Source organism: Frankia sp. AgB32 (assembly GCF_023243045.1).
In the GTDB taxonomy this organism is placed as follows: Bacteria; Actinomycetota; Actinomycetes; order Frankiales; family Frankiaceae; genus Frankia.
In genome coordinates this window covers 1-51,359 of the sequence record NZ_JALKFX010000008.1, presented here as the reverse complement: position 1 = coordinate 51,359, position 51,359 = coordinate 1, and the positions used below count along the sequence as shown (strand labels likewise).

At 73.2% G+C, this 51,359-nt stretch carries 40 protein-coding genes; 24 read left to right on the top strand and 16 right to left on the bottom strand.

Annotated features, from left to right (window positions below; translation table 11 throughout):
• Nucleotides 1-1,935: DUF2142 domain-containing protein (locus MXD60_RS04290; protein WP_248817634.1), on the bottom strand; the 1,935-nt coding region annotated here is incomplete at its 3' end.
• A 290-nt stretch (nt 1,936-2,225) separates the two neighbouring features.
• Entirely contained in the window at nt 2,226-2,900 is a 675-nt protein-coding gene (locus tag MXD60_RS04285) for an acyltransferase (protein WP_248817633.1), read from the bottom strand.
• A 299-nt stretch (nt 2,901-3,199) separates the two neighbouring features.
• Between MXD60_RS04285 and MXD60_RS04280 the strand changes: the two genes are divergently transcribed.
• The 9 genes from MXD60_RS04280 (at nt 3,200) to dnaN (ending at nt 12,939) form a co-directional block, all read left to right on the top strand.
• Complete coding sequence (locus MXD60_RS04280) at nt 3,200-4,183, top strand: glycosyltransferase family 2 protein (protein WP_248817632.1); 984 nt, start codon at nt 3,200-3,202, stop codon at nt 4,181-4,183.
• Between the two features lie 2 nt (nt 4,184-4,185).
• Entirely contained in the window at nt 4,186-5,391 is a 1,206-nt protein-coding gene (locus MXD60_RS04275; RefSeq protein ID WP_248817631.1) for a glycosyltransferase, read from the top strand.
• A 116-nt stretch (nt 5,392-5,507) separates the two neighbouring features.
• Nucleotides 5,508-6,221 (top strand): class I SAM-dependent methyltransferase, encoded by a 714-nt coding sequence (locus MXD60_RS04270; RefSeq protein ID WP_248817630.1) that lies wholly within the window; start codon nt 5,508-5,510, stop codon nt 6,219-6,221.
• A gap of 6 nt (nt 6,222-6,227) precedes the next feature.
• Nucleotides 6,228-6,509 carry a hypothetical protein gene (locus MXD60_RS04265; RefSeq protein ID WP_248817629.1) on the top strand — a complete coding sequence of 94 codons (282 nt, stop codon included), beginning with the start codon at nt 6,228-6,230 and terminating at the stop codon, nt 6,507-6,509.
• Between the two features lie 96 nt (nt 6,510-6,605).
• Nucleotides 6,606-7,955 carry a glycosyltransferase family 4 protein gene (locus MXD60_RS04260; protein WP_248817628.1) on the top strand — a complete coding sequence of 450 codons (1,350 nt, stop codon included), beginning with the start codon at nt 6,606-6,608 and terminating at the stop codon, nt 7,953-7,955.
• A gap of 82 nt (nt 7,956-8,037) precedes the next feature.
• On the top strand, nt 8,038-9,168 hold the full coding sequence (locus MXD60_RS04255; protein WP_248817627.1) for a glycosyltransferase family 4 protein: 1,131 nt from the start codon (nt 8,038-8,040) through the stop codon (nt 9,166-9,168).
• Between the two features lie 205 nt (nt 9,169-9,373).
• Nucleotides 9,374-10,294 (top strand): glycosyltransferase family 2 protein, encoded by a 921-nt coding sequence (locus MXD60_RS04250; protein ID WP_248817626.1) that lies wholly within the window; start codon nt 9,374-9,376, stop codon nt 10,292-10,294.
• Between the two features lie 269 nt (nt 10,295-10,563).
• On the top strand, nt 10,564-11,637 hold the full coding sequence (gene manB / locus MXD60_RS04245; RefSeq protein ID WP_248817625.1) for a mannose-1-phosphate guanylyltransferase: 1,074 nt from the start codon (nt 10,564-10,566) through the stop codon (nt 11,635-11,637).
• A 117-nt stretch (nt 11,638-11,754) separates the two neighbouring features.
• Complete coding sequence (gene dnaN / locus MXD60_RS04240) at nt 11,755-12,939, top strand: DNA polymerase III subunit beta (RefSeq protein WP_248817624.1); 1,185 nt, start codon at nt 11,755-11,757, stop codon at nt 12,937-12,939.
• Nucleotides 12,940-13,010: 71 nt separating this feature from the next.
• Here the strand turns inward: dnaN and MXD60_RS04235 are convergent, their stop codons facing one another.
• The 4 genes from MXD60_RS04235 to MXD60_RS04220 form a co-directional block, all read right to left on the bottom strand.
• On the bottom strand, nt 13,011-13,826 hold the full coding sequence (locus MXD60_RS04235; protein ID WP_248817623.1) for a thioredoxin-like domain-containing protein: 816 nt from the start codon (nt 13,824-13,826) through the stop codon (nt 13,011-13,013).
• A 156-nt stretch (nt 13,827-13,982) separates the two neighbouring features.
• The gene (locus MXD60_RS04230; protein WP_248817622.1) at nt 13,983-15,338 is read right to left on the bottom strand and encodes a coenzyme F420-0:L-glutamate ligase; all 1,356 of its coding nucleotides are present in this window, start codon (nt 15,336-15,338) and stop codon (nt 13,983-13,985) included.
• Nucleotides 15,331-16,323 (bottom strand): 2-phospho-L-lactate transferase, encoded by a 993-nt coding sequence (gene cofD / locus MXD60_RS04225; protein ID WP_248817621.1) that lies wholly within the window; start codon nt 16,321-16,323, stop codon nt 15,331-15,333. Before cofD ends, MXD60_RS04230 begins: the two co-directional genes overlap by 8 nt.
• 127 nt (nt 16,324-16,450) lie before the next feature.
• On the bottom strand, nt 16,451-17,059 hold the full coding sequence (locus MXD60_RS04220; protein ID WP_248817620.1) for a TetR/AcrR family transcriptional regulator: 609 nt from the start codon (nt 17,057-17,059) through the stop codon (nt 16,451-16,453).
• Between the two features lie 372 nt (nt 17,060-17,431).
• Between MXD60_RS04220 and MXD60_RS04215 the strand changes: the two genes are divergently transcribed.
• From MXD60_RS04215 to MXD60_RS04195, 5 genes are all read left to right on the top strand, one after another.
• Nucleotides 17,432-17,713 carry a hypothetical protein gene (locus tag MXD60_RS04215; protein WP_248817619.1) on the top strand — a complete coding sequence of 94 codons (282 nt, stop codon included), beginning with the start codon at nt 17,432-17,434 and terminating at the stop codon, nt 17,711-17,713.
• Nucleotides 17,714-17,923: 210 nt separating this feature from the next.
• A complete protein-coding gene (locus MXD60_RS04210) occupies nt 17,924-20,623 on the top strand; it encodes a bifunctional FO biosynthesis protein CofGH (RefSeq protein ID WP_248817618.1) in 2,700 nt (899 codons plus the stop codon).
• A gap of 445 nt (nt 20,624-21,068) precedes the next feature.
• Nucleotides 21,069-21,896: a WhiB family transcriptional regulator gene (locus MXD60_RS29710; protein ID WP_283097759.1), complete on the top strand. Its 828-nt coding sequence runs from the start codon at nt 21,069-21,071 to the stop codon at nt 21,894-21,896.
• A 30-nt stretch (nt 21,897-21,926) separates the two neighbouring features.
• Nucleotides 21,927-25,499, top strand: coding sequence for a glycosyltransferase (locus tag MXD60_RS04200; protein WP_248817617.1), 3,573 nt, complete (start codon nt 21,927-21,929; stop codon nt 25,497-25,499).
• A gap of 137 nt (nt 25,500-25,636) precedes the next feature.
• A complete protein-coding gene (locus tag MXD60_RS04195; RefSeq protein ID WP_248817616.1) occupies nt 25,637-27,208 on the top strand; it encodes a DUF5719 family protein in 1,572 nt (523 codons plus the stop codon).
• A gap of 48 nt (nt 27,209-27,256) precedes the next feature.
• Here the strand turns inward: MXD60_RS04195 and manA are convergent, their stop codons facing one another.
• Both manA and MXD60_RS04185 read right to left on the bottom strand, forming a co-directional pair.
• Entirely contained in the window at nt 27,257-28,540 is a 1,284-nt protein-coding gene (manA, locus tag MXD60_RS04190; RefSeq protein WP_518467318.1) for a mannose-6-phosphate isomerase, class I, read from the bottom strand.
• Nucleotides 28,541-28,594: 54 nt separating this feature from the next.
• On the bottom strand, nt 28,595-29,065 hold the full coding sequence (locus MXD60_RS04185) for a metallopeptidase family protein (protein ID WP_248817615.1): 471 nt from the start codon (nt 29,063-29,065) through the stop codon (nt 28,595-28,597).
• A gap of 415 nt (nt 29,066-29,480) precedes the next feature.
• Between MXD60_RS04185 and MXD60_RS04180 the strand changes: the two genes are divergently transcribed.
• The 4 genes from MXD60_RS04180 (at nt 29,481) to MXD60_RS04165 (ending at nt 32,852) form a co-directional block, all read left to right on the top strand.
• The gene (locus MXD60_RS04180) at nt 29,481-29,882 is read left to right on the top strand and encodes a DUF3499 domain-containing protein (protein ID WP_248817614.1); all 402 of its coding nucleotides are present in this window, start codon (nt 29,481-29,483) and stop codon (nt 29,880-29,882) included.
• 237 nt (nt 29,883-30,119) lie between these two features.
• On the top strand, nt 30,120-31,478 hold the full coding sequence (locus tag MXD60_RS04175; protein ID WP_248817613.1) for a phosphomannomutase/phosphoglucomutase: 1,359 nt from the start codon (nt 30,120-30,122) through the stop codon (nt 31,476-31,478).
• Nucleotides 31,478-31,681 carry a Trm112 family protein gene (locus tag MXD60_RS04170; RefSeq protein ID WP_248817612.1) on the top strand — a complete coding sequence of 68 codons (204 nt, stop codon included), beginning with the start codon at nt 31,478-31,480 and terminating at the stop codon, nt 31,679-31,681. Before MXD60_RS04175 ends, MXD60_RS04170 begins: the two co-directional genes overlap by 1 nt.
• 7 nt (nt 31,682-31,688) lie before the next feature.
• Nucleotides 31,689-32,852, top strand: coding sequence for an SIS domain-containing protein (locus MXD60_RS04165; protein ID WP_248817611.1), 1,164 nt, complete (start codon nt 31,689-31,691; stop codon nt 32,850-32,852).
• A 110-nt stretch (nt 32,853-32,962) separates the two neighbouring features.
• On the opposite strand, the gene MXD60_RS04160 is transcribed toward MXD60_RS04165, so the two are convergent.
• Both MXD60_RS04160 and MXD60_RS04155 read right to left on the bottom strand, forming a co-directional pair.
• The gene (locus MXD60_RS04160) at nt 32,963-35,800 is read right to left on the bottom strand and encodes a transglycosylase domain-containing protein (RefSeq protein ID WP_518467315.1); all 2,838 of its coding nucleotides are present in this window, start codon (nt 35,798-35,800) and stop codon (nt 32,963-32,965) included.
• A 439-nt stretch (nt 35,801-36,239) separates the two neighbouring features.
• Nucleotides 36,240-37,094 carry an RDD family protein gene (locus MXD60_RS04155; protein ID WP_518467313.1) on the bottom strand — a complete coding sequence of 285 codons (855 nt, stop codon included), beginning with the start codon at nt 37,092-37,094 and terminating at the stop codon, nt 36,240-36,242.
• Nucleotides 37,095-37,338: 244 nt separating this feature from the next.
• Here MXD60_RS04155 and MXD60_RS04150 point away from each other — a divergent pair, with 244 nt between their 5' ends.
• Together MXD60_RS04150 and MXD60_RS04145 are read left to right on the top strand one after the other, a co-directional pair.
• Nucleotides 37,339-38,349 (top strand): stage II sporulation protein M, encoded by a 1,011-nt coding sequence (locus MXD60_RS04150; protein WP_248817608.1) that lies wholly within the window; start codon nt 37,339-37,341, stop codon nt 38,347-38,349.
• 80 nt (nt 38,350-38,429) lie between these two features.
• Nucleotides 38,430-38,573: a hypothetical protein gene (locus tag MXD60_RS04145; protein WP_248817607.1), complete on the top strand. Its 144-nt coding sequence runs from the start codon at nt 38,430-38,432 to the stop codon at nt 38,571-38,573.
• Between the two features lie 276 nt (nt 38,574-38,849).
• Here MXD60_RS04145 and MXD60_RS04140 read toward each other — a convergent pair whose 3' ends face one another.
• The 5 genes from MXD60_RS04140 to MXD60_RS04120 form a co-directional block, all read right to left on the bottom strand.
• On the bottom strand, nt 38,850-40,145 hold the full coding sequence (locus MXD60_RS04140; RefSeq protein WP_248817606.1) for a DUF58 domain-containing protein: 1,296 nt from the start codon (nt 40,143-40,145) through the stop codon (nt 38,850-38,852).
• Between the two features lie 9 nt (nt 40,146-40,154).
• Entirely contained in the window at nt 40,155-41,084 is a 930-nt protein-coding gene (locus tag MXD60_RS04135; RefSeq protein WP_248817662.1) for an AAA family ATPase, read from the bottom strand.
• 287 nt (nt 41,085-41,371) lie between these two features.
• Nucleotides 41,372-42,778, bottom strand: a complete 1,407-nt coding sequence (locus MXD60_RS04130; protein ID WP_248817605.1) for a DUF4350 domain-containing protein — start codon at nt 42,776-42,778, stop codon at nt 41,372-41,374.
• A complete protein-coding gene (locus MXD60_RS04125; RefSeq protein WP_248817604.1) occupies nt 42,775-43,515 on the bottom strand; it encodes a DUF4129 domain-containing protein in 741 nt (246 codons plus the stop codon). The genes MXD60_RS04130 and MXD60_RS04125 overlap by 4 nt, the downstream gene beginning before the upstream one ends.
• Entirely contained in the window at nt 43,512-44,555 is a 1,044-nt protein-coding gene (locus MXD60_RS04120; protein WP_248817603.1) for a hypothetical protein, read from the bottom strand. The genes MXD60_RS04125 and MXD60_RS04120 overlap by 4 nt, the downstream gene beginning before the upstream one ends.
• Before the next feature lie 438 nt (nt 44,556-44,993).
• Here MXD60_RS04120 and MXD60_RS04115 point away from each other — a divergent pair, with 438 nt between their 5' ends.
• The 3 genes from MXD60_RS04115 to MXD60_RS04105 all read left to right on the top strand — a co-directional run bounded on the left by MXD60_RS04115 (nt 44,994) and on the right by MXD60_RS04105 (nt 47,767).
• On the top strand, nt 44,994-45,812 hold the full coding sequence (locus MXD60_RS04115; RefSeq protein ID WP_248817602.1) for a ComF family protein: 819 nt from the start codon (nt 44,994-44,996) through the stop codon (nt 45,810-45,812).
• A 319-nt stretch (nt 45,813-46,131) separates the two neighbouring features.
• Nucleotides 46,132-46,920, top strand: coding sequence for a ribosome hibernation-promoting factor, HPF/YfiA family (gene hpf / locus MXD60_RS04110; RefSeq protein WP_248817601.1), 789 nt, complete (start codon nt 46,132-46,134; stop codon nt 46,918-46,920).
• A gap of 133 nt (nt 46,921-47,053) precedes the next feature.
• Nucleotides 47,054-47,767, top strand: a complete 714-nt coding sequence (locus MXD60_RS04105) for a response regulator (RefSeq protein WP_248817600.1) — start codon at nt 47,054-47,056, stop codon at nt 47,765-47,767.
• A gap of 11 nt (nt 47,768-47,778) precedes the next feature.
• On the opposite strand, the gene MXD60_RS04100 is transcribed toward MXD60_RS04105, so the two are convergent.
• Nucleotides 47,779-48,342 (bottom strand): GNAT family N-acetyltransferase, encoded by a 564-nt coding sequence (locus MXD60_RS04100; RefSeq protein ID WP_248817599.1) that lies wholly within the window; start codon nt 48,340-48,342, stop codon nt 47,779-47,781.
• 370 nt (nt 48,343-48,712) lie between these two features.
• Here MXD60_RS04100 and secA point away from each other — a divergent pair.
• A partial coding sequence (gene secA, locus MXD60_RS04095) for a preprotein translocase subunit SecA (RefSeq protein WP_248817598.1) occupies nt 48,713-51,359 on the top strand: 2,647 nt, incomplete at its 3' end.

Sequence of the window (51,359 nt, the reverse complement as noted above, 5' to 3'; positions counted from 1 at the left end):
TGACGGGCCCGCCGTGACCGGGCCCGCCGTGACCGGGCCCGCCGTGACCGGGCCCGCCGTGACCGGGCCCGCCGTGACCGGGCCCGCCGTGACCGAGCCCGCCGTCACTGGATGGTCGTTCGTGGCCGGCGCCTCTGCCCGCGCCGCGGTGACGGCGGCGGACGTTTCGCTGCGGTTCGCCGACGTGGGCGCGTTCGCGTCCGGGCGGACCGCCGTTGCCGTCCTGGCAGCAACCGGGGCGGCCCTCCCGGCCCGGCGCCGGGGAGCGGCGGTGTCACCGACGACGAGGGTCCACAGGCAGGCGACCAGCGTGAGCACCGCCAGCACGCACACCGCCACGGCGATGATCGCCGCGACGGCCGGCGGCCAGGGCGACCAGGCGGTCATGTTCGTCCACGCGTCGTGGAGATCGCCGTCGGCCGGCCGCCAGAAGTGTGGGAACACCATGCTGATCGACCAGGTCTGCAGGGTGGCGGCGCCCGCGAGGAACAACAGCGGCATGATCCGCGACAGACAGCGGCCGGTGGCCGCGGCGCCCATCCCCACCCCGATCGCCACCGAGGCGATCCCGGCGTACAGGTAGCGGCCGGAAATGCCGCTGACGTGGAAGTACTTGTCGAAGTTCTGGGCGGACTGGAGCGTCATCAGGCCGAACAGAGCCCAGGTGACCCAGAGCAGGAACAGCAGGTCGACCCGCCGTCGCCAGCCGCGGCCGCGGATCAGCGCCAGCGCGAAGAAGAAGATGATCAGTCCCGAGGCGGTGCGGATCGGGGTGGTCGTGAGGTTCACCTCGAACCAGCCGAACGATCCCCACCAGCGCAGGAACGTCCCGTTCACCAGGACCTCGGTGTAGGCGCCCCAGTCGTCACCCAGGTACTGGCCGAGTGGGAAGCCGGGCGTCTGCGGCTGGAAGGCGCCCCAGCGCACGACGTTGACGATCCACCACCAGCCACCCAGGGCGATCATCACCGCTCCGCCGAGCGCGATCTGCCGCCACGGCACCCGCAGCGCCGCGGCGGACGGCCCCATCGGACCGACCTCGGCGAGTCGGAACGGCGCGGTGTCCGTCGCCTGCTCCGCCGGCCGGTCCGCCCGTAGCGCGCGGGCGTCGCGGCGGGCCCTGGACCAGGCCACCACATAGGCGAGCACGGCCATCGGGACCAGCACGATCGCCAGGGACTTGGTCATCAGCGCGAGGCCGAGGAAGGCGCCGGTGTAGAACGACGTACGCAGCGTGGTGTCGCCGCGCAGCACGTGTACCACCGCGATCGTGGTCAGTCCGCCGGTCAGGACGAGCAGGTTGTCGTTGTTGACGCTGGAGCCGATATGCGCCAGCTCGGGGACGGCGAGGGGGACGAGGGCGGCGCAGATCCCCGCGACCCGACTGCCGTCGGACAGCCGATTGGCACCGGCCCAGGCCAGCAGCGGCAGCGGGGCGACCATCAGGACGCTGAGCAGCCGCAGGATGCCGATGATCTCGTCCCAGCGCAGGTCGACGGCGTCACCGGGGAGCGCCTTGAGGGCTTCCGCGTCCACCCAGTAGTACAGCGGTGGATGTTGCACGAGTTGTTGGATGCCGCCCCGCGGCGCGGGCGTGCGCTCCAGCGTCCGCCAGGTCGGCCGCTGGTCCCGGGGGGTCGACTCCGCCGCGATGAACGGCCCGGCGGAGAGGTCCCGAATGGACTGCCAGGATCCGTACGGCGCCTGCATGATCGCGCCGACGCCACCCTGGGTCACGATCGCGTGCCCGGGATGCGGCCAGCCTCGGCCCTCGACCAGCCGCATGACCGCGTCGACGTGGTTGGGCTCGTCCGGCGCGTGGTACTGCGGCACCATCACCGACCAGCCGGCGAGCATCGCGGCGAACAGCAGCGTGATCACCCAGACAGCCGGCGGCGCGGAGCGCAGGATGCGCCACGGCCGGAACAGGGTCACACCCGGCGCCTGGGTCTCCACCGGCGGTCGGGCCGCCCTCGGCGGTCGGGTGTGCGCGGGTGGCCCGCTGCGCGCGGGTGGCCCGCTGCGCGCGGGCCGCCGGAGCCCGGCCGCGCGTGCGGGCGCGGCCTGACCGGGCCTGGCGGCGACGGGGGCCGCCTCGGTCGATTCCACGGAGTCAGCCAAGACTGAACGGTCCCATCGGACGGAGGTGCTGTCATGCTACGGACACCATCTACCGCTTGACTGTTCGGGTGGCAAGGCCCCGTGCCTGGTCATCGGCGTTCTGATCAGCGCCAGGAGTCGATGGAACCGACGATCTTCGCCGGCGACCCGGCGGCCACCGCCTTGGGTGGCACGTCCTTGGTCACCACCGCGCCGGCCGCCACGACCGCGCTTTCGCCGATGGTGACGCCCTTGAGCACGATCGCGCCGGCGCCGATCCAGGCCCGGTCCTCCAGGATGATCGGCCCGCTCATCGGCTGTTCGACCCCGTTGACGATCATCGGATGGAAGTCGTTGTCCATGAGCTGGGTGTTCCACGAGACGTTGCAGTAGGCGCCGATCGAGACCCGCTCGCGCACCAGGATCTTGGCGAAGCCGTTGATGTTCGCGGCGGGCCCGAGCTCCAGCACCCCGGAGTCGACGACGACCCGGATGCCGCGCTGCAGCGAGACGACGCCCTCGCAGCGAATCCGGCCCTCCGGGCGCACCCGGATGATCGAGGTGTCCCGCTTCGTCGTCAGACCGAACGCGCCGAGGCCGACCCGCAGGGCGGCACCCTCGTCGAACTCGATGCGCTCCCGGCCCTCGATGACCGTCGGCGAGCCGATCCAGATCGGCTGCCGGTGGGCCAGCGGGTAGCGCAGACCGGCGACGAAGGAGCGGGCCGAGGTCTCGCGGGCCGCCCGCAGCGCCCGAACGTGCCGCACGTACTCACGTAGATCACTTTTGAACGCAGCCACGTCCAAACAGTAAGCGCCGCCGTGGGCCGGTCGGTGCCCGGCATCGGCTGTCGCGGGGTCCGCCGCCTGGCCGGGATCCGGTGCGTTCGGCGGGGCGGTGGGCCGGTCGTCGGTCAGCGATCCGAGCCGTGCGACTCTAGGGGCGGCAATTTCAACAGGGCACTTTGCCCGCTTCAACAGGGCACGTGACCACCGCCGCGGACCGGCGATCGGAGTGGGGACGATCTCGGCCAGGCAGCAATCACCGGCCCGCCCGCGGTAGCGGACGGCCGGGAACGACAACCGGGAGCCACACCGACGTGAGTGTCAGCGCCATCCACAAGCCCGAACAGCCGGGGAACAGCACCCCGACGCAGCCTGGGGCCGGCGACGACCTCGGCGCGGCCAAACCTGACGTCCCTTATGTCACCATTGTGCTGCCCTGTTACAACGAGCAGGACCACGTGGTGCGTGAGCTGGAGCGCATCACCGCCGCGATGGACGTGAGCGGCTACGCCTACGAGATCCTCGCGATCGACGACAAGTCGACCGACAACACACTGGCCGTCCTGCGGGAGGCCGCGCCCCGCTTCCCGCGGATGCGGATCATGCCGTTCCGCCGCAACGGCGGCTCGGGCACGGCCCGGCGGATCGGCACCCAGGAGGCGCGCGGGAAGATCGTCGTCTGGACCGACGCCGACATGACCTACCCGAACGAGCGCATCCCCGAGTTCGTCCGCCACCTCGACGACAACCTCGACGTCGACCAGGTCGTCGGCGCCCGACTCACCGAGGAGGGCACCCACAAGTGGGCCCGGGTGCCGGCGAAGTGGCTGATCAGGATGATCGCCCAGCGGCTGTCCGGCATGAAGATCCCGGACCTCAACTCGGGCCTGCGCGCGTTCCGGCGGGAGGTGTCGCTGCCGTACCTGCGGCTGCTGCCGCCCGGGTTCAGCTGCGTCACGACGATCACGATGTCGTTCCTGTCGAACCAGCACCCGGTCGACTACATCCCGATCGACTACGCCAAGCGCGCCGGCACGTCGAAGTTCCACCCCTTCCGCGACGCCCGGCGCTACATCCTGCAGGTGCTGCGGATGGTCATGTACTTCGATCCGCTCAAGGTGCTGATGCCGTTCGCCCTGTGGATCATGGGTCTGGGATTCGTCAAGCTGATCGTCGACCTGGTCCGCTACGACTTCCACGTGGCGACGTCGACCCTGCTCGCCATCCTCGTCGGCTTCCAGATCGTGGTGCTCGCCCTGATCGGCGATCTGGTGGCCCGGTCCCGCAGCAACACCTGAGGATGCGCGTCGCGATCGTCGGCCCGACCCACCCCTACAAGGGTGGCATCGCCCAGCACACCACCGAGCTCGCCCACCGGCTGGCCGGGCGCGGCCACGCCGTGGTGATCGAGTCCTGGTCGGACCAGTACCCCGCGCGGCTCTACCCCGGTGTGCAGCGGGTCGCCGAGCCCGAGATGGAGCCGTTCGCCCCGACCTGCTACCCGCTGTCCTGGCGTCGCCCGGACGGCTGGCTGCGCCTGGGCCGCCGGCTGCGACACGAGGCCGACGCGGTCGTGCTGGTCGTCGTCACGCCCATCCAGGCACCGGCGTACCTGACGGTTCTCGCCGGACTCGGCCGCGGGTCCGGGGCCGGCCGGCGGGCTCGTCGGTCGGCACCGCCGGTGCTGGCGCTGTGCCACAACGTGCTTCCGCACGAGCGGCGGGCGGTCGACGAGCCGCTCGTGCGCGCGGTGCTGCGCCGGGCGTCGGCGGTGCTGGTGCACACCCCTGCGCAGGCCGGGCTCGCCGCCCGGCTGACCCCGGCCCCCGTCACCGTCGCCGAGATGGCTCCCCACCTGTGGTCCTCGCCGACCCGGCGCACACGACCTGTCGCCGCGGCCGCGGACACCGCCACTCCCGCCGGCACCGCCACTCCCGCCGGTACCAGCGGCGACGTCCGCCGCAACCTGCTGTTCTTCGGCCTGGTCCGGCCCTACAAGGGGCTCGACGTGCTGCTGACCGCGCTGGCGCGGGGACCGGCGGACATCCGCCTCACCGTGGCCGGAGAGTTCTGGGGGGGCACGGCGGACACCGTCCGGCTCGTCGGGCAGCTCGGCCTGACCGACCGGGTGGACCTGCGGGCCGGCTATGTGGACGCCGCCGACGTACCCGCGCTGTTCGCGGCCGCGGACGCGCTCGTGCTGCCGTACCGGGCGGGGACGGCGTCGCAGAACGTCGACCTGGCCCGCCTGCACGGCCTGCCGGTGGTCGCGACGACCGTGGGCACACTCGCCGGCTCCGTCCGCGACGGGGTGGACGGGCTGCTGGTGCCGCCGGACGACGCCGACGCGCTCGCCGCCGCCCTGCGCCGGCTCTACGAACCGGGCGTGCTGGCCGACCTGCGGGCCAAGGTCGTCCCGCCGGACGTGCCGGCGGCCTGGGAGCTTTATCTCGACGCGACACTTTCCGCCCTCGCCGGCGACCGGGGCACGACCGCACCCAGGTAGCTACTTTCCGTTCAACGATGGTCGCTTGATGTATATCTGGTGGGTCCTGGTATCGGCCCGGCCCAGGCCACGGGCAGACTGACCGGTCGACGACGGCTGGAGCGAGAGGCGGACTGTTGAGCCCCGTACGTGACGACGCCCTCGCCTTTGTGGGCCATCAGGTCCATGTGATGCGCCGCCGTGAGGTCGGCACCCTGCTGAACTGGGCGGGGGAGCTGACCGGCCGCACCCTGCTGGACGTGGCCGGTGGCGACGGCTACTGGGCCGGCCAGGCGGTGCGCCGCGGCGCCCGCGCCGTCTGCCTCGATCTCGCCCGGCACAAGCTGGAGTTCGGCAGGCGCCTGCGGGGCCATCCCGGCCTGGTCGAGGGCGACGCGCTCGCGCTGCCCTTCGCCGACGCCTCCTTCGACGTGGTGATGTCGGTCTGCGCCATCGAGCACTTCGACGACGGCCCGGCCGCCCTGGCGGAGATGGCCAGGGTGCTGCGGCCCGGCGGCGACCTCGTGATGTCCGCGGACGCGCTGACGAAGGCGTCCAACTGGCCGGACCTGTTCGACCGGCACCGCGAGCGCTACCACGTCAAGCAGACCTACCCGGGCGACCGGCTCGCCGGGCTGCTCGACGACGCCGGGCTGGACGTCGTCCGGCAGACGTACATGTTCCGCAGTGAGCGGGCGGAGCGGCTCTACCTGGCCCTGTCCGCCAAGGGCGGGCGGGCCGGCTGGAACGCGGCCGCGGTGCTCTCCCCGGCGATCGCCCTCGCCGACCGGCGGGCGCCGGACAGCGCGGGCAGCGTCGTGCTGACCCACGCCCGCAAGCGGGCGAGCTGAGGGCCGATGGGCGCCTCCCGTCCCGACCGGCCGGCCGGCGGCCCCCGCCGGACACCGCCGAGCCGCCAGCCGCTGCCGCCCCGCACCGGCCCGCCGCCACCACCGTCGTCCCGGCTCGCCCAGCGGGCCCTGGCCGTGCTGCTGACGGTGCTGTTCTTCGGGCTGATCGTCTTCGGCGCCGCCGCCGGTGCCGCCGCGGCGGGTGGCCAGCGCTGGGAGGGGTACCTCATCGGCGGCCTGTGCTGTCTGGTGATGGTTCTCGCCGCCGTGCGGTCCACGCGGCGCTGAGCGGCGCCGCTGACGGTCCGTCGAACCGGCACCTCGGTGGGTGCCGAACGACACCCCGCACCGACACTGTCCGACCGCGGGGGGAGACTGTGAACTGTGCGTGTGGGCTTCCTCGTCGAGCAGCTGCTCGCGCCGGTTCCAGGCGGAACCGGCCGGTACAGCGCCGAGCTCGCGGCTGCGCTCGCCCGTCAGGCCGAACCAGGTGACTCGGTCGCCGGCTGGTGCGCCGCGCACCGCCGCTTCGAGACCGCGGCCCTGCCCGGTGTGCTCGGCCCGATGCGTCTCGCGCTGCCGCGCCGCTCGCTGGCAGCCGCCTGGTCGCGGGGTGTCGGCCCGGCTCCGACCGGTGTCGACGTCATCCACGCGCCGACCCTGCTGCTCCCGCCCGCCGGGGGAACCACCGGTGCGCTGACCGAGACGGTGATCGAGAAGCTGCGCGGGGGATCCGGGCGTCCCGGCGGCCCGGCTGGTTCCGGCCGCGCCGGCGCCCCCGGCGCGACGCCGGCCGGACGTTCCGCCCGCCCGCCGCTGGCCACCTGGTTCGGCGCGACCGTCACCCCGGCCCTGGCCGGCGCCCTGGACCGGCGCCGTCCCCGGCCCAGGCTGGTCGTCACGATCCACGACGCGGTGCCCTGGACGCATCCGGAGACGCTCACCCCGCACGGGGCCCGCTGGCATCGCCAGATGGGCGAGCGCGCGGTCCGCCACGCCGACGCGGTGATCGTGCCGACCCTCGCGGTCGCCGCCGAGGTTGCCCGTCATCTGCCGATCCCGCCGCATCGGCTGCACGCGATCGGGGAGGGTGTGGCGGAGGCGGTCGTGCGGGTGCCGCGGGACGCCGACGCCCGGGCCGCCCGGCTGGGCCTGCCGCCGCCCGGTGGCTACCTGCTGACCCTCGCCACCCTGGAACCGCGCAAGGGGCTGGAGACGGCCCTGGCCGCGCTGCGCCGGCCGGACGATCCGGGTCTGCCCCTGGTTCACGTCGGCGCCGCCGGCTGGGGTGGGCTGGACGTGGGCGCCGCGGCGGCCCGTCATGGCCTGGACCCGGGGCGGGTCCGCACTCTTGGGCGAATCAGTGACGAGGATCTCGCGGTCGTGCTTTCGCGGGCGGCGGTGCTGCTCGCGCCGAGCCGGTCCGAGGGCTTCGGCCTGCCCGTCGTCGAGGCGATGGCGCATGGGGTGCCGGTGGTGGTGTCCGATGCTCCGGCGCTGGTGGAGGTCGCTGGCCAGGCCGCGCTGGTGGTCGGGGTGGGGGACGACGGGGCCCTGGCGGCGGCGGTGGCCAGGATCGTCGGCGATCCGGGACTGCGGGCCCACCTGTCGGCTGCCGGACTGGCCCGCGCCCGGGCATTTACCTGGAATGCGGCAGCGGAGGCGACGTGGGCGCTCTACCGTCGAGTCAACGGTTCCCCTGCCGTGTCCGTCGCCGACGACGGGCGGGCGTAGTGTTGCCCCCGTTGAGAAGCAAGCGGTCACCGTGAAGCGATCAGCCACCCCTGCCGGGGTGGCGCGTCAGGGAAGGAGCGCCGTGGGACCCCGGGTGCTCGTCGACGCGACTTCGGTCCCGGCGGACCGTGGTGGCGTAGGGCGTTATGTCGACGGGCTGGTCGCGGCGCTGGGCGCGGCCGGTGCTGACATGGCGCTCGTCTGCCAACGGTCGGACGAGGAACGCTACAGCCGAATGGCTCCGCATGCCACCGTTCTGTCCGGGCCGGCGGCCATCGCCCACCGGCCCGCGCGGCTGGCGTGGGAGCAGACCGGCCTGCCGCTGGTCGCGGAACAGGTCAATGCCGCCGTCATTCATTCACCGCACTACACGATGCCGCTGCGGGCGCAGCAGCCCGTGTGCGTGACAATTCATGACGTTACCTTCTTTACCGAGCCGGATATGCACACGGCGGTGAAGGGGACGTTCTTCCGCTCCGCGATGCGGACGGCGGTGCGCCGAGCCGCCCGCATCATCGTGCCGTCGAAGGCCACCCGCGACGAGCTCGTTCGCGTGCTCGACGCGGAGTCGACGACGACCGACGTCGCCTACCACGGCGTCGACACGTCGACCTTCCACCGGCCCACCGAGGACGACAAGCTGCGGGTGCGGCGGCGCCTCGGCCTCGGCGACTCGAACTACATCGCGTTCCTCGGGATGCTGGAGCCGCGCAAGAACGTGCCGAGCCTGATCCGGGGCTGGGCGGAGGCGGTGCACTGGCGCGACGAGCCGCCCGCGCTCGTGCTGGCCGGCGGCTCCGGGTGGGACGACGACGTCGACGCGGCGGTCGCCTCCGTGCCGAGCCACCTGCGCGTCATCCGGCCGGGTTACCTGCGGTTCTCCGACCTGCCGGGCTACCTCGGCGGGGCGACGCTCGTCGCCTACCCGTCGCACGGCGAGGGCTTCGGCCTGCCGGTGCTGGAGGCGATGGCCTGCGGCGCCCCGGTGCTGACCACGCCGCGGCTGTCCCTGCCCGAGGTCGGCGGAGACGCCGTCGCCTACACCCAGCCCGACTCGGACTCGATCGCCCGGGTGATGGGTGCCCTGCTCGACGACGCCGACCGGCGTGCGGTTCTCGGAGAGGCCGGGCTCGCCCGCGCCCGGGAGTTCACCTGGGCGGCGAGCGCCGAGGCGCACCTGGCGAGCTACGCGCGGGCGGTCGCCGAGCGCTGAACGGCGCCAGGCGGGCCGCGGTTCGTCCGGGCGGGACCCAGGGTGACGATCGCCGCAAAGGCCGCGCTACGGTCTGTCTGGTACCCGCGCGCCGTCACCGCGACGGTGCGGGGCGTGGAATCGGCGGCCGGCGAGATCGTGCCGCCGCCAGCCGTGGCGTGCGTCCCCGGGCGGGGCGGGTCGGGTGAGACGGGCGGGCGAGAACATGGGTGTGGAACCGGAGATCCGGGTCATCGTGGTGACCTTCCGGTCCGGCGAGATCATCGGCGCCTTCCTCGACTCGTTGGCCAAGGCGACGACCCGGCCTTACGAGGTCGTCGTCGTCGACAACTCGCCCCGGCTCGACCCGGGGACCGCCGCCGTGTCCCGGCGCCCGGAGGCCGAGCTGCTCCGCCCCGGCCGTAACCTCGGCTATGGCAGCGCCGTCAACCGTGGCGCCGCCGGTGCGCGAGCGCCGTGGCTGGTGGTGTCCAACGCCGACATCGCCTTCTCCCCGGGCGCGCTCGACGAACTGATCGTCGCGGCGGACCGCTGGCCGGGCGCGGGCGCGTTCGGCCCCGGCATCACGAACCCGGACGGCGCCCTCTACCCGTCGGCGCGCGACCTGCCGTCGCTGGGCCGCGGCATCGGCCACGCGCTGTTCGGCTGGTGCTGGCCGACGAATCCGTGGACGGCCTCCTACCGGCGGGAGCGGGGTGCCCCGCGGGAGACGACCGCCGGGTGGCTGTCCGGCTCGTGCCAGCTGGTGCGCCGGGAGGCGTTCACGGCGGTCGGCGGCTTCGACGAGTCGTACTTCATGTTCATGGAGGACGTGGACCTGGGCCGGCGACTGGGGCTCGCGTCCTGGCGGTCGGTGTACGTCCCGACCGCCGTGGTCGAGCACCTCGGCGGCCACTCGACGAAGCGGTCCTCCCGGCGGATGGTGATCGCCCACCACCGCAGCATGTTCCGCTACCTGTCCCGGCAGTACCCGGGGACGGCCCGGGCCCCGCTGCGGCTGGCGCTCGGCGTGGGCCTGACAGCCCGGCTGCTGCTCGCCCTCGCCTTCGCGAAGGACAGCGCCGGGGCGCGGGCGACGCGGTCCGCGGTGCTGCTTCCGCCGCGCGACGCCACCCCCGGCGCCTGAACCGCGGCGCTGGCCACCGGCCGGGCGTGGTCCCGGGAGGGTGTCGTCGCCCTCGTTGCTCGGCGGCGGCGAGCCGCGACGGAATTTCGCCGTCCGCGGCGACGCTGTGACAAAACAGGCAGGTCGTGACCAGCCCGCGTGAGGTGCCTGGTGGGACGGGTGTCGTGTGGTCCACGAAGCGTGTCGGCTTCATGGCGGCCCGTTCGGTCAGTGGTCCCGTGACCCATCCGTCTTCAGGGGCTACCCCGTGTTCTGCGACACTGCGCTGCATGGACGCAGTGATGCTTGTCGGCGGTCAGGGGACCCGTCTACGACCACTCACGATGTCGGCGCCCAAGCCGATGTTGCCCGTCGCGGGGGTGCCGGTCACGGCGCACATGCTTGCCCGGGCGCGGGACGCGGGAATCGGTCGGGTGGTCCTCGCGACGTCGTACCGGGCGGAGGTCTTCGAGGAGTACTTCGGGGACGGCTCGGCACACGGCCTGGAGCTGGAGTACGTCACGGAGACGGAGCCGTTGGGCACCGGTGGCGCGATTCGCAACGTCGCCGGGCGGCTGCGCGGCGATGCCGACGACCCTGTGGTGATCTTCAACGGCGACATTCTGTCCGGCCTGGACATCCAGGCGCTCATCCGGCGCCACCGGGAGGCCGAGGCGGCCGTGACCCTGCACCTGACCCAGGTGGAGGATCCGCGGGCGTTCGGTGTGGTCCCGGTTGACGACGACGGTCGCGTCACCGCCTTCCTCGAGAAGACGCCCGACCCGCCCACGAACCTGATCAATGCCGGTTGCTACGTGTTCCGCCGCTCTGTGATCGACACGATTCCGACCGGTCGGCCGGTGTCGGTCGAACGGGAGACCTTCCCCGCGCTGCTCGCCGCGGGCACGCCGGTCCTCGGCTTCCCCGACAGCACCTACTGGCTCGACCTCGGCACGCCTGCCGCGTTCGTCCAGGGCAGCCGGGACCTGGTGACCGGGCGGATGGCCTCCTCGGCGCTGCCGGGCCCGGTCGGGGACTGCCTGGTGCTCTCCGGCGCCCAGGTCGCCCCCGACGCCAAGGTCGGCGGCGGCGCCACCGTCGGCGCCCGGGCCCGCGTGGGCACCGGCGCGGAGGTGGACGGCGCAGTGATCTTCGATGACGCCGTGGTGGAGGCGGGAGCCACCGTCCGCGACAGCGTCATCGGCCGCGGGGCGGTCATCGGCGCGGGCGTCGTGCTCGACGGGGTGGTGATCGGCGACGGCGCCGTCGTCGAGCGGGGCAACGAGCTGCGCGCCGGCGCGCGGGTGTTCCCCGGCGCGGTGCTCGCCGCCGGTGCGGTCCGCTTCAGCTCGGACCGCACCTGAGGCGGGTCCCTTCGGGTGTGGCCCAGGTGTCCCCGCAGGTGCGAAAGCTGGTCAACGGGCGCGGACACTCGCTGTGAATGCGGCGATTTCCGGATGATGGCGGGGAGAATCGGCCCCATGAGGTTCAGCGTGGAACGCGACGTGCTCGCCGACGCGACCGGCTGGGCCGCCCGAAATCTGCCCAGTCGGCCGGGTCTGACCCCGAATGCCCTGACCGGTCTTCTGCTCGACGCGACCGCGGGTTCCGCCGCCGCCACCGGCCTGGTGGTCTGCGCGTACGACACGGAGGTCGCGGTGCGGGCCCCGGTTGCGGCGACCGTGGCGGAACCCGGGCGGGTGCTGGTGCCGGGCCGGCTGCTGGCCGACATCGTGCGCAGCCTGCCGGCGGCAGTGATCCAGGTCGCCGCGCAGGGGGACCGGCTGCTGCTGCGCTGCGGCAGCGTGCGGTTCACCGTGCCGCTGATGGACCCGGCCGACTATCCGGAGCTGCCGAGTTTCCCCGCGCCGATCGGGGAGGTCGACACCCTTGGCTTCGCGGAGGCGGTCGGCCAGGTCGCCCCGGCGGCCGGCCGGGACGAGACGGTCCCGGTGCTGACCGCGGTCCGGCTGGAGATCTCCGGCCGCGGGCTGAGCCTCGCCGCCACCGACCGCTACCGCCTGGCCGTGCGGGGAATTCCCTGGCAGCCGACCGTCGAGGACCCCTGGGCGCTGGCCCACGTTCCGGCCAAGGTCCTCGCCGACGTGGCCCGCACGCAGACCTCCGCGTCCCGGATCGTGGTCGGGCTCGACATCTCCGACCCGGTGGGGGCGCGGCTGGGGTTCGCCGCAGCCGGCCGGCAGACCATCGTCCGGCTCATCGACGGTACGTTCCCCAACTACCGCAAACTGCTGCCCGAGACGGTCGCCCACGTCGCCACCGCCCAGACCGCGGAGCTGGCGGCGGCGGTCCGCCGGGTCGCCGTGGTCGCCACCCGCACGGCGCCGCTGCGCTTCACCTTCACCCAGGACCAGGTCGTCGCCGAGGCCGGTGACGGCGACGGGGCGCAGGCCAGCGAGACGATCCCGGTCGAGTACACGGGTCCGGAGCTGTCGGTGCTGCTCAACCCGTCCTATCTGCTGGACGGGCTGGGGGCGGTGGAGGACGACGAGGCGACGATCGGCTTCGTCGCCGCGGATCCGGCGCAGGCCTCCGCGCGCCCCGTGGTGCTCACCGGCAAGGACAGCGGGGGCGGGCGGGGGTCCCCGGACGGGGGCGCCTTCCGCTACCTGCTGATGCCGATCCGGACCGACACGGCGTCCTGAGCGTCCCCGCGGCCGGGGACGCTCAGGTTCGGGCCGCGCGCCGCCGATCCAGCCCGCTCAGCCGATCCCGCTCAGGGGGCCGGCGTCGGGCTGCTCGGCGACACCGACATGGTTCCCGCGCCCGGGGCCGGCGTGGCCGTGGACGAGCCGCTCTGGGCGGCGGCCAGCGGGCCGTCCGCGGAGACGTCGAGGGTGCCGCCCTGGGCGCCCGACTCGGGTGCGGTCGGGGAGTCCCAGGTCGCGCCGGCCGGGTCCGGGTTGGCGTGCTTGGCGACGAAGTCCTTGATCACGTCCGCGGACACCGTGGTGCACCGCTGGGTGCGGTCCCACGCGGTGAGGACGAAGTGCTTGCCCTGCGGGAACGTGCCGCGGGTCCAGGGGACACCGATGAACCGCGGGCCGGCGTCCGCCGCCAGCGACCGCAGCTTGTCGACCTGGGCGGTGGGCAGGCTCGGGTCGTACCAGCCGACGATGAAGCCGTGCTCCAGGTTGTGCACGGCCCGTTCGATCCGAATGTTCGACTTCGGGTTGTAGAACGAGATGCCATCGGGCAGCGGATCGGGATTGTGGCTGCCGGACGAGGGCGGCGACGACTTGTAGTCCACCGTCGTGGCGACGTGCGTGCTGCCCTGGGAGGCATCGTTCACCGTGCCCGTGCAGCCGGCCGCGGTCGCCGCCGACGAGGCCGAGGCCACATAGCCGACCTGGTGCGTCCTGCTCTTGGCGTTGTTGTCGGAGATCGCGTAGATGATGATCCCAACCAGCAGAACCAGCACGACGCCACCGGCTGTCCCATAGATGGCCAGCGCGCGACGACGCTCCTTGCGCTTCTGCTCGCGACGCAACTGATCGAGCCGGGCGTTGCGTTCGGCGTTCTTCTTCCCCACGGGGGCTGATCCTACGAAGTGTCGAACCACTTCACACGGGCAGGATGCATCCGACCCGCCGGTGAGCACCCGGACGGGCCGGACCGGGTGCGTCGGGTCACCCCCCATACCGTCACGTTCCATCCGCTAGCCAGCCGTACCCGGCCGCGACCGTCCTCACCGGTACAGCAGGTACCCGTCCGGATCGCGCGGCGCCCGGGGGGCCGCCGGCGCGGCGGCGTGGCCGACGCCGACCGTGCCCATCGGCACCCAGTCGGCCGGCAGGTCCAGCACGCGGGTCACCACGTCGGCGCAGAACAACGTCGAGGACACCCAGCAGGAGCCGAGTCCCTCGGTGGCCAGCGCGACCAGCAGGTTCTGCACTCCCGCGCCGACGGCGACGGTGAACATCCGCTCCTCGGCGCGGCCGCGTCGCTCGTCCGGGTAGGGGTGCGCGCCGTCCAGCGCCATGATCGGCACGATCAGCAGCGGAGCGCGCCGCAGCACGTCCCCGCGGCGCAGCCGCCGGCCGATCGACTCCTCGTCGAACCCGTCGCGGCGCAGGTCGTCGGCCCAGGCGTCGGCCATCGCGGCGAGCAGCTCCGCGCGCCGCTCGGCGACGATCACGAACCGCCACGGCGTGGTGTGATGCGGCGCGGGCGCGGTCAGCGCCGCCGCGACCGCGCGGCGCACCGCAGCCGGATCGACCGGGTCGGCAGTGAACTCCCGCACCGTGCGCCGCTCCGACAGCGCCGAGCGGCGGGCCTCCAGCGTGCCGAGGCGGAACATGTCCTCGCCGGACGGGCGCACCAGCGACCGCGCCCCCCGCCCGTCGTCCGCGAGCCAGGCGTAGCCACGGACCACGGCCACCGGGGTCGCCCCGAGCTTGCCCTTGACCAGGTCGGCCGCGGCGGCCAGCTCGTCAGCCTCGGCGACCTCGGTCATGCCCAGCTCGTTGCCATAGCCGTCGACGTCGCCGATGTGGCTGCGCAACGCGGCCATGCCGGCCACGCCGATCGCCAGGTCGGTCAGGCCCTTGCGCCACGGGCGTCCGGCCGTGTCGGTGACCACCACCGCCACGTCCACCCCCAGCCGGGCGGCGATGCCTGCGCGCAGGCGGGCCGCGCTCGCGTCGGGGTCCACCGGGAGCAGCGCGATCGCGTCGGCCGCGACGTTCGACGCGTCGACGCCGGCGCTGGCCAGGACGAGCCCATGGCGCGTCTCGACGATCCTGGTCGGCCCGCGACTGGCCACCTCGCGGACGGTCTCGGCGTCGATCGCGGCCTGCCGGACGGCCTCCCGGCTGCCGCCGGCCGGGATCAGCCGTCCCTCCGCCTTCGAGACGATCTTCGAGGTGACGACGAGGACGTCCCCGTCGACGCGCGGGCGCCCGCGCGCCACGGCGCCGGCCACGACCGAGGCGAGGTCGTCACCCGGCCGGACCTCCCCGATGCCGGCGAGGCCGAAGACCTCCAGCTCGGCGCTGGGCGGCTTCCTGGCGGCAGCACCGTCCTGACCGGTCGGGTCAGACACCGGCGAGCTCCAGGGCCGCCCGGACGATCGCCTCGGTCGCGGGCAGGTCGGTCATCAGCAACGGCCGGGACGCCACGACGGCGCCAGGGACCACCGCGGCGGCGTCCACGGTGTCCACCAGCCAGCCGTCGAGCAGGCCCGCCGGTCGCGCCTGCTCGCCGTCCGTGCCCGGCGACGAGGAGGCGCCGCGCCCCCGGCCGCCGTAGTGCACCCCGACCGCCTGCGCCGAGGTCTCCACACCGATCGCGGTCAGGCAGGCGTCGGCCATCCCCCGCACCGCCGCCCCGCCGATGATCGGGGAGACCCCGACGACGGGCGCCGGGGTCCGCGCCACCGCGTCGCGGACGCCGGGTATCGCCAGGATCGTGCCGATCGACACCACCGGGTTCGAGGGCGGGAACAGCACGACGTCGGCCTCCCCGATGGCGTCGAGCACGCCCGGCGCGGGCGTCGCGGACTCCGCCCGCAGCGGGACGATGGCCTGCGCCGGCACGGCGGCGCGCAGCCGCAGCCACCACTCCTGGAAGTGCACGGCGCGCTGGCCACCCTCGTCGTTGATCACCACGTGGGTCTCGACCCGCTCGTTCGTCATCGGCAGCAGCCGGACCCCCGGCTGCCACCGGTCGCAGATCGCCTGGGTGACGTCGGACAGGGGATGGCCGGCGTCGAGCATCTGGGTGCGCACGAGGTGGGTCGCCAGGTCCCGGTCGCCGAGGCCGAACCAGGACGGGCCGACGCCGTAGGCGGCGAGCTCCTCGGCGACGACGAACGTCTCGCCCTCGCGTCCCCAGCCACGTTCGGCGGAGATGCCGCCGCCGAGGGTGTACATCACGGTGTCCAGGTCCGGGCAGATCCGCAGACCGTGCAGGGTGATGTCGTCGCCGGTGTTGCCGATCACCGTCACGTCGGCGTCGGGCAGGGCGGCGCGGACGCCGCGCAGGAAACGGGCGGCGCCGATTCCGCCGGCCAGGGCTGTCACTCTCACAACGATCGATCCTGGCACCGAGGCGCGTGCCGTGACCCACCGGCCGGGTCGGGCGCGTTCGCGCCGGCGAGGTCGGTCCGTCCCGGGCGGGGCCGGACGCCTCGCCCGGGGGTGCCGCGGTGCGGGGTCAGCCGAGCTGGGGCCGGGCGAACAGCGGAGCCACCCAGCCGGTGAACTCCGTCCTCGCGGGCAGCGCGGAGTCCTTGCAGAAGGCCGCGAGCAGGAAGTGCACGAGATGGCTGGTCGGGCGGGTCGGCGCGGGGTTGGCGAGGCCGCCCTCGATGGTGGCGACGACCGCGTCGGCGGCGAGCGCACGGTCGGCCTCGGGCACCAGGTCGTGCACCGCGGCGAGCGCGAGCCCGTGCAGCCATTCGTGCAGCCGCTCGTGGTACTCCATCACCGGCTCGGCGTGCGGGGCCCGCTCCGCGACGCAGGGGTGCAGCGTGCGCCGGCGTTCCACCGAGTCGAGGCCGAGGAAGAGCTTTTCGGCCGGGTTGCCGGGCAGGCCGGTGATCCGTTCCACCTCGACGTCGAGCAGGCGGTTGAGCACTGCGGCGAACGCGTGGTCCTTGGACCGGAAATACCAGTAGACGCTGCCGGGTTCGATCCCGGCGGAGCGGGCGATTTCCGCAATCGAGGTTCCGGCGAAGCCGCGGGCCAGGAACTGCTCCTCGGCCACCGCGAGCAACGCCTCGATCCGCTCCTCGCGGGGCACGTCCTGCCGGTTTCGTGGCACCTGATCAGCGTAGCGACATCGGCCCGGAGATGAGCGGTGATTCATCGGACGGCACACCTGCTGGCGCTGCGATACCCAGCTTCACCAGGCTTCACACCTACGAGTTCTGGGTGGTGATGTGAATCATGTCGCGGGTGGTCGCGGCTGGGGCGTGCCCACTGGGCTTAGACGAAAGTCCAGGTCAGCGAGGGTATTTCCGGCGGGTAGGCCGGATGGGTAGGTGCTCGTCCGGGGATGACCAGTACGTCGTCGCGAGTGTGAGGTGTCGACACCCCCCCCGTATGTGTCGTCCGTCACGCGGTTTCTCTTGATTCCGGTTAGAGAGGGCTGTGTGATGAACACGAGCTCTCCACGTCGCCTGGAAGGACCCTCATGTCCGAGGTCAGGACCACCAAGAGTCTCGAAGCGCTGTCCGCCTCCCTCAACCGCGCCCTTGCCGGCGCGCGCGCCCCCCAGGTCGTCGCCGCCCGCCGGGCCCAGATGCGGCAGGCCGCCGCGTCGCCGGCCCCGGACGGCGCCGCTCGGGCGCATCATCGAGCCCACGCCGTCAACGACGTACTGGCCGCCCGTTCCCGAACGAACATGCTGATCGGCACGCTCGAACGACTGCGGCGCCCGGCCACCGGCCGGCGCGCCGGCCGGGTCACCCCCTGATCCCCTGACCCGGAGCGCTCAGGCCGCCGCCGGCACTCCCGGTCGGCGGCCCGGGCGCCCCGCATCCCGGGCGTGGCGCGGCCCGGGATGCTTTCGACGCCCCGTGCACTTATCCCTTCGACGCTCTCCCTTCGACATCGATGACGGCGGGCAGGTCCCGCCGGCGTGCGCGGCGGCGTCCTGTCCCGCCGTTCGGGAACAGAGGAAGACATGACAACTACGGTGGCGACATCCGACGGAGCGGACGGCCCGAGGCCCGGCCCGGGCCATGCCCCGGGCCGGGCGGAGACGTCCGGGCCGGCCGGTGCGCCGTCACCGCGGGTCGATGCCGCGCCGACCGCGTCGGCCATGCGTCGGGCGCTGCGCCGGGCCAGGGACGGCGCCACCCTCGATGCCGTCGAGGCGGCGGTGCTGCTGGCCGCCCGCGGCGACGACCTCGCCGACCTGTGCGCCTCGGCGGGCCGGGTGCGTGACGCGGGCCTGGCCTCGCTCGGCCGGCCGGGCGTCGTCACCTACTCGCCCAAGGTCTTCATCCCGCTGACCCGGCTGTGCCGCGACCGCTGCCACTACTGCACGTTCGCCACCGTGCCGCACCGCCTGGCCGCGCCGTTCCTGTCCCTGGACGAGGTGCTGGACATCGCGCGGGCGGGGGCCGCCGCCGGCTGCGCCGAGGCGTTGTTCACCCTGGGTGACCGTCCGGAGGAGCGCTGGCCCGCGGCCCGGGAGTGGCTCGACGCCCACGGCTACGACTCGACGCTGGGCTACCTGCGCGCCGCCGCGATCGCCGTGCTGGAGGAGACCGGCCTGCTGCCGCATCTCAACCCCGGTGTGCTGAGCTGGACCGAGCTCGCCCGGCTCAAGCCGGTCGCCCCGTCGATGGGCATGATGCTGGAGACGACCGCGACCCGGCTGTGGTCGGAGCCGGGCGGCCCGCACTTCGGCTCGCCCGACAAGGAGCCCGCGGTCCGGCTGCGGGTACTGACCGACGCCGGCCGGCTCTCCGTCCCCTTCACGACGGGTCTGCTGCTGGGTATCGGCGAGACCCGGGCGGAGCGGGCAGAGACGATCTTCGAGCTGCGTGGGCTGTCGCGGCGCTACGGGTCCATCCAGGAAGTGATCGTCCAGAACTTCCGGGCGAAGGACGACACCGCCATGCGCGCGGAGCCCGACGTCGGCGCCGAGGAGCTCGCCGCCGCCGTCGCCGTCACCCGGCTCGTGCTGGGTCCGACGGCGCGGGTGCAGGCGCCGCCGAACCTTATCGACGCCGCCGAGTGCGACCTGCTGCTGGCGGCGGGCATCGACGACTGGGGTGGCGTCTCCCCGGTCACCCCGGACCACGTCAATCCCGAGCGGCCCTGGCCCGACCTGGACGTTCTGCGCGCGGTGACCGCCGACGCCGGCTTCACCCTGCGGCCGCGGCTCACGGTCTACCCCCCGTACCAGGAGGAGCCGTGGCTCGATCCGCGGGTCGCGAGGCATGTGCGTGCCCTCGCCGGGCCTGACGGGCTGCTCGCCGAGGGCGCCCGCCCGGTCGGCCGTCCCTGGCAGGAGCCCGACGGCGGTCTCGGCGACAGCGGCCGGACCGATCTGAACACCGCGGTCGACACCGTCGGCCGGCACAGCGAGACCCGGGCCGACTTCGACACCGTGTACGGCGACTGGGCGGCACTGCGCGCCGAGGTCAGCGCGGCCGGCACCGGTGCCGACGGAGTGGTGGGCACCGGCCGGCGCGCCGCGGGCGCACCGCCGCGGCTGGACTCCGACCTGCGGTCCGCGCTGAGTCACGCCGGCGTCGACCCGGCCGGGATCAGCGACGCCGAGGCGCTCACCCTGTTCGGGGCGCGGGATACGGCGTTGGAGGAGCTCTGCCTGCTCGCCGACGGGCTGCGCCGCGATGTCGTCGGCGAGGACGTCACCTACATCGTCAACCGCAACATCAACTTTACCAACGTCTGCTACACCGGCTGCCGATTCTGCGCGTTCGCGCAGCGGCGGGGCGACGCCGACGCGTTCACCCTGTCCCTGGCGGAGGTCGGTACCCGGGCCGCCGAGGCCTGGTCGGTCGGGGCGACCGAGGTCTGCGTCCAGGGCGGCATCCACCCGGACCTGCCCGGCACGGCCTACTTCGACCTCGCCCGCGAGATCAAGCGGGCCGCGCCCGGCCTGCACCTGCACGCCTACTCGCCGATGGAGGTCCTCAACGGCGTCACCCGGACGGGGATGTCGATCGAGGACTGGCTGTCCGCGGCCCGCGAGGCCGGCGTCGACTCGGTCCCCGGCACCGCCGCGGAGATCCTCGACGACGAGGTCCGGTGGGTGCTGACCAAGGGCAAGCTGCCCACGGCGAGCTGGGTCGAGGTGATCACCGCGGCGCACCGGGTGGGCCTGCGCTCCACCGCCACGATGATGTACGGGCATGTGGACACCCCGGCGCACTGGGTCGCGCATCTGCGGCTGCTGCGTCGCCTGCAGGACACCACCGGCGGGTTCACGGAGTTCGTCGCGCTGCCGTTCGTCCACCACAGCTCGCCGATCTACCTGGCCGGCGTGGCGAGGCCCGGCCCCACCGTCCAGGAGAACCGGGCGGTGCACGCGATGGCCCGCATCCTGCTGCACCGGTCCATCGACAACATCCAGTGCTCGTGGGTCAAGCTCGGCGCCGACGGCTGCCGGCAGGTGCTCGCCGGCGGGGTGAACGACATCGGCGGGACGCTGATGGAGGAGACGATCAGCCGGATGGCCGGCTCGCAGCACGGCTCGCGGCGGTCCGTGGCCGAGCTGGAGGAGGTGGCCGCAGCAGCGGGTCGCCCTGCTCGGCAACGGACCACGACCTACGGGAGGGTCCCGGACGAGCGCTTTCACGCTGCCCGAGGCGGACCGGTCCGGACCGTGCTGCCGGTGGTGTCCTGACACCCGCCATGTCTTCGAGTCCCGAAACTACTGTAAGTAGTTGTTCGGATCGGCGGGCCCAAAAGAGTTGTCCGGCAATGGTGGGATCATCACGTTTACCGGACGCAAAGTTGCCCGTTTAGGTCTTTATGTCGGATCTGGTTGCGCGGCATAATGCGGACACCGTCGCCGTAGCGATTGCACACAGTTACCGATCGGGTGGTTGCCCGGACCCTGGGCGATGGTGTGCAGTGACTGTGAGCTATGGTCTGATCGCTGGTTGTAGAAGATGTTGCGCTGGTGGGGTTGACGCGGCCGAGTCTGGAGCGTGTAATTACCGGCGTGTCATTCCCCTCGCTGGCGGGGTTCGTGCGGTAGTGCGACGCCTGACCGGTGTGGAACCAGCCACTGTGCGCCGGCGCCCAGGGGGTGGCCGACCGCACCGCGACGGGTCTGGAGGAGTCCCATGGAGCACACCGACGCGGGCGTCCACACCGTCCTCGCGGACGTCGAGCGTCCCGCTGAGCATGACCCGTTCGGTGACCACTCCGAGCGGGTGCTCACTGAACGGCCTACACAGGCCACACCGGAGTCGTCGCTGTCCGCCACCACCGTGCCATCAGCCCGGACCGCACCGCCGGACCGGGTCACCGTCGCCCCGCCTGCCGTGCGTCCGCGGCCGGTGGGGGTGGACATGCTTGCCCGTCCCGATGTTCCGGCTGCCGAAGACCACACCTTCGGCGGCGTCGACGACCGGATGATCGGTGCCCAGCGCGGCGATGGGCCCGCCACCGCGGATCCGACCCGCCACGGTCTGGCCCACGACGGTCTGGCCCACGACGAGCCGGCAGTCCACGAGTCGACCCATGAGGACCGGGCCTACGACGTGGTCCGGGACGACGTGGTCCGGGACGACGTGGTCCGGGACGACGTGGTCCGCGACGACGTCACCGGCGCCGAGCTGGCCGGAGACGATCCTGGTCTCGACGACCTCGCGGGCGATCTTGATCCCGATGTCGAGGGGGACACCCTCGCCTCAGTGATTGATCTGGGGCTGGGCGACCTGTTCGGCGAGGTGATGGAGTGGCAGGAACGCGCGCTGTGCGCGCAGACCGACCCCGAGGCGTTCTTCCCGGAGAAGGGCGGATCGACCCGGGAGGCCAAGCGCATCTGCTCCGGCTGCGAGGTCAGGCCCGAATGCCTGGAGTACGCGCTGGAGAACGACGAACGGTTCGGCATCTGGGGCGGCATGTCCGAACGGGAGCGACGCAAACAGCGCCGCCGAGCGGTCTGATCCGGGGCCGTGGACGGGGTCCGGTGGGGGATGAGCGGCCAGGCCGCGCAGCGCCCCGCCGGGGCGCCGCCCGGCTGGGGCGAGGCAGCCACCACCTGGGTGGCCGTCGTGTGCGTGCATGGCCGTGTTCCCGGCGCGGCCGCGCTCCTGCGCGCTGCCCTGGCGGCGCAGGAGCTGCCGCCTGACCAACCCGTCGACCTCAGGGTCGTCGATGTCCGGATCGGCGGCGGCGGGCCGGGTGCTCCCCGGTCCGCCGGTCCGTCGGCACAGGTCGAGGTGCCTGCCGGGACCCGGCTGGCGGTCGCGGTCGCCGCCGGTCTCGGCCGGCTCGGCGGGCCGCCGGCGGAGGGCTACCTCTGGCTGCTCGACGACTCGGCCGTGCCCGCGCCCGACGCGCTGCGCACCCTGTTGGCCTACGCCCGCCTCGATCCCGGCGCCGCCGTCATCGGCCCCAAGCTGCGCGCCGGCCAGTCCGCGCCCGCTCGGTCCGGTGGCGCCGGATCCCTCGTGGCGGCGCCGCCCGTCGTGCTCGAGGCGGGGATCAGCGTCGACCGTGCCGGCCGTCGCCGCACCGGCATCCGGCCGGGAGAGGTCGATCTCGGCCAGCATGACGGCGCGCGGGACGTGCTCGCCGTGGCCTGTGCCGGCATGCTCGTGCGCGCGGCGGCGTGGCATCGACTCGATGGCCTGGATCCCGAGCTCGACGCCGGCCACGACATCGATCTCGGCTGGCGAGCCGCCCGGGCCGGGTTGCGCACCGTGGTCGTCCCCACCGCCGTCATGACCTCGTTGACCTGTTTCGGCGGCGGCGCGACGGCCGACCTCGCGGCGTGGCCGCAGCGGGTCGCGGCGCTGCGGATCCGGCTGGCGCACCCGGCCTGGCCCCTGCTGCCCGTCGCGGTCCTCGCGCTCGTGCTCGGGTCCGGCCCGCGCGCGCTGGGCCTGCTGCTGCGTGGGCGGCTGCGGGCGGCGGCGTCCGAACTCGCGCTGCCGTGGGCCGTGCTGAGCCGGCCACGCCAGCTCGTGGCCCTGCGCCGGCGGGCCGCGACCACCCGCGCGGTGCCCGCCCGGGTGGTCCGGGGGCTGTTTCCCCGCGGCCGGTCGCGTACCCGCCGGGGCGACCTGCCAGCAACCGCCACGGCCCGGCCAGCCGCGCCTCGGCCGCCCGCCGTCATCCCCACCCCCCGCACCCCCGCCGATGGTGAGGGTGACGCCGAACGCGGTGCCGACGGCCACGACGCCCGGCCGGTGGTGAACGGTGGGCGGCCTCGCCCCGCGCCCGCCGTTCCCCCCGGGCCGGGTTCGGCGCGGGCCGCGGCGACGCTCACCGCCCTGCTCGCCCTCGTCGGTGTCGTCGCGATGCGCGGCATGCCGGTGGACGGGCTCGGTGCCGGGCTGCCGCTGCCCGCGGACGTCCACCAGTTGTGGGTCGCGGTCTGGTCCGGCCGGGTGGCCGAGCCGGCCGGCCCGCTGGCCGGCGCGGGGCCCGTCCCGCCCGCGACCGCGCTGCTCGCGGCCGTTGCGAGTGCGCTGGGCGGCCGGGTGGCGGCCGCGGTCTGGCTTCTGCTCGCGCTCGGCCCGGCGCTTGCCGGGCTGAGCGCGTACCGGACGCTCGGTCGGCTCCGCCCGCGCCCGGTCGTCCGGTTCGGACTGGCCGCGGCCTACGGCCTCAGCCCGGCGCTGAGCGGCGCGGTCGTCGCCGGCCGGGCCGACACCGTGGCCGCGTTGATCATCCTGCCGGCGGTGCTCCGCGCCGGCGGGACGGTCCTGGCCGGGAGCCCCGCCGGGCCCGCAAGCCGGGCGCGGGCCGTCTGGGCGCTGGCCGTCGGTCTGGTCGGGCTCGGCACCTGCGCTCCGTCGATGACGCCGCTGAGCTGGTGCGCGCTGGCCGCCGGCGCACTGCTGGTGGGCCGGCGTCGGTGGTGGGACGTTCTCGCGGTGCTGCCGGCGACGCTGCTTCCGATCCTCCTGGTGCTGCCGGCGGGGATGCGAGCCGAGCCGGCCATCGCGCTGGCCCACCTGCCGCAGGCGTCCCTGCCGTTGCTGGCGGGAGCCGGGCAGCGGCCGAAAGCCGCGCTCGTCGGCCTGCTGGCCGGCTGTCTGATCTGTTGGCTGATCGGCCGGGCTGGCCGCGCCGGCGGGGCCGCGCCAGCGCGGCGGGCGGCTCGGCTCGGCTGGTCGCTGGCGCTCCTGGGGCTGGTCGCGGTGCTGGTCATGCCACAGGTGGCGGCCGATGCGGGCGAGCGCGTCCCCGGCGCCGAGGCATGGTGGGCCGGCCCGCAGTACGGCCTGGTCATCGCCGGTGCACTGCTCGCCGCGGCAGCCGTCGCCCCGCGGTCACGCTCCCGCCGGTTCGCTGCCCTGCCGGTGACCCTGCTGGTCGTCGTCGGTCCGGCCGCCCTGGGTGCCGACCGGATCATGGCCGGCTCGAGCTGGCAGGGCAGCCCGACCTCCTGGGGCCGATCGTCCGTGGTCGCCGCCGCCGACGCCGGTTCGGCCGGGGGAGTGTCGGCCGAGGCCGGCGGTGCGGGCGATCCCGACGCGGACCCGCCGGTGGCCAGCCTCGCGCCCTGGTCCGCCACCGGCTCGTCGGCGGTGGCGCGGGCGGTGCTCGCCCGCACGCGCACCGAACCGCCGGGCTCCAGCGTGCTGGTGTTGTACCGCGCCGGGCGGTCGGGGCCTGTTCGCTACACCCTCGCGACGGGTGACGGCGCCCGCTACCCGGCCGGACTGCTCCGACCCCCCGGCCCGGCGGCGTCCTTCCTGACGGCCGTCGCCACCGACCTCGCCGCCGGCGGGGACCGGGCGGCCGGCTGGCTGCCACTGCTCGGCGCCGTCGCGGTCGGTGTGCCGGCGACGAGCGACTCGGCCGATCTTGCCGAGCGGTTGGCTGCCAGTCCGTCGCTGATCCAGGAGCACACCCGCGCGGGCCTGTGGCTCTGGCACCCGTCGACCTCGCCGGGCCGTCGACCGACACCCGCCACGGTCTCGCCGCCCGCACCCGCGGCCGGGCCGGCCTCGGGCCGACCCGCGGCCTTCCTGATCGGGGCATCCTCGCCCTCGGCGGCCGGGCAGTCGCCGGGGGCCGTCGGGCTGCCGGCCGCGCCTGCCTCGGTGCGAGCGCTGCCCGCGGACGGCCGGCTGGCGAACGTCTCCGTGGCCGGGCCGCGCGGGGGGCGGGACCTGGTCCTCCCCGTGCCGGCGGGAATCGGCTGGCAGGCCTGGCTCGACGGCCGGCCGCTGCCCGCCTTCCGGGCCTGGGGCTGGGCCGCGGGTTTCCACCTGCCACCCGGCGGCGGATCGATCCGGTTGGCCAGGGCCGACGGCCGGGCGCACGACCGGGTGCTCGCGCAGGCCGGCGGGCTCGGCCTGCTGCTGCTGGCCGGGGTGCCGGTCGCGATGTCGTGGCGCCGGTCTCGCCGGGACGCCGACAGCCCCGACGCCGACAGCCCCGACGCCGACAGCCCCGACGCCGACAGCCCCGGCACCGACAGCCCCGACGCCGACAGCCCCGACGCCGACAGCCCCGGCACCGTCGGCGTGGCCGACGGCCGCGCCGACGCCGCGGACCCGGCCCTGATGTCGGCGGGACGGACGCCGTGACGCCGGCCGACGCGAGGCCACCGGACCCGGCCGCCGTCTCCGGCCCGCCCGCCGTGAGCCCCACCCGGTCTCGCCGGTCTCGCCGGCTCCCGGCGCCCGGGCCCGCACCGGCGGGCCGGACTCCGGCCACGATCCGGGTGCGGGGCCGGCGCGGCGCGGCCCTCGTGCTCCTTCCGCTCGCCGTCGTCGGGATCGGCGCGGCGTTCCTCGCCGACGAGGGGCCCGGCCCGGTGCCGCTGCACGACCGGCCGATCGTGGCCGCGACGTTGGCCTGCCCCGATCTGGGGATGACCCCGCCCGGCGCCGGCGACCCGCTGGAGCCTGCCGGCGGCGTTCGGCTGGACGTGCGCACCGGCGGGCTGGCGGACGGCCGCGTGACGGTGGCGCCCGGTGACCGCGAGGTTCGCACCGCTCGCGGCGCCGGGCGGCTCACGCTGCCGCCGGTCGAGGGCGGTGGTCGTGACGGCGCACTACAGGTCGCCGCGCGCGACCGGCTGGCGCCGGGACTGTCGGCCACGGTCACGGCACCGGGAGACGGCGCCGGTCCGGCGCGGGCCCGTTGCGTTCCGGCCTCGTCCCGGACCTGGTTCGTGGGTCCGTCGACCGTGGCGGGTCGCGACCCGGTCGTCGTGTTCGCGAACCTGAGTGATCAGCCCTCCCAGGCCGCCGTGCGGGTGTTCGCGGATGGTCCGGCCGGTCCCGCCCGCCAGGTGTCGGTGCCCGCCGGGGGGACGCTCACCCGCCGGCTGGCCGCGTTCGCCCCGGAAGCCACCGTGACGGCCCTGGACGTCGAGGTGACCGCCGGCCGACTGCTCGTCTGGGTGAGCGACCGATCGAGCGCGGCCGGCCCGTTCGCCGCCTCCCGGTTCGTCCCGGCGACCGCGCCGCCGGCGAGCCGGCTGCTGCTCGGCGGCGTCGTCGTGCCGGTCGGGCCGCCCGCCCCGGCGGCCACCCTGGCGCTCGCCGCCCCCGGCCGGGCGGCGACCGTCCGGGTCAGCGTGCTGACCCAGGCCGGCTCGCGTGTTCCGGTCGGTTTGGAGGCGGTGCGGGTGCCGGCCGGTGGAGCGATCGCCGTGCCGGCGCCGTTGCCGGCCGGGGCGGCGAGTGCGGTCCTGGTCGAGTCGACCGCCACCGGGGCGGGTGGCGCGGCCACCGGTGCCCCCGTCGTCGCCGGGCTGGGCGTGGCCTCGGGCTGGCCCGGGGTGTGGACCTGGGCCGTCGCCACCCGGATCCAGTCCTCCTCGGGCGGCCAGGGCCTGGATGCGTACGGTCGCGGCACCGGGCTGTCCCGGCTGGACGGTCCCACATCGGGTGCCGGAACCGCGCCGGACGCCGTCGTCGCCGTGCCACCCACGCCGCCGGGAGCGGCGGGTGCCGTCGTCCTCACCGCTCCCCTGGGGCCCGTCACGGCCTGGCTGGACGGCGCGGAGGTGCGGCTGCGGCCCGGTTCCGTCGCCGCGCTACCCGTGCCGACCGGGCCGGGCGGGGGCAGCCTCTCCGCGGTCGGTGGGCCGCTGGTGGCGACGGTCGTCTCCGGCGCCGCGCCGATGCCCGGTGCGGGCGTCCGCGCGGCACCGGCCGCCGGCGCCGGGCCGGCCGCCGGCGCCATGCTGCCGCGGATCCTGTCGGCCGTGGTGCCGCTGTCGGGTGCGGCCCGCGTTCTTGACGTTCCCGCGGTCGTCGCCGATCCGGCGGTTGCCTACCGTTGATCGGCCGATCGCCCTCGGGTGAACGCCCACCGCCGCGGGAGCGTCCGCTCAGCCGCCGTGGGCGGCGAGGAACACCCGGCCGTGTCCGGTCAGAGTGACCTCCGCCGGGGCGGTCACCAGGGCGGAGGCGCCGCGGCGCAGGGTGAGCGGGCCGACGGGCTTCCCGTCCGCGGTCGCGTCGGCCACGACCTCGCCGTCGACGACCAGCAGCACCGTGGGACGGCCCACCGCGAGGCGGCCGCCGGCGAGCACCGCCTCGGTCAGGACGAAGTCGGTGACGGGGACGTCCCAGCCGCGCAGCAGACCGCTGGGACCGACGCGCAGGGTGCGCGGGGTGAGCAGGGGCGCCGCGACCGGTGTCGGGTCGAGGATCCGAAGCAGCTCGTCGACGTCGATGTGCTTGGGGGTCAGGCCGCCGCGCAGCACGTTGTCGGACGTGGCCATGATTTCGATGCCGAGGCCGGCGACGTAGGCGTGCAGCATTCTGGCCGGCTGGAACAGCCCCTCACCCGGGCGCAGCGTGACGTCGTTGAGCAGCAGGGCGGCGGCGATCCCCACGTCACCCGGGTGCGCGGCGGCCAGCCGGGCGACCAGGTCCGCGGCGCGGCCGAGATCGTCCGGAGGCCCGTCGACGCCGGTGGGGCTCTCGCCGCCGCGCAGCCGTCCGGCGGCGGTGATCAGCTCGCGGACCAGCGCCCGGGCGGGTTGGGCCGGCATGGTCAACAAGGTTCGCAGCACCGTGGCGGTGCCGCTGCGCGGATCGTCGGCGAGCGGGCGGAAGGCCGCGGCCAGCGCGGGCGAGCCGAGCCCGGCTACGACCGCCAGGGTGCGCGCCGGGTCACGCATACCGGCAAGGGCCCGGAAGGGCGTGAGCGCGACGACGAGCTCGGGCTTGTGGTTGCGATCCCGGTAGCGCCGCTCGGGCCCGTCCACGGCCAGACCGGCCGCCTCGTCGGCGTCGTAGCCCGCCCGGGCCTGATCCAGGTCCGGATGCACCTGCAGCGACAACGCCTTGTCGGCCGCGAGCACCTTCAGCAGAAACGGCAGCGGACCCACCAGATCGGCGGCCGGCAGCCGGACGCCGTCCGCCTCGGCGAGCGCCGGTGCCACCGGATGGGTGCCCAGCCAGAGCTCGGCGACCGGGTCACCGTCGGCGGGCGTGCCGAGCAGGTCGGGAATGGCCGTCGGTGATCCCCACGCGTAGGCCTGCTCGGCGCCGTGCAGCGCCAGCAGACGGGCCGGGCCGACGGTCGCCGGGGGCGGTGTGGCCTGGCAGTTTCCGGGTGTCGGCGGCACACCTAGGTGCGTCGAGGACGCGGTGTTCCTGGTCACGATCTCCCTCGCAGCGGCGTGCGGTGGCGGCGGGCGCCGATCGGTCGGCGCCGCCTACTCCTCGTCGCCCCAGCCATGGCCCTCCGGGTCGATCACTGCCGGATCGACGCCCATCATCTCAGCCACCTCGTGGATGATCGCGTCGAGCACCAGCTCGGCGAGATCCTCCGCGTCGAGCGCCCGCGCCTCGATCGGCCGGCGGTAGACCACGATCCGCCGTGGGGTGCCTGACCGGCCCTTTCCGTTCGCCGGCTGGAATCTGGCGAGCGGGATCTCCTCGTCGGAGACCGCCACCGGCGGCACGTCCTCAACCGCGAACTCGACCTCGGCCAGCTCCGCCGACCAGCGGTGATCCAGGTGTTCCACCGCGTCCAGGACGAAGTCGTCGAACCGGTCGCCGCGGGTCGCGTAGGCAGGCACGTCCGGCGGCAGCAACATGCCGCGGATGCCCCGACCGCGCCGATCGCGGCGCCGCCGGGGGCGGATCGGCCCGGTGGCCGCCGGGAACCGTTCGAGCTCGGTCACCCTGTGAGCGTAGCGTTCGTGAACGGGCCCCGGCCGACGTCGGGCGGGCGCGTGCTCACCACGGCACCTTCGGGGTGGGCGCAGCGCTCGCCAGAGGCCGGCCGGTCCCACGGCCGGCGCACGCACGCAGGTCCGGCCAGCGGCGGTCCACGCCGTCGCGGCGGCCGGCACCCGGCCCGCCATCCGGGCCGTCGGCACTCGCGTGCCACCCGGGCGGCTGGCCTCGACGCCCTCCCATCCCGAGGAGGTTCCACGATCAGATGATTTCGATATCCGGCCGGACCCGCTCGCCACGCTCAGTTTTGGCTGCGGGGCGCGATGAAATGGTCGACAGCGCGTGACGATTCAGCCTCGCGTCACGCGACACGACGAGAGGTGGTGGCCGTCGCCCGTTCCGGGGGCTACCGTCCGGAACGTGAAGCCTCGGCGCTGCTCCCGCTCGGCCTGTTCCGCAGCCGCGGTCGCGACGCTCACGTATGCCTACGCCGAGTCGACAGCAGTGCTGGGCCCGCTGTCTCCATACGTCGAGCCGCATTCGTACGACCTGTGCGGCACCCACGCCGACCGGCTCACCGTGCCGCTCGGCTGGGCCGTCGTCCGGCTCGAGGCCGAAGCGGCGAACGAGGCTGGCCGCGAGGTGGCCGGGGATGACCTGGAGGCGCTCGCGGACGCGGTGCGCGAGGCCTCCCGGCGTGGCCCCGAGTCGCCCCGCCGGGGCCCGGAGCCGCCTCCCGGCGGCGGTCCTCAGGGGCCGCAGGGCGGCGGGCCGCCTGGCGGCCGGCGCGGCCATCTACGGGCGGTTCCGAGCCCGTCCTGACGGTTCACCCGCCGTCCTGGCGAACCTGCCAGGTGCCGTCCGCCGTGGGCGTGGCCACCACGGTCGGGCGGTTCGCCAGTCGCCTCCGCTGTGGGTCCCGCGTGGGCTCGTCGCGGATCCGGTCCCGGCGGGGTCAGCCCCGCCGGATATCGTCGTCCCCTGTGACGGCGGCAGGCGCCGAGCAGACCGGGTACCCCTCACCCGGTGCCGGGGGACACTGGGAAGGTGGGAAGGGCTATGCGCGATCTCTCGCGGATCTTCAAGGCGTACGACGTCCGGGGCGTGGTTCCGTCGGAGTTCGACACCGACATCGCCCGGCAGACCGGCGCCGCGTTCGTGCGACTGACCGGCGCTGACCGGATCGTCACGGCGCACGATATGCGGGAGTCGTCGGTGCCGCTGGCCGCCGCGTTCGCGCAGGGCGCCACCGAGCAGGGCGCGGACGTCATCCTGGCCGGCCTCGGCTCCACCGACCTGCTGTACTTCGCGGCCGGGTCGCTCGACATCCCCGGGGCGATGTTCACCGCGTCGCACAATCCGGCCAAGTACAACGGCATCAAGCTCTGCCGGGCCGGCGCGGCGCCGATCGGCCAGGAGACCGGGTTGGCCGAGATCCGCGAGATGGTCGAGCGGGGCGTCCCGGCCGGTCCCGGTCGGCGCGGCGCGATCACCGAGCGCGACCTGCTGGCCGACTATGTCCGCCACCTGCGCACTCTCGTCGACCTGAGCGCCATCCGTCCGCTCGCCGTCGCCGTCGACGCCGGCAACGGCATGGGCGGGCTGACCGTGCCGGCGACGTTTGACGGACTGCCGGTGAAGGTCATCCCGCTCTACTTCGAGCTCGACGGCTCCTTCCCGAACCACGAGGCCAACCCGATCGAGCCGGCGAACCTGCGTGACCTGCAGGCGGCGGTCCGCGCGTCCGGCGCCGACATCGGACTCGCCTTCGACGGCGACGCCGACCGCTGCTTCGTCGTCGACGAGCGGGGCGAGATCGTCTCCCCGTCGGTCATCACCGCGCTGGTGGCCGACCGCGAGCTCGCGCGCGAACCCGGCGGCACGATCATCCACAACGTGATCGTCAGCCAGGGCGTGCCCGAGCTCGTCACCGAGCGGGGCGGCGTACCCGTGCGAACCCGGGTCGGTCACTCGTTCATCAAGGCCGAGATGGCCCGCACGGGGGCGATCTTCGGGGGCGAGCACTCCGGGCACTTCTACTTCCGGGACTTCTGGCGGGCGGACTCGGGCATGCTCGCGGCGCTGCACGTCCTCGCCGCCCTCGGCGGCCAGGATCGGCCGCTGTCCGAGCTGCTCGACGGCTACGCGCGCTACAGTGCCTCCGGGGAGATCAACTCCGAGGTGGCGGACGCCACCGCCGAGATGCTGGCGGTCGAGAAGCGCTATGCCCCGAACGCCACCGCGGTCGATCACCTTGACGGGCTGACCGTCACCTTCGCCGATAGTTCGTGGTTCAATTTGCGCCCGTCCAACACCGAGCCGCTGCTGCGGCTCAACGTCGAGGGCCCTGACGACGCGACGATGAGCCGACTGCGCGACGAGATCCTCGCGCAGGTCCGGAGCGGAAAGGAAGCCTGATGAGCCTCGACCCGCTGCTGCTGGAGATTCTCGCCTGCCCGTGCAGCAAGCACGGCGACCTGCGACCGGAGGAGCTTGACGGCGCCCCCGTGCTCGTCTGCGCCGCCTGCGGCCTTGCCTTTCCGGTACGGGACGACATTCCGGTGATGCTTCTCGACGAGGCCGTGCCCTTCCCCGGATCCGCCGCGTCGGCGTCGAGCTGACGTCGGCGTGTTCCTCGACGAGGCCGTCCTCGACGACGCCGCCCGACTCGACGCCGGCGCTGTCGCGGCCCTGCTGCCGCACGTGGCGTCCGCCGGGCCGCAGGTCCGGCAGAGCGCGGTGCTCGCCCAGGAGGCCGGTGTCGACCGCCTGGCTGCCGACGGGCGCCCCAGGGCCATCCTGGTCGCCGGCGTGGACGGGTCGGCGCTGGCCGCCGGCTTCCTGGCCGCCGCGGTCGGTCCGACGAGCCCGGTCCCGATCATCGGCCATCACGAACACGGCCTGCCGGGCTGGGTCGGGGTCTCCGACCTGGTCCTCGCCGTCTCGGCCTCCGGGACCTCAGCGGAAACCCGCTCGGCGGTGGAGGAGGCGAACCGGCGCGGAGCACGCGTGGCCGTGGTCGCACCGACCGACACCCCGCTGGCGCATCTGGCCGCGGTCGCCGGAGCGCCGCTCGTGCCGCTCGTCGGGCAGCGGCCATCCCACACCGCGTTCTGGTCGCTGACGGTTCCGCTGTTCGTCATCGCCCGCGCGCTCGGCATCGTCCGGACCGGGGACGCGGCTGTCGAGGCAGCGGCGACCCGGCTGGAGGACGTGGCCACCCGGTGCCGCCCGTCGAGCGAATCGTTCGTCAACCCGGCCAAGACGCTCGCGCTGGAGCTGGCCGGCACCCTGCCGATCTTCCTGGGCACCTCGCCGGTGACCGCGGTCGCGGCCGAGCGGGCGGCCGTCCAGCTGTCCGCGACCGCGAAGTACCCGGCCCTCGTGGGAACACTGCCGCATCCTGGCTACTACCAGGTGGCGCTGTTCGACGGCCCGTTCGGCGCCGGTCTGGGCGGGCGCGGCGGGAGTGGCTCCACCGGCGTGGGCGACCTGGATAACTTCTTTCGCGACCGGGTCGAGGACGAGGAGGAGTCGGTCCGGCTGCGACTGATCCTGCTGCGCGATCCGACCGCTGAGCGGACCGAGGTCTCCCGCCAGGCCGATGCCGCCGTCTCCGCCGCCGCCGAGCGGGGTGTCGGAGTCACGGAACTGCGGGCCGAGGGCGTCGACCCGCTGGAACGCCTCGCGTCCCTGATCGGACTGTTCGACTTCACCGGCGTCTATCTGGCTCTCGCCCTCGGGATCGACCCCAGCCAGACTCCCGCCGCCGTGCGAGACCTCGGCCGCTAACCCCGTCGTCGCCACCCGCCGGCCTCATCCGGTGCGGCGGGAACGGTGCAACGGCGCCAGCTTCGTGCTCGGCTGAGTCGACCTGGCCAAGCACGAAGCCACCCGCCGAGCTACCGCCCCCCGCGGTTCTGGCCGCCACCGTTCTGGCCGCCACCGCCGCCGGTCTGGCCCCCGCCGGTCTGGCCGCCGCCAGTCTGGCCTGCGCCAGTCTGGCCTGCGCCGGTCTGGCCGCCACCCTGGGTTGTCCCGGTGAGGCCGGGCGCGATCTGCTGGCCAAGGTTCTGCAACAGACCTGGAAGGCCCGGTGTCTGGGTCAGTGCCGGTGCCGGTGCTGGCGGCGGCGTGTTCTGCAGACCGCCCTTGGTACCGCGCGCCACCGTGGGGTCGGCGTCGGGCAGCGGCACGACCGGCAGTGCCGCCAGCGCCGCCTGCATCGACTTGCCCCAGATGATCGCCGGAAGGTCACCGCCGAAGACCTCCGGCCAGGTACGGCCGTTTGCCACGACGTTGCGCAGCGGGTGCTGCTCCGCGCCGGAGGGGTCGCCGACCGAAACCGCCGCCGTCATCTGCGGAGTGAAGCCGACATACCAGGCGGCGGAGAACTCGTCGGTGGTGCCGGTCTTACCGGCCGACGGCCGGCCGATCGCGGCGTTGGTGCCGGTGCCGTTGATCGGCACACCTTCCAGCACGCTGGACACCGTGTCCGCGACGCCCTTCGCCAGCACCTGTTCGCACTGTGGTCCGTTGGCGAGGTCGATCGCCGTCTGGCTCGAGTCCACCACCCCGGTGGCGAAGCGCGGTGTGCAGCGCAGTCCGCCCGCAGCGATCGTCGCGTAGGCGTCAGCCATCTGCAGCGGTGACACGTACATGTACTGACCACCGCCGATCGCCGTCGCACCATCGGTGGCACCGATCCTGTCCGCCTGCGGCGGGCTGACACCGAGCCGCTTGGCCATCTCCAGCACGGCCGGGATGCCGACCTTCTCGGCCAACTGCACGTAGAAGGTGTTCACCGAATCCCAGGTGCCGCGTGGGATGTCGTAGATGCCCGCCTCGGACTCGGCCGAGTTCGAGTAGCCCTTGGGGCAGTCGCCCTCACCGCGGTCCAGCGGGAACTTCTTGCTGACGTAGCACGCCGGCGAGTAGAACGCGGTCGAGGTGCCGTAGCCCTGCTCGAGCGCCGCGGCCAGCACGAAGGTCTTGAAGGTCGAACCAGGCTGGAACGTCGCCTTGGTGGGCAACGGGACCACGGTCTGGTTGCTGGCGATGTCCGGGCCGTAGACCCGGTTGACCGCTATCGCCAGGATGTTGCCGGTGCCCGGTTGGATGACCACCTCGGTCGCGGAGACGCGGCTGTCGGTGGGGATCGTCGAGTTCACGGCGTCCTGGGCGGCCTGCTGCACCTGGGGGTCCAGTGTGGTGTGGATGACGAGGCCGCCCTCGTAGATGCGCCGGTTGCGTTCCTCCAGGGTGCTGCCGAGGGCCGGGCTCGCCTGGAGCTGGGACCGGACGTAGTCGCAGAAGAACGGCGCCTTCGACGTGACGCACGAGTCCGCGGCCGGGGGCGGTGTGGGCACGACGTTGAGGGGCACCTGCTTGTCGGCATCCGCCTGCGTCGGGGTGATGTACTTGTTTTCGACCATCTTGTCGAGCACCGTGTTGCGGCGGACGAGCGCGGCCTGCGGATGCGCGGCCGGGTTGTACCGGGACGGGCTCTGGACGAGACCGGCGAGCAGCGCGGCCTGCTGCACGTTCACCTGGGAGATCGGCACGCCGAAGTAGTGCTCCGCGGCCGTGCCGACGCCGTAGGCGCCATCGCCGAAGTAGGCGATGTTCAGGTACCGCTCGAGGATCTCGTCCTTGGAGAGGCGCTTCTCGATATCGAGGGCGTACCGCAGCTCCTGGATCTTGCGGTCGAGCGAGTCGCCGGCGGCGACCTCGCGTTCCTGCGCGGTGCGGGCGTTCTGGAGCAGCACGTTCTTCACGTACTGCTGGGTGAGGGTCGAGCCACCCTGGGCGACGCCGCCCGACTCGCTGTTGCGCAGCGCGGCGCGCAGCACCCCCTGCGGGTCCACGCCGCCGTGCTCGTAGAAGCGGGCGTCCTCGATTGCGACGATGGCTTCCCGCATGACCTTGGGGATCTGGTTGCCCGGCACCACAATGCGGTTCTCGGCACCGCGCAGCGTGGCGATCACCGAGTTGTCCGAGGCCAGAATCACGGAGCTCTGCGGTAGCGGCGGAGTGACCAGCTCGCTGGGCAGGCCGAGGAAGTGATCGGCGCTGCCCTTGGCGAACAGGCCGACCGCCCCGACGAGCGGCAGCGCCAACAATGCCACGACCAGGCCGAGAACCGTCGCGATCAGCGCCATCTTCCGCGCCAGCAACCGCCGGTCGACCGGCGGCCGAAACGCTCTGGAGCCCTTTGGCACACCGTCGGGCGGGCCCGACGGAGGTGCTGCCCGGGAGCCGGACGCGCCATCACCACCACTGTCCGCGGGCGAGGCCGTGCTGTCGCCGAACTCCTGGCCGGTGCCGGCATCCACGTCGGGCAGGACCGCGGTCCGGCCGCCGGCAGTCGGCCGCGAACCGGCGGATCTCGTCGCCTTCACCGCGGCTCCGACGGCCGCCCGGGCGCCAGGCCGCTTCGGGGCGCCGGGCCCCGGCGGCGCGGCCGTCGGCCGCGGCGGGGTGGCCGCGCGTTCAGCGGCGACCGACCGAGGCTGACCGCCGGCGCGCTGGGGCGTCTGCGCCGAATACGCGCGGGTGGGCCCCGCGTCGACCGGGCCCACCCGGGCAGATCCGGCCTGGGCCGAACCCGCACGCGGCGAGCCACCCGCCGGTGGGACGGGCAGGGATGGAGTGCTTGACTCCCGTCCGCCAGACGTCGACGTCACCCCCTCGGTGGGCCGGCGAGCTCGCCGGGATCTTCGTGGACGCTCACCAAGCATGCGGGAGCCCGCGCTTGGTCGCTCCTTGGCATCCGCGCCACGCGAATGATCCGGGCGTTCCCTACCGAGCCGGACGTGGCCCGGGGTGCGCACCTCGTCGCGTTTGTTGCGAAGGAGAGTCCTATACCGCAGGTAACGGTAGACGAGCGGTTCCCTGCCGAGTCATCTGGCAGGCTCCGTGTGTGCGGCACATCCCACATTGTCTAACGCACGTCGAAAGGGTGGGGATCTGGTGACCCGCGCTCCGCTGCGGTCTCGCCGGGCCGGGTGGGCGCCGCCGTCCGCAGCAGGCGCCGCGCCTTCTGGGCCTCGAAGTCGAGCGCCGCGACGGGCGGCGGCGGTGGGATGCGGCGGTGGGATGCGGCGGGTGAGGCGGCCGAGGCGGCGCACGTCGGCCGCAACCTCCGGCTCGGCCAGCACCCGCACGGCGAACGCGATGCTAGTACCGGTGGGAGTAGTCCGGTCCGCGTGGTGGACCGGCGGGGATCGGCACCGCCGGGCGGGTCGGCGTCCAGGGCGGTGCCGCGGACAAGCCCGGCTGTGCGCTGGCCGGTCGCTGCGCGATGAGACGTGCGTAGCTGCGACGACTCCGCTCGGCCAGCACGGCCGACAGATAGGCCCAGCCCGGCGTTCCGGGTGGGGGTGGTGGCGTGACGACGGTCCGCATCTCGCCGACCAGGCCGCTACCGAGGCGTTCGAGTGCCGGCGGAGACAGCGCGTGCGCCCGGCTGAGGAACTGGCGCGCCCGCAGCGCGAGCGAGTCGTCCAGGCCGGACAGGTCGAGCAGGCTGGCCCAGCCGAGCAGGGCGGGCGGTACGAACGGCGGTGCGCCCACCGTCCGCGGAACGCTGACCTGGAGGACGACCGTCCCGGCGAACACGTCTCCCAGCCGTTTGCTGGTCCGGGAGGACAGCATGCTGATGATTGCTGGCAGCCCGAGCAGGGCGCCCGGACGCTCCACGACCGCACCGATGAGGCCCCGGGCGAACGCGTGCCGGAAGTGGATCGGCCCGCCGTCGTCGCGAACCACCCGAAGCCCCATGACCATCTTGCCCAGGGTTCGCCCGCGGCTGAGCGTCTCGCACGTGACCGGGTAGCCCACCAGCACGGTGACGTACACCAGCAGAGTTATGGCGGCGACCAGCGCGTCGTCTCCGGGCCGCACGATCAGGAAGATCGTCGAGCTCACGCTGCCGAGGATGTAGAGCTGGGCGAGCAGGTCGATCAGCGCGGCCACCAGCCGGGAACCCAGCCGAGCCACTCGCAGGTCGACCGCGACGGCTTCGCCGCTCACGATCGTCTCGGCGCCCACCGCGGGAGCCGGACGCCGACCGCCGGGCGGTTGGCTCCGCACGGCCTGGTTCATGCGGGCCCCCGGATTCTCGGCATGTGTCCGCGCATCACCCTACGGTGTTCGCTGGTCGCCTGGTGGAGCGAACCCATCGATTCGGATGATCTGTGCGAACCGGTCGCGCAGCCCGACACTTCCCCGCGGCGCCAGTCCGGTGGCATCCGGGTTCTGGGAGGATGTGACGGACATGGATCTCGATGCGTACGTCGCCGTGCACCGGTCGGAGTGGATCCGCCTCGGCCGCCTGGTGGACCGGGCCGCCCGTCCGCGCCGGATGAGCGCCGGAGAGCTGGATGAGCTCGTGGAGCTCTACCAGCGGGTCGCCACCCATCTGTCGGTCATCCGCACCCGCTCGTACGACACGACCATGGTCGACGACCTGACCAACCTCGTCACCCGCGCCCGGGCCGCCGTCGCCGGGCCGCCCGACCCCGGTTGGCACGTAGTCGGCCGGTTCTTCACCGTGACCTTCCCACGGGCGGTCTACGAACGGCGCTGGTGGGTGCTGGCCACCACGGGGGGCTCGCTGCTCCTCGCGCTGGCCGTGGGTCTGTGGATCGTCAACGATCCCGAGGCGCACGCGGGCGTGGCTCCGTCCAGTGCGGTCGCCGACCTCTGCCGGTCCGACTTCGCCACGTACTACACCGAGCATCCGGCGTCGTCGTTCGCGAGCCAGGTGTGGACGAACAACGCCTGGGTGGCCGCCACCGCGGTCGCGGCCGGCGCGTTGCTCGGCGTGCCGACGCTGCTGGTCCTGCTGATCAACGCGGTGAACGTGGGTGTGGTCGGTGGGTACATGACGGGCTGCGGGCAGAGCGGCCAGTTCTTCAGCCTGATCCTTCCGCACGGGCTGCTGGAGCTCACCGTCGTGTTCCTCGCGGGCGCGGTGGGCCTGCGTCTCGGTTGGTCGATCATCGCGCCCGGGCCGCGCCGGCGGGTCGAGGCCCTCGCGGCCGAAGGCCGGGCGGCCGTGTCGATCACGCTGGGCGCGGCGGTGGCACTTGCGGTGTCCGGGGTCATCGAGGCGTTCGTGACCCCGTCCGGGCTGCCGACGGCGGTGCGGATCGGGATCGGCGCGCTGGCATGGGCCATGTTCGTCGGCTACGTCGCCCTCTACGGCGCGCGGGCCGCAGCCGCGGGGGAGACGGCCGACCTGGAGATCGGCAACGGCGCCGCCGATCTCGCTCCCGTCGTCTGAGGGCCTGTCCTGGCCGTTGGACCGCGGCTGGCAGGGACTCGCCGCGCCGGGCGCTGCTCGCGGCGGCCCTGGCCGCCGGCGTGGCGGCCGGCGAGCTCCCGGACTCGGCCGACCCCGACGCGCTCGGCAGGATGCTCATCGGCTCCTTCTACGGCCGCCATGCCACCATCGCTGGCATCCCGGACGACTGGCCAGCCCGGGTCCTGGGCGCGATCTGGCCGTAGCCGGACCCCGAGGGCGATCGCCCGGCCGGGCCCACGGGGCCGGTACTGCTGGTCGTGGCGACGTCGAGCCGACCACGGGTGTGATCGACCCGCGGTCGGTCAGGGGCGCGCGAGGGCGCCCTCGCTGTACCCGTCTCGGATGCCAGGTGGCATACCGCCGCTAGAAACCGTGGTGGACGGCCTCGACGTTGTGACCGTCCGGGTCGCGCAGGAACACGGCGTAGTAGCCGGGGTGGTATTCGGGCCAGACCCGCGGCGCGTGCAGCACCGCGCGGATCAGAGCCGCCCGAGGGACTTGAGGGTCAGGTAGGTATCGGTGACGGCCGCCGCGTAGCTGCCCGGCGAGGCATCGACGACCTCGACCCCGCGACGGCGGAGCAGGTCGGTGAGCTCCCGGCGGCGTAACTGGGTCTGTTCGGCGGCTGCGGCGGCGTAGACGGCCCGCACGTCATCCCGGCCGGCGACCAGCTCGTCAATCCGAGGATCGCGCAGCGCGGCGACGACGACGGTGTGCCGAGCGGTCAGCGTTGGCAGCGCCGGCAGGAGGCCCTCCTCGATGACGGCCGGTGCCAGCTCGGTGAACAGCACGACGAGGCTGCGACGGGACGTCTCCCGCAGCACCGTCGAGACGATGCCGCTGTGGTCGGCCTCGACGATGGCCGGCTCCAGCGTGGCCATCGCGTCACTCACCCGGGCGAGGAAGGTGTGGTCGTGCGAGCCGGGCAGGCTCAGCCGCGGCACGCTGTCGTGGGCGACGAGGCTGACCCGGTCGCCAGCGCGCAGCGCGACCGAGGTGAGTAGCAGCGCGGCGTCGAGGGCGTGATCCAGCCGAGGGGTGTCGCCGACCCGGCCCGCCGACGTGCGCCCGGTGTCGAGCACGCAGACGATCCGCCGATCCCGCTCCGGCCGGTAGGAACGGACGACCACCGCAGCGCGCCGCGCCGAGCCGCGCCAGTCGATGAGGCGAACGTCGTCGCCGATCACATAGTCGCGCAGGCTGTCGAACTCCGAACCGGCTCCTGCGCCACGGATCGCGACCTCGCCTTCGATCTCTCGAAGTCGGGCCAGCGCCGCGGGCAGGTGGCGGCGGGAGGTGAACGGTGGCAACACCCGTACCCGCCAGGGACAGGAATGCCGCCCCTGGCGGCCGGCGAGCCCGAGCGGCCCGAGCGACCGTACGGTGATCCGGAACGGTTCGCGGTCACCGCGCCGGGTCGGCGTCAGCGTGCTCTCGACGAAGCGGCGTTCGCCGGCGGGGATCTCCACCTCGCGTGTCCGCGGCCGGGCACCGGCCGATGGCGGCCACGCGTCACGAATCCTGGCCCGGACGGTGCGTGGGCCGTGGTTGGTGACGCCAAGGACGAGCGGTACCGGCTGGCCGAGCCGGGCGGAGGTGGGACCAGACCGGCTGAACTCCAGCGAACGCACGGCTCCGGCCAGCGCGACGTCGATCCCGAGCAGCATCACGATCAGCCCGTCGACCAGCAGGAGGGTCAGCCCGGGCGCCGGGGACAGCACGACGACCGCCGCCCCGAACAGGGCGAGCGCCACGGCGCGGCCGCTGATCGCCACCGGTGCCGCCTACCGTGGTGCCGGAACGGTGGCCAGCACCTGTTCGAGCACGACGTCGGCGGTGACCCCGTCGAGTTCGGCCTCGGGCCGCAGGCTGATCCGGTGCCGCAGCGTCGCGCGGGCAAGCGCCTTGACGTCGTCCGGCGTGGCGTAGCTCCGGCCGGACAGCCACGCCCATGCTCTGGTGGTCGCCAGCAGGGCGGTGGCGCCACGCGGAGACACACCGAGCTGAACGCTCGGTGCCACCCGGGTGGCCCGAGCCAGATCGACGATGTACGCGAGGACATCGGGATGCACCGCGACCTGGCCAACTGCCGCCCGGGCGACAGCCAGGTCCGCGGGCCCTGCGACCGGGCGCACCCCCGCAGCGGTCAGGTCAGTCGGGTCGAACCCGCTGGCATGGTGGGCGAGCACCTGGATCTCGTCGTGCCGCGGAGGCAGCGGCAGGGTCACCTTCACCAGGAAGCGGTCGAGCTGCGCCTCGGGCAGGGGATAGGTGCCCTCGTGCTCGATCGGGTTCTGGGTGGCGAGAACGGCGAACGGCACAGGCAGTGGCCGAGGCATCCCGTCCACGCTGACCTGCCGCTCCTCCATCACCTCCAGCAGCGCCGCCTGGGTCTTCGGCGGGGTGCGGTTGATCTCGTCGGCGAGCAGCAGGTTGGTGAAGACCGGCCCCTCCCGAAAGGTGAACGCGGAGCTGCGGTTGTCGTAGACGAGCGAGCCGGTGACATCGCCTGGCATCAGGTCGGGGGTGAACTGCAGCCGTTTGGTCTCCAGCGACAGTGCCGCGGCCAGGGTGCGCACGAGGAGGGTCTTCGCGACGCCGGGCACCCCCTCGAGCAGCGCGTGTCCCCGGCACAGCAGGGCCACGACCAGACCGCTGACGGCCGCGTCCTGGCCCACGACCGCCTTGGCCACCTCGCCGCGCAGCGCGACCAGCGCCGCGCGGGCGGCGTTCGCATCCGATGGCGGCGCGCCGCGACCGACCGCGGCCCGCCCTGGCTGGTGCTGGCCTGGCGCGAGCTTGGGCGGCGGGGGTGCCGAATGGACGGGTGGTGGGAGCTGGTCCGGCACCGTGTCGGGCCGGTGCAGGGTTGCCTCGGCCGGATCATCAGGGCTGGGCGGGACCGCCGGAGCGTCACGGGCCGCCTCGGTGCGCTCGTCCGGGCCATCGCCGGCCGCGGGTGTCGCACCGGCAGCCGACTCCGCCTTGATGTTCGGGGAGGTCACCGTCCACCTGCCTGTCGATCGAGGTCGTCAAGATTCTGGGCGAGCCTGAGTAACGCGGCGTCCTGCCCGCCGGGTTCGCTGTGGGCGCCGGCCGCCGGCGCTGCCATCGCCGGTCGGGCAGGGTCGGACGGCAGGTCCCGGGACCGGGCGCGGTCCAGTGTCCGGCGGGCCGGACCTGGTCGCGCGTCGGTCGGCGGCGGCATGCCCGAACCGTACAGGAGCGATCCGATTTCCGAGGGTGACCGCCCGGTCTGCTCGGCGATGGAGGCCACGAGGGCCACCGGGTTCGGTTCGGGCGCGCCGGCCGGGCCCGTCCGCAGTGGCAGCCCGGCCCGCTCGGCCAGCCGAATGCGGGCGCCGGTCCGCAGCGCGTCGGCTGCGCGGTCCCGCGCACGGGCCGCGGCGTACAGGCGGCCACGGCCCTCCACGGCCTCGGCGGCGCGCACGATGACGGGAAGCGGCTCCTGCACCGGTGGTCCGAGCCGGCGTCCACGCCACAGCGCCAACAGCACGACCACGATGACGATCTGGAGCAGCGCCCACCGCACCCCGGGCGGAAGTAGCTGCAGCACACCACGCTGGCCCACCCCGCCGGGGGCGCCGGCGTCCGGCGTGATCCAGGACAGGGCCGGGTGCCGGCCGAGCAGTCCAAGCGCCAGCGCCGCGTTGCCGTCCCGGTTCAGCGCGTGGTTGGTGAGAAAGTCCGCGGAGCCCGGCAGCACCAGCCGGCCGCCGCCATTCGCGCCGGCGGGAACCTCGTCGAGCCCAGGGGTGAGTACGGCCAGGCGCGCCGCGCGCGGCGGATCACCGAAGCAGAGGACGACGCGCATGTCCGCGCGATGCCCGCCGATGGCGGTCGTGTATGCCGTCGAGCCGGTGAGCGAGGTCGTCCCGGCCGCGACCGCTTCCGGCAGTGCGCAGCGGGGCGTCGCGGTGGTGCCAGGATCATGGCTGGCGGTCCGGATGCCTACGTCGAGGGCATCCAGCACGGCATCGTCGGCGCCGACCAGGACCACGTCGGAACCCTGCCAGACCCGACCAAGCAGCGCGGTGAGCGTGCCATTGTCCAATCGGCCCGGGGCAAGCACCACGAGTGTGTCCGGTGCACTCGTCGCCTGGGAATCCGGCGGGACGGCGTCGCGCGCCGACACGGAGACCCCGCGGTCCCGCAGGATCTGCGCGAGCGCGCGGGTCCCCGCTGGCTTGGTGGAGCGGATGTCGAGTGCGTCCTGGCTGGAAGTCCTGGTTACGAGCGCGGAGACGATCGCGACGCCGAGGACGAGCACGCCGACGACCGCACCCACCCTGAGCCCGCGGCGCACGACGGGTGGGCGTGGGCCCGATCGCAACGCCGTGCCACCGGGGCCGCCGCCGGATGTCGTCATGATCGCGCCGGCCGTCATGCGGGTACCGCCGGCGTGCCCGCCGCATCGCTGTGCTCGTGAGCTGCCGGGCGTAGCCGGGACAGCGCCGTGTCCGCGTCCACGAGCACCTGATAGTCCGCGGCTGATCCGGGGCGGCCTCCGTACCAGGTCTCGCTGAAAGCCTGTACGGCGGCGTCCAGGGCAGCCAGCGGGCGGTTGCCGCTCGGAGGAGCAACGTCGCCCGGGTCTCCGCGACCCTGGCCGGCGCTGACCGGGGCCTGTGCCCCGACCGCCCTGGCCACGTCGGCCACCAGCTCGCCGGCCGTGCGCCCAGGCCGGGGATCGAGCAGGCCCCGGTCCTCCAGCATCCGCACGACTGCTCTGAGCCGTGAACGCACAGCCAGTAGGTAGTCCCCACGAGCCGCGTGCCTGTCGGCCTCGGCCCGGAGCTGGGCGGCGGTCAGCGGGCTGGAAAGGTCGTCCTCGGCCGCTGGCCGCGCTCGGGCGGTCCGCCGCACCGGACCCAGCCACCAGCGCAGCGCGACAAGGATGACTGCTGCCACGACCACGATCGACAGGACACCGAATCCATGCGCGCCGCCGCCAACGCCGCCGTGCGGGAACAGCCGGGAGATCAGGTCGACGATCCGGTCACCAATCCAGGCGAGCAGACGGTTCCACCAGCTCGAATGATCGTCATGGTAGATCGCACGGGAAAGCTCGCGACGGGCTTCCTCACGAGCGCCCTCCCGGGTGACCGGGCCGCCAAGGGTCATCCGGGTGTTCCCGCCCCCGCGGAGCGGGCTCGCGCCGCCTCGGAGAGCGTCACATCCAGGCCCTCCCGTCGAATCCGCAGATCTATGTAGATCAGCACGACGGCGCCGGACATGATCGGTGTCGAGACCGTGGTCGCGAGCAGGTTGCCCAACCCCTCGACGATGTGGCCGGACGTCGTGAGATCACCGTTGAGGAAGTCGCCGAACACTCCCGGCGCGGAGGCCAGCACGAGGCCGGTGGCGATGGCGAACACCGCGCTGAGCAACAACGCGACCAGCGACGCGAGCAGGAGGATGCCGAACGTCCGCCACCAGGATCCGCGCACGATCGTCCTCGATCGGCGCAGTGACTGCCGAAGGCTGCCGCCCTCCAGCACGTAGACGGGAGTCGCGAGGCTCAGGTAGACACCGACGACGACGGCGCCGACGAGCAGGGCAAGGGTGCCGATCGCGATCGCCAGGGCGACGACGGCAGTGAGGCCGAAAAGGCCGGCGAGGCGGGGCGCGAGCCGCCGCACCGCGTCGGTCGGGCCGATCCGGCTCCCCAGCGTGGCCTCGCTGACGACCACACTCAGCACGCCGGCCAGGAACAGGCCGAGAACGAGATCGAGCACGAACGTGGCCACGGTGCCCAGGACCCCGACCGCGGTTGACGCGTTGTCCGTGCCGATCGTGATCAGCGTGGACGCCGTCTCCACGACGGCGGCGGAGGCCAGGGTGATCCCCACCGTGGCGCCGGGGTTCGTGCGGACAGCCGCGAAGGTGCCATCCAGGATTTCGCCGAGCGCCAGGGGCCGTAGCGGGATGATGCCCGGCTTGGGCGCGGCGTTCCAGCGCCACCGGTTCTGCGGGCCCGGCGGGCCACCTGACCATTGAGGTGGCTGGCCTTGTGGCGGCTGGCCGGGATATCCCGGCTGGGGCGGGGGAGCCTGCCCGAAGCCACCTGGCCCGGCAGGCGGCAGCGGGGTGCCCCATCCCGGTGCACCGGAGCCACCGCTCGGGGGCGCGCCAGGTGCAGCCCAGCCGGGTCCGTCGGTCATCGCCGTGCCTCCACTCGTCGGTTCATCTCATGCGCCTGGCTCATCGTCCGGCGATCAGTCCGATCGCGGGCGGTAGTGCGGGGCATCCTGGCGCCTGCCCGGATTCTCGGCCTCCGTCCGGCACGCGCGGAGGCCGCCGTGCCGGAACTGCCCGAACCCGCCGGACCGGAGATGCTGCCTGCCGCAGCCTGCCTGGCGGAGCGGTCGGCCCCGGATCAGCCGTCTGGTGTCGATCGTCCCAGATCCGGAACGGTCCCGGCACCTGTGACCTCTCATCTGTGGACAGCCGTGGGAGAACTCGGCGGGCCTGTGGACAGCGGCGGCCGGCCAACGGCGGAAGCGGACGTTGTCCACAGTCCAACCGCTGCCGCAGGTGCGATATCCACAGTCGGTCGCGATGGGGTTGGCGGGCGCCAGGATCGCGCTGAGTCTGTTCGCATGACCCGAGTGCTCCCGCCACTGCTGGCCCGAGGCCTGGCAGTTCTGACCGACCTCGTGGTGCCGCTGTCCTGCGCCGGCTGCGGCGCCCGTGCTGCGGCCGCCTGCCCGGCCTGCGTGGCGATGCTGCGTGGTCCCGTGATCCTCGCCGCCGCGGGCCCCTTGGCCACCCCGCGGCGGCGGGGGCTGCCGCCGTGCCTGGCGGTGGCCCGATACGGCGGTCCCGTTCGGTCGTTGGTTCTGGCCTACAAGGAGCGCGGCCGCGTGGATCTGGCCCGTCCGCTGGGGTCCGCTCTGGCCCGCGTGCTGGAGCTCGCCGCGGTCGGCGACCGAGTCGACGCCGGCGTTGCCCGGGCGCCGGCTGGCCTGGTGCGGCGTGGACCGACACTCGCCATCGTCCCGGTGCCATCGACGTCCGCGGCGCGGCGGCGGCGGGGCTTCGACCATGTGGGGCTGCTGTGTTCCGTGGCAGCGGCCGTGTTGCGTCGGCGGGGCCATCGGGTGCGGGTGACGCCGATGCTCCGACCGGTGCGACGCATGGCCGACCAGGCCGGGCTCGGCGCCGCCGCGCGTGCGGCGAACCTCGATGGCGCCTTCGCGCTACGTGATCCGCGGCGTTGCGCAGCCTTGCTGGACACCCTGGGGCACACCAGGGTGGTGATCGTCGACGACGTGCTGACAACGGGCGCGACGGTGGGCGAGGCGGTGCGATGCCTGGCCGCCGTCGCCATCCGGCCCACGGCGGCGGTGGTCGTCGCGGCCACCGATCCGACGCGCGGAAGACACGGCCTACCGGCGATCGATGTTCCGTCAGGGTGAAACTACCGCTACGCACCGTCCGCACCTGCCGGCCGAGGTTGGTCGCTCGCGTGAACGAATGTCGCCGCTCTGCCCGGCATAGCTCGTGCGTCGTGCTGATGCTGGGTGTTTGGGCGGAGTAGCGCCGCGTCAGAGGGGAAGGAGCCGAACGCGGGCCATCCATCCGCAGCTTCTGTACGACGGCAAAGGTGTGACGACGGTGGACAGGGCGCCCCAGGTGCCCCGGCCAGCGGCCGGGGAGGCCGGCGGGCGCCGGACGACACTGGCGCGAGGTCGAGCAACGACCGTGGCGCCGGCATCCGAACGGGAGGTGGATCGCGTGGAAATCGTGGTCAAGGGCAGGCACACCGTGGTTCCGGACAGGTTCCGCAAGCATGTCGAGGCCAAGCTCGCCAAGTTGGAGCGACTGAACTCCCAGATCATTCGCGTGGACGTCGAGCTGTCCAAGGAGCACAACCCGCGGCTTGCCGACTTCTGTGATCGAGTCGAGCTCACCGTGTACTCGCGGGGCCCGGTGACCCGGGCCGAGGCCGCCGCCGCCGACTGCTACGCCGCCCTCGACCTGGCCGCCAGCAAGCTCGCTGAGCGACTGCGCCGTGCCGCCGACCGGCGGGTCCGCCACCACTCCAACCACGCTGGAAGCAAGCCTGCGGGGATCACCTCGGTGCCGCTGGAGAGCCTGATGCCGCTGGAGGGTGTTCGGCCCGCCGACGCTCACCCCGTCCTCACGGACGAGCATGTGGCGGGTGCGGCGTCGCGGCCGGTGGTGGCGACCCCGGCCGAGGAGGTCGCCTCGGTCCAGCATCAGGCCGACCAGGACGGAGCCGCGAACGACGCACCTCTGGTCGTCCGGGAGAAGACGCACGAGGCGGACCCGATGACGCTCGAAGATGCGCTGTCGAACATGGAGCTGGTTGGTCACGACTTCTACCTGTTCCTCGACGTCGATCTCGGGTTGCCGAGCGTCGTCTACCGCCGAGTGGGCTACGACTACGGGGTGATCAGACTGGCCGGGTCGGATGCGGCCGCAGCCGCGTCAGCGGAGGCGAGGGGTCACGCCGCGCGCCCGGCCGCGGACCGGGGCGCCCTCGCGAGCTCCGCCCTTTAGACGATCTGCGGGTCACCTCGATCGGCTGACGTGGGACCATTTGCCTCGGGTGTCGGAGTGCACGGATCTGCCACCCCGCGTGTTGCCACGCGGGGTGGCAGGTTCTGGGCGCAGGTGGTCCTAAGGAGGCCAGATGACGGTGGAGGAGCAGCGCTCTGAGGAGGCGCTGCCGACGCCCTCGGAGGCGAACCCCATTCGGGTGCTCATCGTCGACGACCACGCCCTGTTTCGGCGTGGGTTGGAGATGGTGCTGGGGCAGGAGGTCGACATCGAGGTCGTCGGCGAGGCTGCCGACGGCTCCGAGGCCGTGACCATGGCCAAGGAGACAGCACCGGACATCGTGCTGATGGACGTGCGGATGCCCCGTCGCGGTGGGATCGACGCCACGAGCGCGATCAAGGAGTCGGTTCCGAGTGCGAAGATCGTGATGTTGACGATCAGTGACGAGGAGGCGGACCTCTACGACGCGATCAAAGCGGGTGCCATGGGTTACCTGCTGAAGGAGATCTCGATCGACGAGGTTGCGGCTGACATTCGCGCCGTCTATGGCGGACAAAGTCTGATTAGTCCGTCCATGGCGTCGAAACTGCTCAGTGAGTTCGCGGCCATGATCAAAAACAAGGACGACAGGCCACAGTTGCCCACGCCTCGGTTGACCGACCGTGAGATGGAGGTGTTGCGACTCGTCGCCAAAGGCATGAACAACCGCGATATTGCCAAGCAGCTCTACATCAGTGAGAACACCGTGAAGAACCACATCCGCAACATTCTGGAGAAGCTGCAGCTCCATTCCAGGATGGAAGCGGTCGTCTACGCGGTTCGTGAGAAACTGCTCGAAATCACCTGAGTTCGTTCTGCTCAGCCGGGTGGAGGCGGCGGATCGGTCGACAGCCGGGATCCCACCCAGCAGTCGACACGCTGGCCGCCGCCCACCACCAGGGCCGACCGCTGGGTTCCCTCCAGCGTGAAACCGGCTTTCCTGGCCACCCGGAGAGACGCGAGGTTGCCCACCGCGGCCCGCCACTCGATCCGGGTCAGTCCCGGTGCCCCGAAACCCCATCGGGCCACCGCCGTCACCGCCTGCGAGGCGATCCCCCGACCGCGAGCGGCGGGTGCACACCAGTAGCCGATCTCGGCGTCGCCGACCGGGGTGATTCCCATCAGTCCGACCGAGGCGAGCAGAACCTCGGAGGTCGCGTCCACGACGGCGAAGAAAGCCCCCGTGCCGTTGGCCCAGGCGGCGGGGGTCTGCCGGGTGACGAAGTCCTCGGCGTGCCGGCGCTCGTACGGAGTCGGGATCCGGGTCCACCGCGGGATCTCCGGATCCTGGCAGGCCTGGTACACGGCCTCGACGTCGTAGGTCCGCCATGGCCGCAGGTGCAGCCGGCCGGCGGTGATCTCGGTGGGTTCGACGGGCCGCATACCCCCTGTTGTATCGGGTCCGCCGACCGACGCGGTAACGGTCTCGGCCGGCGGCCGGACCGACGGACTTCCGGGCGGCTTCTCGCCGCCGGACTGCTCTGGACCGGCGCGCGGGCCGCGGGCACCAGACGACGTTCCCGGTCGTTGGGAAGGGTGAGCATCGCGTGTCCCGCCGCGGTCCGTCTCGTCGTGGTTGTTTGTGTCGGCGCTATCGCCACCCGGCGCGTCGGCGCGCTCCCGGTCCTCCGTGGGGTGTCTCCGATCGTCGCTTCGGGAACCGCGTACCGATGGATGTTGTGGGTGCCGGCTCAGGGGCTAGCATCGTGTGGTCGGTGACCTCGCCGACGTGCCTGCCGGAGGAGTTTCGCCCGTGGTTCTAGAAAAGATCTTGCGTGCCGGTGAGGGCCGGATTCTGCGCAAGCTCAAGGCGATTGCCGAGCAGGTGAACCTGATCGAGGACGACTTCACCGGGCTGTCGGACGGCGAGCTGCGCGGGATGACCGACGAGTTCCGCCAGCGCCTGGCCGAGGGCGGCGACACGCTCGACGATCTGCTGCCCGAGGCGTTCGCCGCGGTCCGCGAGGCCGCTCGGCGCACCCTCGGCCAGCGGCACTTCGACGTGCAGATCATGGGTGGCGCGGCGCTCCACCTCGGCAACATCGCCGAGATGAAGACCGGTGAGGGCAAGACGCTGGTCTCGACCCTGCCGGCCTACCTCAACGCGCTGTCCGGCAAGGGCGTGCACCTCATCACGGTCAACGACTACCTGGCTCAGCGTGACGCCGAGAACATGGGTCGTGTCCACCGTTTCCTCGGGCTCACCGTCGGCGTGATCCATCCGCAGATGCCGCCCGCGGTCCGCCGCGCGCAGTACGCCTGCGACCTCACCTACGGCACGAACAACGAGTTCGGCTTCGACTACCTGCGCGACAACATGGCGTGGAGCGCTGAGGAACTGGTCCAGCGAGGGCACAACTTCGCCGTCGTCGACGAGGTCGACTCCATCCTCATCGACGAGGCGCGCACGCCGCTGATCATCAGCGGTCCGGCCGACCATCCGACCCGTTGGTACACGGAGTTCGCGCGTATCTCGCCACTTCTCGAGCGGGAGACCGACTACGAGGTCGACGAGGGCAAGCGGACGGTCGCCATCACCGAGTCCGGCGTCGAGAAGGTCGAGGACCAGCTCGGCATCGAGAACCTGTACGAGTCGGTGAACACGCCGCTGGTTGGCTACCTGAACAACTCGCTGAAGGCCAAGGAGCTCTACAAGCGGGACAAGGACTACATCGTCACCGACGGCGAGGTTCTCATCGTCGACGAGTTCACCGGCCGTGTGCTGCATGGTCGCCGGTACAGCGAGGGAATGCACCAGGCCATCGAGGCCAAGGAAAAAGTCGAGATCAAGCAGGAGAACCAGACTCTCGCGACGATCACACTGCAGAACTACTTCCGGCTCTACGACAGGCTTTCCGGAATGACCGGTACCGCCATGACCGAGGCGGCCGAGTTCCACCAGATCTACACTCTCGGTGTCGTGCCGATCCCGACGAACAAGCCGATGATCCGGATCGACCAGCCCGACGTCGTCTACAAGACCGAGATCGCGAAGTTCGACGCCGTGGTCGAGGACATCGCCGAGCGGCACGAGAAGGGCCAGCCGGTCCTGGTCGGAACCACCAGCGTCGAGAAGTCCGAGTACCTGTCCAAGCAACTCGCCAAGCGTGGCGTCCCACACGAGGTGCTCAACGCCAAGCACCACGAGCGCGAGGCGAGCATCATCGCCGAGGCGGGCCGCAAGGGCGCCGTCACGGTGGCGACGAACATGGCCGGCCGCGGTACGGACATCATGCTCGGTGGGAACCCCGAATTCATCGCGCAGGCGGAACTGCGCCAGCGTGGGCTGTCGCCGATCGAGACGCCGGACGACTACGAGGCAGCCTGGCAGGAGGCCCTGGAGAAGGCCCGCCAGTCGGTGAAGAACGAGCACGAGGAAGTCGTCGTCGCTGGCGGCCTCTACGTGCTCGGCACCGAGCGGCACGAGTCCCGCCGCATCGACAACCAGCTCCGCGGCCGTGCCGGCCGGCAGGGTGACCAGGGTGAGTCGCGCTTCTACCTCTCCCTCGGCGACGACCTCATGCGCCTGTTCAACGCCGCCGCCGTCGAGGGCATCATGGACCGGCTCAACATCCCGGAAGATGTCCCCATCGAGTCGAAGATCGTGACGCGGGCGATCCGGTCGGCACAGACCCAGGTCGAGGGCCAGAACTTCGAGATCCGCAAGAACGTCCTCAAGTACGACGAGGTGATGAACAAGCAGCGCACCGTCATCTACGAGGAGCGCCGCAAGGTCCTCGACGGTGCTGACCTGCACGAACAGGTGCGGCATTTCGTCGATGACACCCTCGACGGCTATGTCCGGGGGGCAACGGCGGACGGCTATCCCGAGGAGTGGGACCTCGACACCCTGTGGACGGCGCTGGGTCAGCTCTACCCGGTCGGCGTGGAGGCCCCCGACGTTGACGACCGCGACGGGCTCACCACCGACCATCTGCTGGAGGACGTTCAGGCCGACGCTCAGGAGGCCTATGACCGCCGCGAACTCGAGCTCGGCGACACTCCCGACGAGGAACCCGTGATGCGGGAGCTGGAACGGCGGGTGGTTCTCGCCGTGCTCGACCGCAAATGGCGGGAGCACCTCTACGAGATGGACTACCTGCAGGAGGGCATCGGCCTGCGGGCGATGGGGCAGCGCGACCCGCTGGTCGAGTACCAGCGGGAGGGCTTCGACATGTTCCAGACGATGATGGAGGGCATCAAGGAGGAGTCCGTCCGCCTCCTGTTCAACGTCGAGGTACAGGTCGCAGGCCAGGAAGGCGAGACGGTCGACGAGGCGGCCGTCGAAGCCGCGGCGCCCGCCCCCCCCGCCCCCCCCCCCCCCCCGCCCCCCCCCCGGGCGCCCCCCGCGGGCGCGCCCGCCCCCCCCCCCGGGCGCCCCCCCCCCCCCCCCGGGCCGG

Excerpts from the sequence above, each read along its gene's own strand:
- MXD60_RS04275 (WP_248817631.1), top strand. The coding sequence starts at position 4,186 with ATGCGCGTCGCGATCGTCGGCCCGACCCACCCCTACAAGGGTGGCATC.
- MXD60_RS04265 (WP_248817629.1), top strand. The coding sequence starts at position 6,228 with ATGGGCGCCTCCCGTCCCGACCGGCCGGCCGGCGGCCCCCGCCGGACA.
- MXD60_RS04250 (WP_248817626.1), top strand. The coding sequence starts at position 9,374 with ATGGGTGTGGAACCGGAGATCCGGGTCATCGTGGTGACCTTCCGGTCC.
- manB (WP_248817625.1), top strand. The coding sequence starts at position 10,564 with ATGGACGCAGTGATGCTTGTCGGCGGTCAGGGGACCCGTCTACGACCA.
- dnaN (WP_248817624.1), top strand. The coding sequence starts at position 11,755 with ATGAGGTTCAGCGTGGAACGCGACGTGCTCGCCGACGCGACCGGCTGG.
- MXD60_RS04215 (WP_248817619.1), top strand. The coding sequence starts at position 17,432 with ATGTCCGAGGTCAGGACCACCAAGAGTCTCGAAGCGCTGTCCGCCTCC.
- MXD60_RS04210 (WP_248817618.1), top strand. The coding sequence starts at position 17,924 with ATGACAACTACGGTGGCGACATCCGACGGAGCGGACGGCCCGAGGCCC.
- MXD60_RS29710 (WP_283097759.1), top strand. The coding sequence starts at position 21,069 with ATGGAGCACACCGACGCGGGCGTCCACACCGTCCTCGCGGACGTCGAG.
- MXD60_RS04200 (WP_248817617.1), top strand. The coding sequence starts at position 21,927 with ATGAGCGGCCAGGCCGCGCAGCGCCCCGCCGGGGCGCCGCCCGGCTGG.
- MXD60_RS04175 (WP_248817613.1), top strand. The coding sequence starts at position 30,120 with ATGCGCGATCTCTCGCGGATCTTCAAGGCGTACGACGTCCGGGGCGTG.
- MXD60_RS04170 (WP_248817612.1), top strand. The coding sequence starts at position 31,478 with ATGAGCCTCGACCCGCTGCTGCTGGAGATTCTCGCCTGCCCGTGCAGC.
- MXD60_RS04160 (WP_518467315.1), bottom strand. The coding sequence starts at position 35,800 with ATGCTTGGTGAGCGTCCACGAAGATCCCGGCGAGCTCGCCGGCCCACC.
- MXD60_RS04150 (WP_248817608.1), top strand. The coding sequence starts at position 37,339 with ATGGATCTCGATGCGTACGTCGCCGTGCACCGGTCGGAGTGGATCCGC.
- MXD60_RS04130 (WP_248817605.1), bottom strand. The coding sequence starts at position 42,778 with ATGACGGCCGGCGCGATCATGACGACATCCGGCGGCGGCCCCGGTGGC.
- MXD60_RS04125 (WP_248817604.1), bottom strand. The coding sequence starts at position 43,515 with ATGACCCTTGGCGGCCCGGTCACCCGGGAGGGCGCTCGTGAGGAAGCC.
- MXD60_RS04120 (WP_248817603.1), bottom strand. The coding sequence starts at position 44,555 with ATGACCGACGGACCCGGCTGGGCTGCACCTGGCGCGCCCCCGAGCGGT.
- MXD60_RS04115 (WP_248817602.1), top strand. The coding sequence starts at position 44,994 with ATGACCCGAGTGCTCCCGCCACTGCTGGCCCGAGGCCTGGCAGTTCTG.
- MXD60_RS04105 (WP_248817600.1), top strand. The coding sequence starts at position 47,054 with ATGACGGTGGAGGAGCAGCGCTCTGAGGAGGCGCTGCCGACGCCCTCG.
- MXD60_RS04100 (WP_248817599.1), bottom strand. The coding sequence starts at position 48,342 with ATGCGGCCCGTCGAACCCACCGAGATCACCGCCGGCCGGCTGCACCTG.